Genomic DNA, 57,671 nt, shown 5'->3' with positions numbered 1-57,671 from the left:
TTTCTCAGGCAGCGTTCCTTTTCCGTACATACGCCTGAATCTTATCCAGCAGTTCTCCACAATCATCACTGTGGATGACAAGCTCGACATGGTCGGCTTTGCTGATTGCTATTACACCTAAAATGGATTTTGCATCTACTATATTTTTCCCGCTTTTAAGATCGACATCGTATTCACACTGATTCATAATATCCACAAACTCAGTAATATCTTCTGGCTGGCGAAAACAAATCTGAACTTTCTGCATGTCCTGTTTTCCTCCTTTACTTTGTGTATATGGTTATTTTATCCATAATACTGGGATTTATTCCCTAAAAGCAAGGACTTTATTTGTAAATTACTATGTCGCTATTTGCAGAATTATGTCGAATCATGCTGTAATAGCATAAAAAGGACCCGTTCACGTCTTTTCTTCCGTAACGGGCCCCTTGTCTTTGACTTAAATTTTCTTAACCTTTACTTCGCTGTCTCGGTGCTGCTGTCGCTCTGTTCCACCTGAACACAGTTGTCTGCCAGATATTTTCCAACCTTCTGCTGGCGGATTGCATTTTTCACAGTGTCTTCTCCGACCTGTTCTTTAAAATCCTCTACACTTTCATACTGTCCGTTTTCCGCATATTCGGCAATCTGTTCCTCATATTCCTTGTCAGACGGCTCCAGGTTCTTCTTCTCGGCAATCAATTCACAGGCCAGTTTTCTCTTTAATGCTGTCTCCGCAGCTTCTTTTGCCTGCTTGTCAAAATCTTCCTCGGTCATCTGCATGGCCTGCTCAACGAAGTCTTTAAATTCCATGCCATAGGCTGCTGCCATGTTCGTATAATATTCTTTGATGGAATTGATCTGCTCATCGAGGGCCCCGTCCGGGTATTTCTTCACTTCTACCTGGTCCGCAATCGCTTCCAGTGCATTGTTCTGCAGGGTGTTCTCCATGCTCTCTTTGTTATTATCTTCCAGCTGTTTTCTGATCTCTTTTTTATATTCTTCTACAGTCTTGGATGTTTCACTGTTTTTCTTTACCCAGTCATCTGTCAGTTCCGGAACGATTCCGTTTAAGGTAACCTTAAATACAGCTACTTTGTCAGCCATATCTGCATTCTGGTAATCTGCCGGGAACTTTACAGTGATATCAAACTCATCCCCTGATTTGTGTCCGACGATTTGTTCTTCAAATCCTTTATAGTCTCCATTCGCGCCGATAAAGCTGCCAGATCCGAGTTCGAGTACTGATCCCTTATCACTGCCGCCTTCAAACTCTGTTCCATCCACGCTTCCGACATAATCAATATTGACCCTGTCCCCGTTCTCAGCCGCCCTGTCCGTGATTCCGCCGTCTGCTGCGGATGTTCCCAGATTCGTCTGGATCACGCTTTCAACATTCTCATCCGTCACCTCGGCAGTCTCTACTTTCGCAACCTCAAGACCGTCATACTGCTTCACCGTTATATATTCATTTGAGAGCTGCTTGCTGCATCCTGCGAGAGACGCTGCCATCAGAACGCTCAATGTCAGTGCCAAAATTCTTTTCTTCATTCTTTCACCTCATGTTATCTTCACTTTATTCATGCAGTTTCCATTTCTGCATACTTTACCGTTGTACCATAAATACTAAACTCGTGAAATACCTCGTTAAGTATTTAGGTATATGTCTTACTAAGCGTGTAAGAACCACGCTAAGTGCGAGCATTATATCACATTTTACTCCTTATGGAAAGGGATTTCATAGACTTTTCACGTTTGGCCAAAATAAACGTCCAAAATAAACCATTTCTACAGTAGAGGAGACAGCAGTCTTGAGAACTGTTCCTTCACCCGGATGACAAGTCCTCTCTGGTCATATACCTTGCGTGTAACATGGGTACATTTTGTCATATCATTTTCAAAAGCCCTCTCAAGGCGCTGCACGGTTCTTTCGCTGTAAACCACCGCGTTCACTTCGAAATTCAGTCCAAAGCTGCGGATATCCATGTTTGCGGTTCCCACACATGCCACCATTCCGTCTACACTCAATGTCTTCGCATGTAAAAAACCGTTATTGTATACATAACACTTCGCCCCAGCCGCTACCATATCGCCGAGATAGGAATATGTTGCCCAGTAAACGAATGGATGGTCCGGCTTGCAGGGAACCATGATCCTCACGTCGATTCCTGAACGGCTTGCAATCTTCAGCGCATCCAGTATTGAATCATCCGGAATCAGGTACGGGGTCTGCAGATATACATGGTCCTTTGCACTATGAATCAGGCGAAGGTAATTATCGTGTATCGTCTTCGTCTGCGAGTCAGGGCCGCTTGAAATGATCTGGACCGGGTCATGCCCGTTTCTCACATAGTCGGGAATCTCAAACAAATGGTCCTGCACAAACAGGTTCTCTTTTGCCGCATAATTCCAGTCCAGAACAAAACGCACGGCCAGAGATGTAACCGCCGCCCCCTCTATGCACAGGTGTGTGTCTCTCCAGTAACCAAACTTTTTATCCAGCCCCAGATATTCCCTTCCCACATTAAAGCCGCCCACAAAACCAACACGTCCGTCAATGACAACGATTTTCCTGTGGTTGCGGTAATTTACACGAAGCTGCAGCTGCCCTAAAAGCGCAGGAAAGAACTCCGCAACCTGTACACCGCCTTTTTCAAGGCGTTCCCAGTCTTTATTATGCATGGTGCGGCATCCCATACTGTCGAACAGGACCCTGACCTCAACCCCCTCTTTTGCTTTCTGGATCAGCACAGGTTCAATTTCCCTCCACAGCTCGTCGTTGCGGATAATGTAATACTGCATATGGATGTAGCGTTTTGCCTGCTTCATCTCGTCAATCAGCGCACGGAACTTTTCTTTGCCATCCGTATAGATGCGCACATCATTGTTATCCGTTAAAACGGCTTCTCCCGCCTCCAGATTATAAAGGATCAGATCCTTAAATCTCGCCATCTCCGGATTCGCCAGCCTCAGCTTTTTCCGGTATATCGTCTCCTCCTGCCGCCTGACGGCATATTTTAACTCCCCTTCTATCTCCTTTGCCTTAAACATCCTGCTCTTGTGAAAATCCTGACCAATCACCAGATAGAGGAAGAATCCGAGAATCGGGATAAAGTAGAGCAGAAGGAGCCAGGTCCACACGGTCTGTGGATTCCGGCGCTGAAAGAAAATAATGATCAGAGAAAGAAAAATATTGATAATGAATAGATTGTCCATGACGAAATGATAAGATGTAACCAATCCATTCCATAATGTTTCTGCCATAAAATTAAAACTCCTTCTTTATCTGTATGTAACTTATATGATTATACTATTTTCTCAGGCGAAAAGTAACCCCAAATTATCAGCTTAAGGATGAAACTTGATTATATCTCCCAAAAAGGGTATCATATTATAAATTTGGAGTACAAAAATTACAGGAGGCAGTCATTTATGCAGCAGTGTTTAGAAACCGAGATCAAGAGAAGAGAAGCCGCTCTGGCAGAATATAATAGAACGGCAAATATCATCGGCATTTTCAAGGTAATCTGGATCGTGATGTGCGGCATCACGGTTTATCAGGTATGGACAAATCATTTCCCCCTTAAACTGCTTCTTTTGTTATGTGCTGAAATCATAGTTTTTATTTTATCCCACCTGTATCATATCAGGGAACTTGAGCGTGCCGGGCATGAAGCCGGGCTTATACGCATTGCGAAAAAGAATATCAGCCGGATTACGGGCGGCTGGTGTTCCTTCGAGGATACAGGCAAAGAATTTATCGATTATAACCATGACTATTCATCCGATCTGGACATTGTCGGAAGGAATTCTCTTTTCCAATACCTGAATAGTACGAACACTTATTATGGGAGGCAGCGGCTCGCCAGTGACCTGCTCTCCCCCGGATTTTCAAACGAGGAAATCCGGGAACGGCAGGAGGCTGTTTCGGAGCTTGGCAGCGACTATGCATGGACCAGCCAGATCGAATACCTGTCTTCTAAAATCGGCATCGATGCATCCTTTCCGGAACTCATTTCCGAACTACAGGGCCAGAAACATTTTATAGAAGGCATGCCCGTAAAATGGCTGGCCTCTTTGTCACGCATACTGACCATTACAGCCGTTCTCCTCTCCCTGCTGACCAGAGACACTCTTATTTCGGCTGCCGCAGGTGTAATGATGATCTTTCAGCTGCTTATATGGTCTGTTGGTTTCTCGAAAATCAACCGGTATCTCGGAATTATGCTGAAGCTTCCATATAAGATTGCACGTTATGATGATATGATTCAGGAGATTGCCGGATACAATTTTCATTCCGAAAAACTTAAACAGATTCAGGCCGTTGTGTCCTCCGCGCAGGAGGCGATCCACAGTCTCTCCAGAATATCCGGCAATATCAGCCAGTGTCAGAACGGGATCGTCAGGACCATACTGAATATTCTTTTCCTATGGGATTATAAAAATGCTTTTGACCTTGACCGCTGGAAACAGGAACACGGTGCTTCCACCGAATCATGGTTTGCCGCGTTAGGGGAACTGGAAAGTCTGATCAGCTTTTCCAATCTGCCGCGCTGCTTAAGTACTTCCTGTATCCCCGTAATATCTGCACATCCAAATATCCTCGAAGCCCGCGGCATGGGGCACCCGCTGCTCAATAATACGCAGAGGGTGTGCAATGACCTGAACCTCGATAACCACATCTTCATTATCTCCGGTTCCAACATGTCCGGGAAAACTACTTTCATGAGGACAGCAGGCATTAACATGATTTTGGCAAATGCGGGAAGCTGCGTGTGTGCACAGCAGATGACCTTTACCCCCATGAACGTCATCACCTCCATGCGTATTGCCGATGAACTGACGGAAGGAATCTCTACTTTTTATGCAGAACTAAAACGCATTAAGAAGATTATCGATGCGGCAAAGGCGGGCACATGCCAGTTATTCCTGATCGACGAGATTTTCCGGGGGACGAATTCCGCAGACAGGCTCAAGGGCGCCGAGGAAGTCATCAAGACGCTCTGTGCACTTGGAATCTCAGGCATGATTACCACACATGATCTGGAGGTCTGCAAACTCTCGGCATCCTTCCGGCGTATCGTGAATTACAGTTTTAACGAACATTATACTGACGGGGAAATCTGCTTTGATTATAAAATCAAAAACGGAGTTTCTAAAACTACCAATGCGGAATATCTGTTAAAGAAAGTAGGGATTCTGTGAGCCCGAAAGATATCAAACTGCTTGCACTTCCCTACAAACAATGGTACAATATTATTTGCATAATTGCGGAAAAAGAGTATTTTTAGGAGGGTTCGTCGTGAGTTTAGGATTAAAGATAATGCTCGTTGTACTGGTTGTTCTGATCATTGCATTAGTCGTACTATATTTCTTCGGCAAAAGAGCAGAGAAAAAACAGGCAGCACAGAAAGAACAGATGGAAGCAGCCGCACAGAATGTCAACATGCTCATCATTGATAAAGGTAAGATGAAGCTGAAAGAAGCCGGATTCCCAAGTGTAGTGGTCGAGAGTACCCCGAAGTATTTAAGACGTACCAAGGTGCCGGTCGTAAAAGCAAAAGTCGGTCCAAAGATCATGACCCTGATGTGTGATGCTGAGGTATTCCCATTGATCCCGGTAAAGAAGGAAGTAAAAGCAACAGTCAGCGGAATCTACATAACTGCTGTCAGAGGACTCCGTGGTCCGCTTGAAGCTCCGCCGAAAAAGAAGGGATTCTTTGCACGATTCAAAAAAGACAAATAATAAGACAAAACAGGAAAACAATAGCCGCAGTAATCTGACAAAAGTCAGAAGCTGCGGCTGTTTTTATTCAATGGACCTCAAAGGGGTCAGACCCCTTTGAATATATCTCCATTTTTATACTGCAGTCTGCCAGTGGTTCATGATTGATATCCAGCTCATAGTCAACACTGACACCAATGTTATCGTCTGTGACATTGACTTCCATATTCCTGGTATTCACTCCCACAAGCATCTGCCCGTAAGGGGTTTGATAGTAAGTGAGATTCTTCTTGTTTCTCTCGAATATCATATGGGCATTGGATATACCAGTTTTCATGATCTCAACACTGTCAGTCCCACTTATCTTTATTTTGTTTTTGATTGTACCAGGCATACCCTCCATCACTTCTTCGTAGATGACGTAGTGCTTGCCGTTTCTTAAATAGTAGCTGGCAGGGGTTACGACTTCTATCGGTTCGTTTTCCGCATCTGTCATCCCTGAAATAACATCCATGTGCATCCCTGATATGCTGACCAATACATCCTTTGTCATATGCTTCACCTAATATCCTGATCTGTTCATGAGTACAAATAGATCATCAATATTCCTCTATGTTCACTACATTTGTTTCTGATATATCAAACGGCATCACCGTGTTTGCAAAATTGCGGAACTTTTCCGCCGTATCGCTTACATAAAACTCGTACCGGCTGTACGGTTCCTTTGTGCCGTCGTTTACCATGTCCCGCTCTTCCAGAAGCTTCTTTAAATCCATCGCAGTTTCATAGGCAGGATTCACAATCTGGATCTTATCCCCCATATAGGCGCGGATCTTGGAGCGCAGAAGCGGGTAATGTGTACATCCTAAGATCATCGCATCGATATCTGTATTCTTCATGGATTCCAGATAGTGTTCAATGATTTCCTGCGTTACATGGTGCTCCTTGAACCCCTCTTCCACCAGAGGCACGAATAAGGGGCACGCTTTTTCTATTACGGTAACGTCAGGGTTCATCCCGTGGATGATCTTTGTATACATTCCGCTCTGGACCGTGGCGTCTGTGCCGACGACCCCTACCTTCTGGTTGTGGGTTGCCTCGACTGCCGCACGTGCTCCCGGAATGACAACGCCCATAATCGGCACGTCGAATTCGTCCCGGACGGCCTCCAGCGCAAGCGCACTGGCGGTATTACAGGCGATAACGATGGCTTTCACCTGCTTTTTCTTCAGAAAACGGATGATCTGTTCTGAGAAACGGATGATCGTCTTCTGGGACTTACTGCCGTATGGAACGCGGGCAGTATCCCCGAAATACACGATATTCTCATTGGGCAGCTGCCTCGTCATCTCACGTACTACTGTAAGCCCGCCGACGCCTGAATCGAATACACCGATGGGCGCCGTCTTTTTACATTCCATACTCAATGCGCTCGTCTCCTAGATTGCTAATATTTTTGCGATATCATACTGATGTGCAGGAATCTGTTTCTTCATGGACAGAGCTTCCTCCATATCATAATCTACAAACTTACCGTTCTTGTATCCTACAACACGGTTTGTCTTTCCTGCACAGAGAAGCTCTACTGCCATTGCCCCCATTGTGGATGCATATACTCTGTCCTTGCAGGTCGGGCTTCCTCCGCGCTGCATGTGTCCCAGAATCGTTGCCCTTGTCTCAATTCCTGTTGCTTCCTCGATTCTCTTTGCCATGTTGATAGAGTCGCCGACACCCTCGGCATTGATGATGATATAGTTCTTCTTGCCGCGCTTCTTGTTCGCCATGATATCAGCAATCAGGGCATCCTCATCATAATCCTTTTCTTCCGGCATCAGGATTCTTTCCGCACCGTTTGCAATACCGCACCACAGTGCCAGATAACCTGCGTCACGTCCCATAACCTCGATGATACTGCATCTTTCATGAGATGTAGACGTATCACGTACTTTATCAATCGCTTCCATTGCAGTATTCACAGCCGTGTCAAACCCGATTGTATAGTCTGTACAGGCAATATCCAGATCAATCGTTCCCGGAAGGCCGATTGTATTGACTCCCAGATGTGACAGCTTCTGGGCACCGGCGAAAGAACCGTCTCCACCGATTACGACAAGTCCGTCGATTCCATATTTCTTACAGATAGCAGCGGCTTTCTGCTGTCCCTCTTCTGTACGCATTGCCTGGCAGCGTGCTGTCTGAAGGATGGTACCTCCGCGCTGAATTGTATCAGATACATCACGGGCGGATAAATCTATAATTTCCTCTTTCAGAAGACCATGATATCCTCTTCTGATTCCACGAACCTTCAATCCCTTGGAAAGAGCCGTTCTCGTAACGGCACGGATAGCCGCATTCATTCCAGGGGCATCTCCACCACTGGTCAGAACTCCGATTGTGCGAATCTGATCTTCAATCTCGTCCAGGATAAGTTCCTTTTTTGCTTTTGTTTCTGCCATGTTCATATCCACCTTTCTTAAAAAATACCTACCTAATCATAAAGTTCACACTCAAGCACTCTGCTTTTGTCTGTCGTGGATCGATGTGCAATACAACTGCACATTACAGTTTGCTTAAATTTTAACACTTCGGGTATTATTCTAACCTATTTATATATGGTTTTCAATAGGTTTTTCTACCACTTTTACCCGCTTTTCACCGTAATGGTTCATTAATCTGCCTAATATCTGCGAATTGATACTGATATTCCGGTTCCTCGGAAGCCGTTTTACTGCCCGCTCTTCCTGACAGTACACTACCACCTCATCGTCGCCTTCAGAGTCAGCCAGATATCCATACATGATCTGCTCACCCTCCTGAAATTGCGCCTTATTCGGAAATTGTATCCAGAGTTCCCTCTTTGTCTGCTCAAACGGGATAATCTTCTCACAGATCAGCTTACTTGGTTTTTCATCCTCTTCGGAAACTCTTCCCTTCACAAATACCTTATTATCTACCTCCAGCAGAACACGGTTTTTCTCGAAATCTCTCGGAAATACTACAACTTCCACGGTACCGAGCAGGTCCTCGACCGTCAGGAAGGCCATCATCTGGTTCGTCCTCGTATGCTTCACCGTCTTATCCGTAATCATACCGCCGATGATCTCCCGCGCCCCGTCATGAACCTTCGTCTTTCCGGTCTCCTCATCGGGCTGGAAATCCGCCGTCGTCGCAGAGATAGACTTCCTCCACTTCTCCTCGTACTCTTCCAGCGGGTGTCCGCTGATATAGATTCCGAGTACTTCCTTCTCAAAGGCCAGGAGGTTTTCCTTAGAATACTCTCCCACATCTGGAAGCTTGATTTCAAACTCACTCTTCTGCTCGTCATCTACCAGGTCGAAAAGTGTCATCTGCCCTGTCATAGCATATTTCTTTTCCTGGTTGACATGGTCCACAATCTGAATATAAATACTCATAAACTGTTTTCTTGTGCCGCCCAGACTGTCCAGCGCCCCAGATTTAGTAAAGTTCTCAATAATACGCTTGTTCAGGACTTCTTTTACAGAAAGCCTGCTGATAAAATCTTCCAGATTCTTAAACGCTCCGAACTCATCCCTGTCTGCGACAATCGCTTCTATGACCGGCTTCCCGACACCCTTAATGGCTGCAAGGCCATAACGGATATTACCCTCGTCCACTGAAAAATTCGCCACACCACGGTTAATATCCGGCGGCAGGATCTTAATGTCCATCTGGCGGCAGGCATAGATATATTCTGCCACTTTCGGAGGGTTTTCAATCACGGATGTCATAAGTGCGGCCATAAATTCAACCGGATAGTAATATTTCAAAAACGCAGTCTGGTAGGCAACTACCGCATATGCCGCCGCATGGGACTTGTTAAATGCATACTTTGCAAAATCGATCATTTCATCGTAGATTTTGTTCGCCGTTTTTTCGTCAATGCCGTTCGCGATACAGCCCGGAACACCATTTTCAGGATCTCCGTGCACAAATATCTGCCGCTCCTTCTGCATGACATCGCCCTTTTTCTTGGACATGGCACGTCGCAGCAGGTCACTCCGTCCCAGCGTATATCCCGCCAGATCACGCACGATCTGCATAACCTGTTCCTGATACACGATACAGCCGTAGGTTGGTGCCAGAATCGGCTCCAGCTGCGGGCAGTCATACGTGATTGAACCTGCGTCATTCTTCCCGCGGATATACTGCGGGATGAAATCCATCGGCCCCGGACGGTACAGTGAGATACCGGCTATGATATCCTCAAGGCTGTGGGGCTTCAGTTCCTTCATGAAGCTCTTCATCCCGGCACTTTCTATCTGGAAAATTCCTTCTGTCTTCCCCGTCCCGATGTAATCCAGCACATCCTTATCGTTATAATCAATCTTATCCATATCCAGATCCGGGCATTTGTCCTTCGCCATCAGTACGGCATTCTGGATTACCGTCAGCGTACGCAGCCCAAGGAAGTCCATCTTCAATAGTCCCAGTTCTTCCAGGGTCGTCATCGTAAACTGTGTCGTAATGGAACCGTCCTGTGCCCGGGACAGCGGCACATATTCATCGACCGATTTCTGGCTGATCACGACTCCGGCCGCGTGCATGGAGCTGTGCCTGGGCAGTCCCTCCAGACGTCTGGACATATCGATCAGGTACTTCACCTGTTCATCCGTCTCATAAGTCTTACGCAGCTCCGGGTTCATTTTCAGTGCTTTATCAATCGTGATGTTCAGTTCTGTCGGGATCATTTTCGCAATTGTGTCTACAAACGCATACGGCAGGTCCATGACACGCCCTACATCCCGGATGACGCCCCGGGCAGCCAGCGTACCGAATGTAACAATCTGTACCACCCGGTCCTTACCGTATTTGCGTACCACATAGTCTATGACTTCCTGTCGTCTTTCATAACAGAAATCCACGTCAATATCGGGCATGGATACACGTTCCGGGTTCAGGAATCGCTCAAACAGCAGCTGGTAGCGGATCGGGTCGATGTTCGTGATTTCCAGACAGTAGGAAACAATACTTCCGGCGGCTGACCCACGCCCCGGTCCTACCGCAATCCCATTGTCCTTCGCATACTTAATGAAATCCCATACGATCAGGAAATAATCCACATATCCCATGTTCTTTATGACGTTAAGCTCGTATTTCAGGCGTTCTTTCAGTTCATCCGACGGATTACCATAATGCTTGTCCAGACCTTCAAAACAGAGCTTGTTCAGGTATTCCCATGATGTCAGGCCGTCCGGCACATCATACTTCGGCAGCTTTGTCACGCCGAACTCAATATCCACCTCGCAGCGGTCCGCGATACGCTGCGTATTATCCAGCGCCTGAAGCGCATATGGGAACAAACGTGCCATCTCCTCAGGGGACTTCACATAGTACTGCCCGCCCTCGTAGCGCATCCGGTTCTCATCTTCCAGTTTTTTCCCAGTCTGGATGCAGAGCAGGATGTCGTGTGGTTTCTCATCCTCCGCATAGGTATAATGCACGTCATTCGTCGCCACCAGGTCGATGTCCAGCTCCTGGGACATCTTGAGAAGCTGCTGGTTGACCAGAGCCTGGTCCGGGATTCCGTGGTCCTGAAGCTCCAGAAAATAATTTCCTTTTCCGAAGATCTCCTGATACTCCAGCGCGGAATTCTTCGCCTCTTCATAAAGTCCCTTCGTGAGATACCTCTGCACCTCTCCTGCAAGGCAGGCACTCAAAGCAATGATCCCCTCACTGTACTCCTTAAGAAGCGCCTTGTCGACACGTGGTTTGTAATAGTACCCCTCCACAAAACCTTTTGAAACAATCTTCATCAGGTTGGCATACCCTGTATTATTCTCCGCGAGCAGGACCAGATGGTAGTAGCGGTCCTCGCCCCCGGTAATCTCCCTGTCAAACCGGGAGTTCGGCGCAACGTACACCTCACAGCCGAGTATTGGCTTGATCCCCTGGCTCTTTGCTTCACGGTAAAAATCAATTACACCGTACATAACACCGTGGTCGGTGATCGCGGCGCTGTTCATCCCCAGTTCTTTTACTCTCGCCACATATTCTTTTATCTTGTTTGAACCATCCAGAAGGCTATATTCTGTATGGACATGTAAATGCGCAAATTCCATTGTTCACCTCTGCTGCCGCCGTCTGCCGCGGCGGGAGTCTTACCGTGCACGCCCGAAAGGTGTGAACAGTAACTATCTATAATGATAAAAAGGGCGGTCCCCTCAGAGACTGCCCTTATATGCTTCTTTTACCTATGTGCAACCTGATCTTATTGTCCGCCGTTGATCATGAAACCAATCAGTTTGTCTGTATCTTCTTTTTCATATGCGATGATCTCCAGCTCCGGGATCTCGCCGTTAGAGAAGATGTTTGCCATAGAAACATACTGAGAAAGCTTTGACTTCAGGTTCAGTCTGTCTCCTTCACCTGTCACTAATTCTACTCTTCCTTTACAAGCGTCAACTACCTTGAAAAATGCCTCTATGTCTGTAATATTCTGTACTTTCATTTTACTCAGTCTCCTTTCAATCTACTACGTCTTACTCCCCTATTATATCTTATTTCAAGGGGATTGCAAGAATTTTTAACGAATTCGGATGGTTTTTTCCAGAATTTCAATCTTGCCGGCTTTCAGCAGACGCCCTACCGCACGCTTGAATGCAGCCTTGCTCATGCCAAATTCTTCTTTGATCCGCTCCGGGTCCGCTTTGTCTGTAAACGGAAGTTCTCCGTCGTAGCTTTTCATCACGTTCATGATATACTGTGCGTCCTTGTCCATCTGCTCCGGGATCTTGCCGCGGATACTTAAGTCCAGCTTTCCGTCTTCCTTCACCGCACTCACGCGCGCCTCAACCACGCTTCCCACCTTCAGGCTGCCATACACTTCCTTCTTTGGGATCAGCGCAGAGTACTGGCTGTCAACTGCTACGAATACGCCGAATTCATCGCTGGTATCGTAAATAATCCCACTTACTTTGTCATCCTTTTTATAAGGGGAATCTGTTGAAAGCATGTGATATACTTTCATCGTCGCGCAAAGGCGGCTGCTCTTGTCAATATAAAGAGAAACAAGGCACTTGTCCCCTTTCTGCACTTTCGCGGTCTGTTCCTTGAACGGCAGGAACAGATCCTTCTCCAGCCCCCAGTCAAGAAACGCCCCCAGTTTTCCTACATCCACAACATCCAGAACCGCCAGCTGTCCGAGCATAATCTTCGGCTCATGTGTTGTCGCAATCATCCTGTCGTCTGAATCCCTGTATAAAAAGACCTCTATCGGGTCACCTGCCTCAATGTCTTCCGGCACCTGTTTTTTCGGGAGCAGGACACGCTCTTCGTCACTCCCCAGATATACTCCGAAATCTACTTTTTTTACAACAGTTAATATCTGCTTTTCACCTAACTTCATTCATAAATCTCCTTTTTGTTACCGCTTAGTCCGATACTCTGTAAGTATAACGTGAATCCGGGGAATTAGCAATTATTTTCCACGGATTTATTGACTATTCCGGTCCTGAATATATAATGAAGTTATATCTGTTGCAATTTTTAAGCATTTTATTCGAAAGGTGGTATTCTTTATGAAAAAAAACATCGAAGTTCCCACAACCAGATACCACAGACTCCTGACTATTCTGTCCCGGATTATACTGATCGGAACGTTTGTATATCTCATCATCAGATGGGGGCAGTTCCCGGACCGGATACCGGCACACTTCAACGGTGCCGGCGAAATCGACCGCTGGGGCGGCAAATATGAACTTCTATTCTGCCCTGTCGCGTCTGTCTTACTGTATCTTTTTATCGGTGCTTTAGAACAGCATCCCGAAGTATGGAATACCGGGGTGACGATCACATCCGAAAACAAGTACCGGATTTACGCCCTCCTGAAAAATATGATTGTCACATTAAGATTCGTTATAGTGCTTACTTTTTCATTCATTACGATAAACAGTTCCTTCGCCAGGCCGCTGCCCGTCTGGTTTACAGCCGTATCACTGCTTATGGTGTTTGGTCCGATGGCGTATTTTATGATCCAGATTATCCGCAGAAGGTAGCCCCTATTTTTCTTTTACCTGAAATCTGCAGTAGATTCTGCTGCCTGCAAAAACTGCAGTCGCACTGAGAATAAGGTAAAATAAAGGTGCGGACTGCCATACGCCGTAATATTTTCCGAATGCGGATATCATCATGTCCCCGAATGCATCCGGCAGTCTCATCATGTTTACGGGAACATATGCCCATATCTGGGCTAATATTTTATGCTGTGCAGGTATATTGAAGAATGACGTAAATATCAGTATCCCCACCATGACCGCCATCGGCACCGTGTTGTTCCTGCATTTCTCAGCAAGAAACATAACAAAGGCACTCTGCAGAACCGCCGCCGCAATCCATAATCCAAGCAGGACCAGCAGCATTTCCCCCATGTTTAAATCCCATGAAAGGAAGGGGTAAAACACCTGTACCTGTGTACGGATTCCTTCTGTCCCATAACACGCCGCTGCCGGTATTAGTATACAGAGAAACAAGGCTATTGTTGTTATGACTGAAAATGAAATCCCAGTAAATATCTTCGCCCCGAACAATACATTTTTCCCGTATTTTGTACACAGTGAAATCTGTGCCGTTTTCCTGTTGTGTTCTTCCGAAAAAATCAACGGTATACATATGGCAATGAACAGTGTCTGCATGATAGCGATGATATCCGCGAGATTGATGATATTCTTATAGCCCGCCGCATAATGATAGGTGAAAGGCGTTTTAAGTTTCTCATTTTTCTTCCTCAGCTCTTTGATTTCCCCCTCGGATAAATGTCCGGCCTCCCAGCGGTTCTCAAGTACCTGGTCTCTGATCCCGTAAATATCCTCTTTGAAATCAAAAATTCTGTCTTCCTGATAATTTATGGCTCCATTCGACCCGATTGATATGGCGAAAACCCTCATATCGTCCGGGACGTCACGGTCTGCTGACTGGTCCCTGCTGTCCAGTTCCTTCATCATGCTGCCGTCAATCATTTTCCCGTTAAAATCTTTCGCCGTGTTGCGGTCATTTTCCTGTATCTCAGCGTATGTGTATGTTGTTCCTCCGCTGGATACTGACATACTGAAGAAAGGGTATAATACAGCGTACACGGCACCTGCACACAGGATCGCCAGTGTAATCCAGACCATCTTTTTCTTCAGCAGTTTCTTATATTCATATCCTGTCAGTCCCCAAAAATGCCTCATCTCCATCCTCCTCAAATTGTTCCAGATAAAAGTCTTCCAGTTTCTCCCCGATGGCGTCCTCTGTTCCGTTAAAGATTAACCGTCCTTCTTTCATGATCAGTATCCTGTCGGCGATTTCTTCCACGTCTGATACAATATGGGTCGAAAGCAGGACGATGTTTTCTTTTCCCAGATCCGCAATCAGATTGCGGAAACGTACCCGTTCCTTCGGGTCAAGGCCGGCGGTCGGCTCGTCTAAAACGAGCAGCTTCGGACGGTTCAGCAGTGCCTGGGCGATGCCGAGGCGCTGTTTCATGCCGCCGGAATATGTCTTGATTTTTTTCTTCCCCATTCCTTCCAGCCCCGTCAGCACCAGAACTTCTCTGCACCTGTTCCGGGCTGACGGCCTGTTCAGCCCTTTTAAAAGGGACATATACATGAGGAAATCCAGTCCGGTAAAGTCGGGATAGTACCCGAAATCCTGCGGCAGATATCCCAGGGCCGACCTGTATTCCTCGCAGGATACGGGCATCCCCTGAAAGGATACCATCCCGTCTGTCGGTTTTAACACCCCGCATATCATACGCATCAGCGTCGTTTTTCCCGCCCCGTTTGCCCCCAGCAGGCCATATACGCCTGCCGACAGGGTCATGGACACCCGGTCCACGGCGATTTTATTTGAATATTGCTTTGTAAGCCTGTCGATTACTAATTCCATACATACTCCTCCGATTGTCTCATGAATTTGATGCATTCTCTTCCTGTCAGCAGCACTGCTGCCAGAAACAGAACCAGCATACCTGCCGTGCCCAGGTAATCATAAAGCACAAACCGTTCCATGACCCCGTTTATGACATTTGCCCCGCTGACAATGGCCGAGACTCCGAGACAGACATAAATACTTTCTTTTCCATGTATTTTCCTGACAATCCATAAATTTAAAAATGCGGTTACCAGATAAGGGAACATGATCGTGATCCCGTTCAAAATGATTCCTGTCCGGTTACCAGCCTCCACTGCCAGTATGCACGCCAGCAGCACAATAAGGTTGCTGATCCCCATAATAAAGATCTTTGCAGTAACTACTGTTTTCAGGCAGTATCTTGCCGAAAGTTCCAGTTCGTCCATGCCGTACTGCATGGAACGGCCGCTTTCGGATACTGCCGCAAGTGCCAGAAACGGTACAAATGATGCCGCAGCCCAGACGGCTTTCCCATCTGCATACCGGACACTTAAAAGGGTCAGTGCGAACACAGATGCCCCAAGCAGCCAGTTCCAGATACTGATGTAGGGAACCTGATATCCCAGAAATCCAAGAAACGAAATTCCTGACATTTCCGGGCTTCTCTGTGCCTTCTGCTCCAATTCCTGAAGGAAAGCATCCTTTCCCACAGGGTCCGGAGTCTGATATATTTGTTTCAGTTCTTCCCTGAATCTCCTGTCCATAATGATTCCTCCTTTCACAGCCGTTTAATAAAACTCTCCCATAATTGATTTTAATTTTTTCAGACAATTCTGCGTTTTCCTGCGCACGGAAAAACGGGAAATATTCAGAATCTTGCTGATATCATTCACAGAAACTTCATTTACATAACGCAGGAAAATGAGCTCCTGTTCCTCCTGCTCCAGTTTCTCAAGCGCACGCTGCAGGTCAATCCTAACCTCCGTGTTTTGACTCCCGCAGTCATATAATGCCGCATCTTCTGTAAGCTCTGCCATTTTTCTCAAACGGCAGTAGTCGATGCACTTATTCCTTGCAATCGTATAAAGAAACGGCAGGCGCCTGCCTGTTTCCTTATAATTGCAGTCCTCCAGAAAGCGAAGAAACGTTTCCTGCGTTATGTCTTCTGCAGTCTGACGATGCCGAAGCTTCATATAACAATACCGGTAAACCTTGTCGTAATCCTCCTCCAGACCTGTATACACGCGGGAAATCCTCCTTTCTGCTAATTGTAGGAATTGTGCGGGAGTTGCGTGGGGGTCAGACCCTTTTGCAAAGGGGTCTGACCCCTACGGCAATTCCCAAACTATTCATACAATACGATTAACGTTTCACAACCGGCAAATGTGCGGGTTAATAAGCTAAAAAGCAGCAAAACCTTTCCGGGTTTTTTATCCCCTTCAGGTTATGCTGCTGGTTTTTTTCTCACTATTTGAATTCTATCACTGCATAGAGCTTTCCGTCTGCGTCACAAAGTTCCACGACTGTCCGGTCCGCTTCATATGCCGTTTTCGGGTAAATGACATCTCCAAGGACGGCTGACTTCTTATACTCAACACGGAGCTGGTGCAGTTTCATATCCTCCGGCAGTATCTCCAGCGCCATCTGGACGTACTGGCAGTTATTCACGTGTTCGTTTGTATCAATATGATATTTGCGGACTGGAAATGAGGGCAGGCTTTCGCTTGTCTCCGGCAGTTTAATCTTCCGTCCTTCATATTCCATATCAAGCGGCGGCTCCATTCCGTAAGGCACGATATCCTCTTCCCCCGGTTTTGCCGGACGTCCCTTCTCAGTATCCATAAACACCCAGACAGAGTTGGCATAGGCGATTCTGTTTCCGGCTTCATCCTTCATGATGAAATTACGGTCACCATACAGGCCTTTGAATCCGGTAGCAAATGTCCCTACCGTGATCTGTTCCCCCATCTTCGGGAAACGCTCTACGATCACCTGCCAATAGGAAAGAATCCATGCCTTTTTCCTCTCCTTCAATACTCCAAGCCCCAGACCAATGTCCTCTGACTGGAAGGTACTGCAGTCCTGAAAATAATTGATGAGTCCGGGAAGGGTCAGTGTCCCGCGGTGGTCTATTTCACTGTATCTTACTCTGCTGTCAAATGAATACATATCTTTCTCCTTCTTTCCTGTTCATCAGTCTTCGTTTTTCCCAGACACAAAAGTGTGCTCCATTGTAATTACGCAACGATACCGGTAGTCCGTCTCCCTAAGCCTTGCAGCAAGTTTTTCATGGAGTTCTCTTTTCTGGCTGTCGCTGTAGGTAATCGGAACAACCATGTCAAAGATCAGATTGATCTGCTCCTGCCCTTCAACCAGCCTGAAATCATGGATGGTGCAGTTCGCGTCCAGTCCGTTCAGCGCTCCCTCCACCTGCCTGCGGATTTTCAGTACCTCTTCGTCCTGCGTCTCAATCGGGTCCATATGTACAACGAGGAATATCCCCAGCTGGTCGATTGCATCTCTTTCTATCCGGTCTATGATCTCATGTGATATCTCGATATTCACATTATTCGGAACTTCCGCATGGATGGACGCCATGCTCCGGTTAGGTCCATAATTATGTACGATCAGGTCGTGCGTACCTTCAATCCCTTCATACTTTTCAACAAACCTCTTAATTTTTGTATAAAGGTCCGGGTCTACCGCCTCACCGATTAAAGGCTCCAGTGTATCCTTCGCGATACCGACGCCTGCCCACATCACGACAAGGGCGACTCCGACTCCGACAAATCCATCGATGTTGATTCCTGTCAGCGCAAAAAATACGACAGAAACAATTGTTGCCCCTGTTGTGATAACATCTCCCATAGAATCAGTAAAGACAGCCATCATCACTTTGGAATCTATTTTCTGCCCCAATTTCCTGTTGAAAACGCCCAGCCACAGTTTCACACCGATCGAAAGCAGCAGGATAATTACAGATACGAGTTGGAAATTCAGCATCTCCGGCGTCCGTATTTTTGACAATGAATCTTTTAAAAAGGTAAAACCAACTTCCAGCACAAGAAATGCCACTACAAGTGCTGCTATGTACTCCACCCTGCCATGCCCGAACGGGTGGTCCTCATCAGCCGGTTTTCCGGCCATTTTCACACCAATAAAACTGATTACCGAGGAGCCCGCGTCCGACAGGTTGTTGAATGCATCCGCCGTGACGGCAACACTGTGCAGGGCAAGCCCGATGACAAATTTAACTACAAATAAAAAAACATTACAAAAGATGCCCACGATACTGGATAATACACCATAAGCTGTACGCACGGACACCTTTTCCACATTCTCATAATCTTTTACAAAACGTTTTACTAAAAACTCAGTCATTTTCCCCTCCGTATGGTTACCGGAGTCCTATTTTAAGCTCTCCAGAAAATACCATTTTATCTTAAAGTCCGATTGTGCCGTCACCTGCGAATACTCATCCTCTGTCAGCACATTCTTCAGTTCTTCTTTTCCTTCATCCGGTACGACCGCATTTGCCGCATCTAAAAAACAAAGGTTCGGATACAGGACACACCACCAGTTATGCCCTTTGGCAGCGCCGATTTCTATTCGCAGAGCCTCATAATTACCTGCCGGAAAAGTCACGTCCCCATATGTCTTATCTGGGAAATAGCAGGTCGTCACCGCCGCACTTACCGTGTAGTCCTTCCCTTCATTTTCAATTGTCAGAGCCGCAATGTGCTCCAGATCATCCGTATGCCTGCGCATCCATTCCTTCGTTTCATCCACATCAAGGCCTTCGGGCACCGCATCCTTCAAATACGCAAGCACCTGTTCCTTGACCTCCATCTTAAGCGCCTGATCCTCATCACTGTCGCTGTTCGCCAGAATGTGGAACCGCAGCACCTCCGAGGCAAGATGCTCCTGCGTCTCCGCCCGGGCCGTCAGCTGCATGCGCCATGTAATAAATCCCATAATCAATGTTGCCACTATAACCGCAAGGATTAAAATAATCCTGTTTGCGCGTCTGTCTATATAATAAGTTCTGTCCATATGTAACTCCCTCCGTCTAATTGATATCTGATTGATATAGGAAGTATTAACAGAACTCATACAATTATACATTGATATAAACATATTTTAGCGGAGAATTTCAAAGGGGTCTGACCCCTTTGCGCTCCGTTTTCAGAATATTCTCATTTTTTATTCGTTTTTGTTCCTCAGGATGTCGATTACTGCCTCTACCTGGTTCTCGATGTGCTGGCTTGTGATGTCGGCTGCGCGGTCACTGTCCCCCTGTTCGATTGCACATATCATGTCCTGATGTTCTGCCAGAAGCTTTGAGTGGCATTCTTTTTGTTTCAGATATTCGACGCGGTAGCGGTACATCTGCTCACGCAGGTTATTCAGCAGCTGGATTAGTCTCTCATTGTCCGTTGCGAGATATATGATGTCATGAAATGCCACATCGGCCTCGGCAATCCGCGTAATGTCCTCACTGTCCAATACTCCTTCGAAATCTTTGGCCGCCTGCTTCAGGTTCTCGATTCCTTCTTTATCAATCCGGTCACAGGCGAGGCGGATCGCCAGTTCTTCCAACGCCCCCCTGACCTCCAGAACATCTCTTAAGTTCTTTTCCGTAATCTCCGCGACTTCGGCCCCTTTCCTCGGGATCATCAGGACGAGGCCTTCCAGCTCCAGCTTGCGGATTGCCTCACGGATTGGTGTCCGGCTCACCCCCAGCTTGTTGGCAAGCTGAATCTCCATCAGACGTTCTCCGGGCTTAAGTTCTCCCCGCAGGATAGCCTGTCTCAGCGTATTGAAAACAACATCCCGAAGCGGGAGGTATTCATTGATATTTACTTCGAATTTAGGCTCCATATTCGTTCCTCCTTGCACCATGTATGTTCGTCACATACACCTGCTTTGCCAGTGCTTTTTCTCTAATCTTATCCTGTGCTTTCCTTGCCTGCGCCTTGTTCTCAAACAACCCGAAAACGGTCGGTCCGCTCCCGCTCATCATCGCATTCAGGGCACCCTGTGCCTTCATTTCGTTCTTGATCTCTTCGATGACCGGGTACATGGGGATCGTCACATCCTCCAGAACATTCCCCATCGCTGCCGCCACTTCATGCAGGCTGCCCTTCTCCAGACCGGAAATCAGGGCATCGATGTCCGGATGCTCCACAATCTCTTTTGAATCCAGCGCTTCATAGACCACTTTTGTAGAAACACTGATTGCGGGCTTCGCAACAAGAACGGTGCATTTCGGCATCGCAGGCAGAACGGTTAGTTCCTCCCCGATTCCTTCCGCCAGTACGGTCCCGCGCATGATGCAGTACGGTACATCCGCCCCCAGCTTCACGCCTCTCTCCATCAGTTCCTTCTGGGACAGGCCAAGCCCGAACATCTTATTCATCCCGAACAGTACCGCTGCCGCATTGGAGCTTCCCCCGGCCATACCGGCTGCCACCGGGATATGCTTATCCAGAGTAATGACAACACCTTCGTTTATCTGGAATTCCTCAATCAACATTTTAGCTGCCTTGTATGCAATATTATTCTCATCCGTAGGAAGAAAATACAGGTTCGTACTCACTTCAACACCCGGGTTCTTCGTCCGCTCAATTTTCACATCATCATACAGGTAAATGGACTGCATCACCATACGCACATCATGGTAACCATTCTCCCTTCTCCCGAGAACATCCAGTCCCAGATTGATCTTCGCAAGTGCCTTTAATTCTATCCTCTTCCGGGTTCCTCTAAGCGCCTGCCCATCAGAAGGCTGTGCGGGCTGTACCGCACGGTCAGGTATCCGTTTCATCCTTCGTCCTCCTTTGTATCTTGTATACATTATACCTACAGTATACTCATATTTTCCCCAAAAATCAATTATTTATCTGCTTAGTTTACAGCCTGTTAGTTAATTTTTTTCGTTCATTCATCACGATTCCTTCATATGTTGCGGATATTGAGGGATGAAGTTTCAAATTTTGCAGTTGAATAAAGAGCTAGACGGGGATATGAAAGACCATTCAGTTATTAAGAAATTCTTAATAACAGCCGCAGAATTGATTGTGGAACGTGCAGATGCTGAAAAAGCACATATGGGGCTGACTACATGGGAAGCCGCTCCAGAAGGAAAAATTGTAAAAGCAGATGTCACTATTGCAAAAAATTATTTAAATGATAAAGAAATATCCTATATGGAAAGAATCGTGTCCTTATACCTCGATTATGTGGAGCTTCAGGCAGAACGTCAGATTCCCATGAGTATGGAGGATTGGGCCAAAAGGTTGGATGGATTTTTGGAATTCAACGGTAATGAGATACTGACAGATGCTGGCAAGATAAGTGCAGAGCAGGCAAAACTCCACGCAGAAACCGAATTTGAAAGGTATCGCATTGTACAGGACAGAATGTTTATGTCTGATTATGATAAGTTTTTGCTAGTGTTCCATCCAGTGAGTAATTATACTTTTGCTATGCATGATTCGTGCCAGTGCTAGGCAAAATTCCGACGGCGATGGGGTGCCATCGTCTAGGAATTTTAACGACGCAATGGCACGGAGCAGGCACAGCAGAAGTATAATTACTTGCCGGATGTAACACTAGAGTCAAATTGTAAATGAAACATAGCGGGAGAGGGCGTTCCCCCCTCCCGGCATCCCCCGTCACAGCGGCTCAATTTTCCGGAAAGATTTCCCTGATTTTTTCTTCTATTATATCAGCCATCTGCCTGTGCCCCTTTTCCGTATAATGAATACCGTCTGTGTCGTTGATCTCGATCCGCCCATCCGGATTCAGGTAATGTATCTCGTACTTTCCCGCAATTTCTTCATAGTAGTGGGCCAGCATCCTGCTTTTCTCCTCCGCACCAGCCAGCATTTGGTCCAGATCCGGATTGTTTACACTGTGGATGGGGACAGGGGTGACAAGCAGAATCTCCGGTGCCTTTAAATCGATTCCTGCGTCAGATTTTATGATGGTCCGTATCAGATTTTCCATAGACACCGATACATCAAATGCCGATACCGAAAAACGTATCTTTAAATCATTCGTTCCCAGCATGACAATGACAAGGTCCAGCGGTTTGTGGCTGTCCAGACAGGGAAGCAGGTATTTCTTCCCGTTTTTATATTCTTCTACCGGGTCATCCCACACAGTCGTCCTGCCGCCCAAGCCTTCTTCTATGACGTAATAATCTTCGCCTAATTTCTTTTGCAGGACTCCTGTCCATCTTACGTCTCTTGGATATCGCGTCAGTAAATCTGATTTCAGTCCATATGTATTGGAATCTCCGAAACATAATATTGTTCTCATGCTACTCCTCTTTCTTTTACATATTCTAAAAATAAACCCTCGGCCAGCTTCCTTAATCGGCTTTCAGCTTTTTCACTTTTTCACGATTGGAAAATGCATCAAAGGCAACCGCAAGGATTAGTACCAGCCCCTTCACAACCTGCTGGTAGTACTCACCGATATTCATAATCGTCAGTCCCGTGCCAAGTACTCCGATGATTAAGGCTCCTAAGAATGCACCTGATATCTTCCCTTTTCCGCCGTTTACGCTGACACCGCCGATTACAACAGCTGTCACGACCTCTATCTCCATGCCTGTACCAGAAGCCGGGGCGCCGGAGCTGATCCTCGCCATCAGGATGGTACCTGCGATTCCTGCAAGAAAACCGCTGATCGAATAGAGGGAAACGGTAATCTTATCGACAGATACACCCGCCAGCCGCGCGGCCTCTATATTTCCCCCTATCGCGTAAATATACCGTCCAAAATAGGAGCGGTTCAGGATAAAGCCTGCGAAGAGTACGATGACCAGCATAATGATGACCGGAACCGGGATTCCGCCCACGTAGCCCTGCCCCAGTGTTACGACAGATTCCGGTATTTTATAAATAGGAAGTCCGCTCGAAATGATATAAGCAAGCCCCCTCGCAACTGTCATCATACCGAGTGTAATGACGATTGCCGATACTTTCAGCCGCACGATCAGAAAACCCGTGACGGTCCCGAAAACCGCTCCGGCCAGAAGTGTAACAAGGATCGCCAGCACAGGGGCAATCCTTACTTCCACCAGAAGTTTTGCACAAATTACGCCCGTCAGCCCAAGAAGGGACCCTACCGTAAGGTCCATTCCGCCGGAAATAATTACAAAAGTCATCCCTACGGATAAAATACTGAGCACCGCGACCTGCCTGAGTATATTGAAAATGTTTTTCGCCGCTAAAAATGAATCTGTCATGATTGAGAAAAATGCAATCAGCACGACCAAAATAATCACTGTGCTGAACTGCTTTAATATATTTTTGTTCTTCATCTGATATCCTCCCGCATTATTTTCCTGAAGCCAGATCCAGAATTTTAGCCTGGGTCGCCTCTTCTTTTGAAAGTTCTCCCGTCACTTCGCCCTCATGCATAACCATGATCCGGTCTGACATGCCTAGCAGCTCCGGCATTTCCGATGAAATCATAATAATTGCCATCCCCTCCCGTGCAAGCTCGTTCATCAGGACATAGATTTCCTGTTTTGCTCCCACATCGATTCCCCTTGTCGGCTCATCGAAGATGATAATATCAGATTTTCCTGCCAGCGATTTTGCAAGCACGACCTTCTGCTGGTTCCCGCCTGACAGATTCTTTGTCAGCTGTTCCATAGAAGGAGTCTTGATTCTCAGACGCTCGATAAACTGGTTCGATAAGTCTTTATCCTTCTTTCGATTGACAATAGATCCTTTCGAGATACCCTTGATCGAAATAAAAGAGATATTTTCACGGATCGACATCTCCAGAAGTGCACCATGCTTCTTCCTGTCCTCCGGAATCAGGGCAATCCCCTCCTTAATACCGTCCTTCGGGCTCGAGATATCCGCCCTCTTTCCATCAATCCAGATCTCACCCTGCGCTATAGGGTCTGCCCCGAAAACTGCCCTTGCCGTTTCCGTCCTTCCTGCCCCCACAAGCCCGGCCAGTCCGAGGATCTCCCCCTTCCTGACATAAAAAGAGATATCCTTAAGCAGCGCATGTGTATACAGATGCTTCACCTCTAACGCGACCTCCCCGATCTCCCTGTCAGCTTTCGGGAATTGTTCCTCCAGAGTCCTGCCTACCATCATATTGATCAGTTCCGGGCGGTTCGTCTCCTTTGTAAGCTTTGTACCGATATACTGGCCATCCCTCATAATCGTGATCCGGTCTGAAATGCGGAAGATTTCCTCCATCCTGTGGGAAATATAGATGACTGACACGCCTTTTTCCTTCAATTTATTCACAATGCCAAACATGGCCTCGATTTCTCTCGTCGTAAGCGGGGCAGAAGGTTCGTCCATAATCAGAACCTTCACATCCCCCGTAATCGTCTTTGCGATTTCTACCAGCTGCTGGTAGGCGACTGTCAGGCTTTTTACAGGGGCGGTTACATCAATCTCAATTCCAAACTCCTTCATGATCTCTTCCGCTTTCTGGTTCATAAGCCTCCTGTCTATAGTGAGTCCCTTCTTCAATTTCTGTCCCAGAAATATATTTTCCGCGATCGAAAGTTCGGGAACCAGGTTAAATTCCTGATAAATCACCCCGATTCCCAGCTTTTGTGATAGTGCCGGTGTCATATTCCCATATTCCGTTCCTTCAAAATATATACTGCCGGCATTCGGCCTGACGGCACCGGATATCGTCTTGATCAGGGTTGACTTCCCGGCACCATTCTCGCCCATCAATGCATGGACTTCTCCGGGATAAAACTGGATACTGATATGGTCCAGCGCTTTTACGCCGGGATATTCCTTCGTAATGTTTTTAAGTTCCAGTACTGCCTGCATACCTTTCCTCCTCTAAAAAATGGTGCAAAAAGGGCATCGCCTTTTCACTGAGGCAATAATCTCCAGAAAAAACGATGCCGTTTTTGATTTCAAACAGAATATAATATCCCGTTTCACAATTTTATTTTACATAATCTTTGATATTGTCCGGTGTCACTGCAACCAGTTCCTGATTAAAGTCCTTCTCGACATCCTCACCTTTGATCACCTTCACACAGGTCTCCACAAGCTGTTTCCCTGTAGCTGTCGGATTCTGGTCGACGGTAAACTGGTAGATTGTCCCCTCAGAAATCTTGTTCAAAGCTTCTTCTGTCGCATCAACACCTGCGATAATGTATTTCTTCGGATCGGTCATGCCGTTTGCCTTAAATGCCTCATATGCCCCGAGAGCCGCGCCATCGCTGACTCCGCACACAATCCTTAAGTCCGGGTTCGCCTGCAGGAAGTTCTCCGTGGCAGTCATGCCTTCCGCCTGATCCGCTGCTGTCGCGTCAGCAACAAATTCTACATTCGGTGCGTTCTCGGCTACACCTTCCATGATTCCGACCTTCCTCTGGATTACGGATTCCAAAAGGTCATAATTCAAGGTCGCCGCTTCAATCTTCTCATCTGTCCCCCAGTTATCAGCAATCCACTTGCCGACAGCAAGTCCCTGTGTGTATCCTAACTGATACTCATCAGCCCCGATATAAGCATCATAACCGTCTACCTTGGAAGTATGGCAGACAACCGCGATTCCGGCTTCTTTTGCCTCTTTAATAACCGGCGCTACTGCTTCCGTATCAACCGCCGTCACAATAATGCCGTCAACACCTGCCGAGATAAAGTTCTCCAGCGCCGCTACCTGCGTCTCGGAAGAGTTGTCCGCATCATTGACGATCAGCTCCCCGCCAGTCTCATCCACTGCTGCCTGTGCAGAATCCACCATATCGATGAAAAACTGTCCAGACATCGTAAGAACGGAAATCCCGAGCTTGTACCCGTCATCCTTTGCATTGTCCTCCTTGCCCGAATCAGAAGCAGGACTGTCCTCCCCGCCTTTGCTGCTGCATCCAGCCGCCAGACTTACTGCCATGACGGTACATAAAATCACACTTAATATTCTTTTCTTCATTGTATTTCCTCCCTGTTCGCTTGGCTTTATATTCACCTTTTCCAGAAGGTATGCCGGCCAGGCCTCAGGAAAAGGGAAATATCAATTCGTCGTTTCTCTCACAATGAGTTCTCCATCAAATACAATATGGTCCTCCGTCTCTCTGCCCTCAATTTTGGCAATCACAATCTCAGCAGCCTTCTGGCCCATCCTTCGGATAGGCTGGCTGATCGTCGTCAGCGGAGGTTCAATCATCTCGCTTAAAGAAATATTATCAAACCCAATGATATTCATATCCTCGGGGATTCTGACCCCCTTCTTCTGAAGGTGCTGCACACATCCAATTGCAAGTGTATCAATCGCAGCCAGTATGGCATCCGGCCTTTCTTCGAGCCCTATAAAATACTCGGCGGCCTCATGCCCTAATTTGATATAGTCAGGCTCCTTCTTCTGGGTAATCCGGTAAACAAACTCCTCGCGGTACGGCAGCCCGCAGTCCTTCAGCCCTTGGAGATAGCCTTCGTACCGTTCCTCAATCACACTGATATCGCTGGTATTTCTGATATATCCGATCTTGTGCCTGCCATGCTCGTACAGATAATGGACCGCCCTGCGGTTCCCCTTAAATCCATCTGTATAAACATAAGCTACATCATCACTCTCTGAAAAAATCTTATTCGTAAACACAACCGGGAGCTGCCTCGATAATTCTTTTAAGTAATTCAGCATGGCTTCACTGTTAGAATATGTATTATAAATAATCCCGTCTACTTTCCTCTTCAGCAGTTCCTTTGTATATTCAATCTCCGCGTTGGCATGGCGCTCCGTATTACAGACGAGTACCATATAACCATATTCCAGGGCAACATCCTCCACCCCGCGGAACATCTCACTGTAAAATATATTCGTATATTCGGGAACCATCATCGCGATTGTCTTCGTCCGCCCTGTACGGATTCCCTGTGCAAAATAACTGGGGGAATACTTCAGCTCCTTAATCGCTTTCTCCACAGCTATCCTTGTCTCTTCTTTTACCCCGTCTTCTCCATTCAACACTCTGGACACGGTTGACTTTGATACTCCTGCCGCTTTTGCGACATCAAATATTGTACTCATATGCGAACTTCCTTTCATGTGCTTTGTATTTCATTATACAAGAATGTCCGCTTCATTACCATAAAAGTTGTTAGGGAACGTTCCCGAAAAAGTGTAAAAAAATAAGTACTGGTGTTTTATTAATATAAAATATACTGACGTATATATGTTTATCGTTTAGGGAACGTTCCCATTCCCTAAATCAAATATACTATCTGTCCCCTGATTTGTCAACAGTTTTTGCTCATTTCGTAATCTTTCACAAACTTTTCGTTTTCTTTTTATACATATTACCCAAAAGAATCCGGTTGAAATGGCCGGTCCAGTCCATGTTCGAGCTGCCCGTTATCCCGCCAGAATTTCTTCCACATGATATGGCTTACCCCGATTTTATTCATTGCCTCTAACATCTTCACTTTCTGCGGCGTCAGCTCATAAATCCCCGCCAGCAGGGCCGCTGCTTCCCGGTCAAACTGTCCCTTTCCGGCGAAGCCTGCCCCCAGCGCATTCAGATGTTTGAACCGCTTTCTGTTCATAAATTCAGGAAGCATCGATGTCCCAGCCGCATCGCCATTGGTCACGGTGCCAAGGTTCTCATACCCTAAGCGTCCCGCAAACTGGTCTAAATAACGCACTAAAAATCTTGCCTGCGCCCCTTCTATAAAGCCTGCCTGCACGACAAACCCAATCTTCTGCCCTTCCCCGCACGGGCGCATCTGTTCGAACAGCTTCATCACAATCCCGGGCATTGCATGGACATACAGCGGCATAAAAATGAGTAACGTATCATACTGCCGGAGCATTTCCGCAAGGGTTTCCGGGTCTTCTTTTACTGCATATCTGACCGGATATTCCTCACCCGCACCAGATAAAAACTGCCGGATAAAGATTTCCGTATTTCCATTCTTTCCCCGAGGGGAGCCATTTATAATCAGAGTACTCATGCTGTTCTCTCTTTCTTCTCATTTTCAGAGTGAATCAATACTTTTGGAATGTGGAAATGATAAAAGACACGGCCCAGATATTCTTCATATAGTATCCGTGCCTCACGGCTGCTGAAATCTCCTTTGTAATAAACCTCAATCTCCGGATAATGATCATACCGCGTCACATGCATGGATTCCCCTGTCCTGTAAGTCGTATAGGGCAGAAAATGGGGGATCATCCTGTCAAATAGTGTTTTCAGCTTCCCGCTTACGAAATCACAGGATACGCCAATATAAAAGATGACCTTATCGGCCTGCATAAACGCCCTGTAAAAATCATCCAGGTCATGGGATGCACACCGCCCCGGGGTTCTCTGCCAGCAGCTCCAGCAGCCGGTGCAGTCCCGGACTTCCCTCGATGACAAATCCAGTATAAAGGTTCCTTTTTCCGCAGCCGGGGTATCTTCCCTCTCACTGACGATTACTGTCCTCATACGCTCTCCTCCTTTGAAATATAATCCGCCATTGCCATCACAAGTACATCCAGAGCCTCCTGTTTTCCCCGCTCGCTGAACATTTCATTAGAGGCAACGACACTTAAACAGTCCGTCAGCATTGCGACCGCTTCCATCTTGTCATTTCCCACTTTCAGCAGTTCGAGGCTCCTCTTAAAATAATCATCAGACTTCTTCGCCTCACGCTCCCTGTATTCGGCAGGCAGTTTTCTCAGAAGGATCTCCAGGTCGGCCGGGGATAAAAATAATATCAGGCTGTCCTGTGACAGCATCACTTCCCTGATCAGTGCTGCGCACCGTTCCCTGTCACGCAGATCCTGCTGCATAATCTCTTCCATGCGCGCAAATAATGCTTTCTCATTCTGCTTAAGCACTTCATAGATGCATACTTCTTTTGATGGATAATACATATAAAATGCTCCCTTGCTGATTCCTACGGCTTCTGTAATATCATCCACGGTTACCTTGCGTACTCCTTTTTTCCGGATAAGCCCGATCGTGGCATCATACATTGCATCCTTAACCAGACCGCGCTCTTCCTCTGAAACAATCTTGGGCATATTGGCTTCTCCTTTTTGTTGACTGTTTTTATTATTTTTAGTCATTATAGTCAGTTTAAACCATTATTGTCTCTTTGTCAAGAGGATACATCAAACAGGTTTGTCCGCCTGGCCCGCTTCTCGTGGTAAAAAAAGCAGACAGGGCTGCCCCAGAATAAAGTTTCCTTTACAGATATAAACCGCGGACGCATCATCCGCGGCATATCCTTCCGTTCCCTTTTTTCTAAGACAGCCCTGCCCGGCAGCCTTTTTTTACAAAATGCTCATATTCTCTTTGAAGATCAGCAGTTTATCCCCCGGCTTGATCGAATCGCCCTCCAGTTCGTTGACTTCCTTAATGCCCTCTATCGTTGTCATATAATTCTTTGCCAGATTCCACAGCTCATCTCCGTCTTTCACGACATATCCGACAATGCCCGGACGTTTCTCCATTTCTTCCATAGATACCGGGGTCAGCTCCACATCGGTAATTACCTGCATTGGAACCGGTTTTCGCATGAAGATATCGAATGCGAGGACTGCCTTGACTTCTACCGCTTCACTGCCGGCCAGATTCACAGAAAGCTGCTCTACATGGTAAGAAATATTGTAGCGCACGTCTTCCGTCATTCCCGGACACTCTAAAAGGTAGGAGAAAGGCACCATTCCCTGCCAGCCGCCGAACGGCATGGCATCATCCGCTCTCAGGTACAGGAAATTAAGATGCAGGATTCCCTCTATCTGAATACCGGCATCCGTCTGCTCCATATGCTCAATCTGGACACTGCCCTCACTGTGGCATATCTGCAGGACGTCATCCTTAAGTTCTGGAAGGGACAGTCTTTCGGATACCTTGCATTTCGAATAATTCTGGACTAGCAGCTCCTCATAAACCGCTTCCCTTGTCTCAAATCCACAATTCTGTTCAAGGGAGTATAAATCCTCCAGAAGTTCAACCTCTTCCTCCACATAAATATTCATTCTTAGATTCAGCGTCCCTTCGATACCCAGCAAACGCATTTCTCCGTCCTCATCCATACGGATATCCACGAGCGTGTCTTCCAGACTGCTGTGTACATAGTAATACATGCCCTCTTCCACACCGCCGCACTCAATCCGGCCCTCATAAGGAACGGTCTGCTCCAGCCAGTCTGTCTTCCCGTCCTCGGATAAATACATACAAAATACGAGCATTTCGCCTTTCAGCTGCATTTCATCCTGACCGAGCCGTATCTCCAGTTTTCTGCTGCTGACGTCGGTCAGCAATAGCTGCCCTATACTTTCTTTCGTGCCGGGAAGGGTGATTTCTTCCTTGATCCGGTAAGTATCTTTTTTGGTCGTGTGCAGCTCAAGAAGGTTTACACGTTTCATTTTCTTGTAAATGGGAACGGAACTGTCGATATCCACGGTCGTTTCCTCGTCCTCCAGCTTTTCCCTGCCGATTTCCATTTCTACCATCGCGCGGATGCTCAGCTTGCGGGAGTGCACGAGTGTGGAAGTAAATTCTACGCGGATATTCTGAATAAAATAGCTCTCCATCTCCCCGCCGTCAGTGTACACCATTTCTTCAAAAGGAATCTTCCCGTCCAGAACCGCCGGCTGTGGATCGCCTGTCGCTGTCACATAAAGAATCTGAAAATATAATTTTCCGGAGATGCGTATGTAATTCTCTACCAGCTTAATGTCCTCTATTTTTACCGTCCCGCTGCCCTGGATAATCTGCTGGACGTCTTCCTTTGCGTCAGGAACATTGTAATCCTCGTCCAGATAGAACTGGTCAAATGTCCGTTTCCCTTCCTGTGTGTAATGTACCTGTTTTTTAATCAATTCCATATGCGTCCTCCTCTAATCAAACACGACATTTTTGTCAATATATTCCAGTTTCACCACCACATAAGGGTATGTGACCACATCTTGTGTTTTCTCGCCCTTCTCAGGTCCCAGCAGATTCGTATGTATATAAACAGCATTTTCTGTTTCATAAAGCCCTGTCACTTCCACGCTGTACCCACTTTTCTTCTGCGGCCCGTACCCCTCCGCAATATACAGGTATCCCTGATCGGCATAGGTCAGCTTGAAAGGCATATCCCTGTTCTCCTGAATCGCCGCCTTTAACTCATCCGGCACCTTTTCCTTATCCATGACGGTAAAATCCAGATCCCGCAGTTTTTCCGTTTTCTGCGGACGCGAGATGCAGCCCGTCAGTGTCAGCGCTAACAAAAGAACCGACAGAAATAATATCCTGGAATACAGTTTCTTCATATCCATTCCCCGCGGTATATTCTCTCTATTATCTTATTATGCGGGGCAGATAAATATACCACCAAACATTACTATGCACAGTAACCGTCAAACTCCTTTGCCCTTTGACATAGAAACAGGTTAAGATAGCTGTAAAACAGAAAAAAATGCCGCAAATATCCTTCTCATTACTTGTTATTTGCTGTATGCTTTAGTATAATTGAAAAGCAAATATCTAAGGAGGGGGTTCCCTTCTGGTATATTTTATTTATTAAGAAAAGAGGATTTTCCTTATGTTCAGATTTATTTGTGTCGTAATTTTTCTGGTGACGTTTCTGATACTCTCGATCCCGGTTTTTCTGGTCGAATGGATCATCGGAAAGTTTAACCGCCAAAAAAGGGACTACAGCTCCCTGCGCATTGTGCAGTGGGCATTCAAAGTCATCCTGAAGTTTACAAGTGTTAAGACAACCGTGATCGGAGAAGAGCATGTACCGGACGAGCCGGTTCTTTTTATCGGGAACCACCGCAGCTTTTTCGATATCCTGCTTACATACTCCCGCTGCCGCCGGCTGACCGGCTATGTTGCAAAGAAGGAGATGGAGCACATCCCGCTGCTCTCCACGTGGATGCGTTATCTCTACTGCCTGTTCCTTGACAGAGAGAATCCAAAGGAAGGGCTCAAGACGATTTTACAGGCAATCGATTATGTCAAGAACGGAATCTCCATCTGTATTTTCCCGGAGGGGACCCGCAACAAAGGCGAGGAATTAAGTATGCTCCCGTTCAAAGACGGCGCATTTAAAATCGCTACCAAGACAAACTGTGCGATCATTCCTGTTTCTATGAATAACACATGTGCCATATTTGAAAAACAATTTCCAAGAATTAAAAAGGTGCATGTTGTCATTGAATACGGAGAACCAATTTATCCGAACAATCTGGATAAAGAAGACAAGAAGCATATCGGAAGTTATGTACAGAATATCATTCAGGAAACGATACGCAAGAATGCAGACCTTGTATAGTTTCGGAGCAGTATCTAAATGCATCTTTTAAAGTGATAAAACGTAAATATCCCCACCGGAATTCATGTTTCGCAGCATTGAATTTCCGGTGGGGATATGCTTTTTCTAATTTCCCCAGTTATCTGACTTTCCGGCAGGATCAGTTCGCAGCATGGTCACTGCGCTTCTTTTCCAGTATTCTTGCATTATCTTCCACTCTCTTCTTCCCTAATGGATATAAAAATTTTAAAACAACTGCCAGAAGAATGAAGCCCGCGGCAGGTACCAGACAGGTAATGTTATAAATCCCATTCACAACACTCTCCTCATAAGCGGAAGCCTGTGTATATCCTACAATTGCAAGCAGGCCGCCCGTCAGCCCGGAAGATGCCGCCTGCCCCAGCTTACGTGCAAAGGAATAGACTGCATAGATGGTTCCGTCTGAGCGCTCTCCCGTCCGCACCTCTGTATCATCAATGACATCGGTAATCATCGCCCAGCAGATCAGACTATAAACAGCAAGCCCACTATAAGCCAGTGCATACATCCCTACGAATACCCATGCATTGTGGGTGTGCAGGAAAAATGTAATTACGAGTGCACCTGCTCCAAATAAGGCACTCATGATTCCCAGTTCCTTTCTCCCGAACTTTTGGGACAGCTTTACGGTAAACGCTGCACAGACCAGTGTAACAGCCGTACTGACCAGCCCTGATGCAGACTGTGCCCTGATATTCCCAAAGTAGTTAGGGTAAATATAGGACGACATCGCACCCAGTGTCAGCTGGGCCAGCAAAAGACAGATGGAGGCCGCCACAATCCCTACTAAGGCTCTGTTTTTTACAAGGCTGCCAAGCAGTTCCCTCAAGTCAAATTTTTCTGTCTTCTGCGGCAGCTTAACCCGCTCGGTGGTCATATTGTAACAGAGGATATAGCAGATTACCGCACATATAGAGCAGGCCAGTGCTGCAATGCTCATTTTCGTTCCTGATAAAGCACTGTTTCCATTCGCATCGGTATAGTAAACGAACAGCGGCAGTGCAACGCCGATAACCGTATTAGCCAGTGTGGCACCGATGGTCCTCCAGTTAGACAATTGGGCCCTCTCAGCAGGCTCACTGGAAATAGCAGACGCCATAGAACCATATGGTATATTAATGCCCGTATAGCAGATACTTCCCCACAGCAGGTATGTAAAAAACATCCAGAATATCTTGAATCCCATGCTCATGTCCTGAAACCAGCTGGCATACATGAGGAGAGATGCGACTGCCACCGGACCGCACATCCTGCGGATCCAGGGCAGGAATTTCCCCTTTGCCCCCACCTTGCTTCGGTCTGTAATCTGTCCCATGATTACATCCGTAAAGGCATCCACGAAACGGGCCGCCATCATCATCAGTCCCACCAACCCCGCAGAAACGCCCATGACGTCTGTATAAAATTTCAGCAGGAACATAGAAGACAGTATAAATGTGAAATCATTTCCAAAATCTCCAAACATGTATCCCAGCTTATCAGCAAATCCAAATTTTTTTATCGAAGTATTGTTAGCTCCCATAAAATCTTCCTCCTCTTATCTTTCATGCGTTCCTTTTAATTGTAAGGCCGGGCACCTTTCCGCCCGGCCTTACGCATGTCCCTTAACATGCCTACAGTTCAAACCAGTTTCCATATCCCATCTCAGTCAGATGTTCTTTACTGATACGCAGGCTCTCAAAGGGATCTCTTCCATATGTATTATCCTGTTCGATCAGAAAATATTCACTTCCTCCCGCAAGACCGGCTTCCATACATTCCTTAATTGGCAGTGTTCCCTCTCCCACTTCGGCAAATTCCACCATATTTGCAAATGCCTGCATAAAGGATGCAGAATCAAACACACCTTCCGGCAGCTTCATCTGTCCAATGCGGTAATCCTTCAGGTGCAGGAGACGGATCCGTCCTGCATATTTTTTTATGTATTCCACAGGGTCCTCCCCGCCTCTCTTAATCCAGTGTATGTCCAGCTCAAACCCCATCTGTTTTGTGGTATCTTTGATAATGTCCAGCAGATACCGGCCGCCATATCTTATAAATTCCATATGATGGTTGTGGTAGTAGAGGTCAATGCCCCTCTCTCTTAGTTTAAGCGCCATTTCGTCCGCCCGTTTCACAAAATCCAGCGCCTCCTCCTCACTGCCCATGCAGCTTATCGGGAGCATGCCAATCCGGAGCATATCACAATTTAATATCTTGCAGTCCTCTACAATTTTTTCAAAATTCTCAGTCAGGTATTCTCCCGGCATCCCCGGGGTTATCGGTTCTAAAGCTGCTGTGCAGGCTGCTGCCTTAATTCCGAAATCATCACACGCCTTTTTCATTCCCGCTACATTCTCCGGCGTCATTGGAATCTGGCTGATTTCCACGCAGTGGAACCCCAGCTTTGCACATGCCTCTAAAGTACCATATGCGCCTAATTCATCTATTTTTTCTTTGATCGTGCTCATCTGAACACCAATTAATCCTTTTTTCATGATTTTACGTTCCTTTCTATCTCTACAAAGTAATAAACTGACCGGTTCTTCCAGACTTCTGTATGGCATCTATCAGCCTCATGCTCATTACCGCATCCGATACGTGAAGGTAGTTCTGGCTCTCCCTTTCAAGCGCATCGTAAAACAGTGTAATAAGCCTGCCGTGGCTGGCCCCATAATAAAACTTTGTCCCCGGAACCTTATTGTCCTCTGCCAATTCCACTTTGCCGCCGTCCGGCATCAGACGGTACAAAATATTATCCATGATTACAAATTCCGCCCTTTCAAGCTGCACCGCTATCTGAACGCTCTCGTTTTTATAATTCGCGTTGGTAGCTGTAAACAATCCGGAAGCGCCACTCTCATAAATAAGGCGTGCCGTAACCGTGTCCTCCACCTCGATCCCGTAATCCAGAAGCTGCCCTGAGGATGCCTTTACCCCTTTTACAGGGCCGCCCAGATAATAGAGTAAATCCAGCGTATGGATGGACTGGTTAATCATACATCCGCCCCCGGCGGTTTTCCATTTTCCCCGCCACGGTTTTTCCTCATAATATTCTCTGGTTCTGCACCATAAGACGCTTCCCCTTGTTCCTGTCACATTCCCATACTCCCGGCTGTCAATGATTTTCTTTAGCATTTCGACAGACTCATTAAAACGGTTCTGCAGGCAGATTCCTATGTGCATCTTTGGGTGTTCCTTCTCAAAAGCTGCAAACTCTGCAGCCTCCTTTGCATTTATAGCTGCAGGCTTTTCACAGAATACGTGGGCCCCCATGCCGATACATGCCCGGGATACGGGTACATGCAGATAATGCGGCAGGCAGATATGGACGGAATCCGGCTTCTCTTGTCTGAGCATTTCTTCATAATCTGTATAAAATGGGATTGACTCCGGTGCATAAGCTTTCCGTTCTGCATCAATGTCACAGACAGCTGCCAGCATAATATTCGGATTTTCCTGAATCGCCCGGATATGAATGCCAGATATATCCCCCAGACCGATTACGGCTGCTTTCTTCATTCTCCATCCTCCTTTCACTTCCCCTGACGTACAGGAAACAAGCCTTCTTCAGCAATCCGCTTATTAAGCTCTTCGAGATATAAGTCCTCATCTACAGGATTGTCCACTTCCTTTCCCAGCCACGAAGAAAGCAGAGTTGCATTCGCTAAGTTCACACCATGAATCCCCTCCGATCCCGGTGCCAGAAGAGGGGCCCCCGTCAGGATATGTAATGCGAAATCCTCCATAACCGTCATATGCTGTGCGCCCCAGCAGTCGGCGTTCTCAAAGGTTTCCACCGTGAACATTTCATTGGATTTCGCTGCATTCCCCTGTACAAGCTGCATCACGTCCAGCATACTCAGCGTGGCGTTCATCTCGGCTTCACTCTTTTTAAGGCGTATCACCGTGGCTGTCGCACTTCCCTCAACCACAATCTTCCCGCCGGACAAGTCAATCTCCAGACGGTCCGTACCAATCGGGTCATGGGTGCAGGTAATGAAGCTTCCCGTGGCCCCGTTCGGGTATTCGGTCACGATAGTCACATCATTCTCCACACCGATTTCTCTGTGACATCCATACAGGCACTTGGCGTATACCTTACTCGGCACGCCACAGATCCATTGCCATAAATCCAGCTGGTGGGGAGCCTGGTTCACAAGAACCCCTCCGCCTTCCCCGCCCCATGTGGCCCGCCAGTCACTCTGCCGGTAATAACTGTCCGGCCTCCACCATGAATTAATGATCCAGTTGGAACGGCGGATTTCACCCAGCTCTTTGGAATCCACTATTGCTTTTATTTTCTGGTATAATTGGTTCGTACGCTGGTTAAACATGATTCCAAACGCCACGTCAGGATGGGCTGCCGCACACTCATTCATCTCGCGGACTGCCTTTGCATAAACACCTGCCGGTTTTTCCACCAGTACATGGCAGCCGTGTTCTAAGCAGTAAATGGCAATTTCCGGATGCAGATAGTGGGGGACTGTAGTCACCACGGCGTCCACATCTCCTGAATTCACCATCTCCTTCCAGTCTTTATAGAAAGGAATTTCCGGATACTTCTCCCTGCAGATTGCTTCTTTCTCAGGATCAATATCACACAGGGCACCCAGAGTACAGTGAGGCGGGCACTCTGGCGCCGGGATTCCCTGAACTCCTCCCTTACCTGTTAAAAAACCAGCATAGGCCCCTCCCTGGGCACCAATACCAATGAGTCCAAAACGAATCTTTTTTTCCATAACTTCCTTCTCCTTTTCATTTTTTATAAACTGCACTTTTTGAATCTCGTTTCCCAGCCGGAAGATACATTTACATCCCCTCCAGAATTTTACATAAAGCATGGTACTGCATGGCATATCCTTCTGCTCCGTCCTTCGCCTTGTTCTCGCGGATAATACTCTTCGCATCCTCCCTTTCCAGAGATGACAGGGAATCAAACAGTACCAGATGGGGTTCCAGCGTTAAAAATCCCTCATACCCTTCTTCCCGGATGGCCCGTGTCAGAAGCTTTTGAATCTTTCCATCTCCCGTTCCACATACTACATTTTCCTTATTTCCAGATTGTGCATCTTTGATGTGGATATAAGAAATATAAGGTTTTAAAAGATTCCAGCATGCCTCGGTATCTTCTTTACACTGTACAAAATTAGCAAAGTCAAATGCACAGCGAAGGTGTGGGTCTCTAAATTCTTCCATTAGTAATCTGCACCGTTCTTTGGTATCACCGAAAATCCCTTTTTCATTCTCATGGAGGAGAACCAATCCATAATTTTGGGCGATTTCTAAAAACCGGGCCATTCTGGTAAAAACCGTCTCCCTATAGTCCTCTGGGTTCTTTCCATCTGGAATGTAAAAACTGAAGATCCGGATATATCTGCAGTTTAAAATCCCTGCAATCCTGCACAGGGTGTCCAGCTGCTTAAGCTGCTTTTGAAACCCCTCTTCATCTTCCACCCCTGTCTTGCCGATCGGGGACCCCAGTGAGGATACCTGAACTTTAAACCGTGCAAGTTCAGGCAGAAGCTGTTCTTTTACTTCCTCCTCCGTGTACGCTTCAATCCCCTTTCTATTTGCAGACCTGAGTGAAATGTAGTGCATCCCCAGTCCCGTTACGGTTTCCAGCTGGGTTGTAAAATCGGCACTGATTTCGTCTGCAAATCCGGAAATCATAAACTTCTCTTTCATTTCTTCCCTCCTTCAGATTTTATCGAGTAAACACACTCTAGCACGGATATTTAAAATCCAGCAGGACAAATATTGGTGATTCAGGTAATATGATTTGTTTTTATCTTATAAACAAAAAAATAGAACCCCTTTTCAATTAAGGGGTCCTGCATTCTTCGGATAACTCTTTACCTGCCGGACATATTCGGTGGGCGTCATCCCAATTATTTTTTTAAATAGTTTTCGAAAGTAGTTTGCATCATAGATGCCGCTTTCCGAAGCTACATCCTGAATCTGCATATTAGTGGAATTAAGAAGTTTTATGGCCTGCCTGATTCTCTGCTGGTTTACATAATCGGAGTAAGTCACGCTCATCTCTTTCTTAAATAAAGTTGATAAATAACTGGAATTCACAGAATACTCTTCCGCCATCCGTTTTAAAGACAAATCGTCTGTCAGATTTAAATTGATATGGTTCACTACTTTTTGAATCACCGGAGAACAGCCGCGCAGGGAGTAGTTGCGCACCAGCATACAATATTTTCGGAGTATTTCTTCAATAAAGCGGTCGTATTCCTGTCTCCTGCTGATTGTTTCAATCCGCTTAGACATCTCGACAGACAGGGCGTCTATATGAGCCGGATGGACACCTCCCGCCTCGGCCGCTTTCCGGCACACAGTATTGGCAATAACCAGCCTGTTTCTCAGATTGCGTACCGGGTCCTTGTACCTGTTGTCTACCTTGTATTTTCCCATCAGGTTAAAAGCTTTCACAGCCTCTTCGGTATTACCGGCGGATATCGCCTTCAGCATATCCGCCTCGACGGCATAGCGCTCCTCAATCATTCGAAAGGACAGTACATCTTTTGCTGTCTCAAACTGATATTCGCTTATGAGTCCCGTCAGGGTCACATATTCCTCCCGGATGCGCATTTTTTCCTGATACAGGACCCGCGTCATGGTTCTGCACATTTCTCTCCACTGGTCCATATTATTCAGAATCGGTACAGCGTTGTAGTATTCCTTCATTTCATTCACATAGCTTCTGGGGATCGCCTTTCTCTCCATCAGCTCATTCAGCTGTACCTGATCCAGATATCCGTCCCTGTAAGGCCCCAGAATCACAAAATCCCCATATGGCTCCTCCTTTGGTATCGGGACTACACTGTATTCCACATCAAAATAATCATTTACATAACAAATCGTTCCCTCTCTGCCAAAATCTCTGATTAACTGGATAAAATATTCCTTTTCCCCCGGCTGCAGCAGCGTCTGGCGGAGTCCCAGGTCGAAATCCGGTATGTCATCTGTCCCGGATTTTACCAATGTCAGATTAATATTGCTGCACCAAACAACGTGTTTCCACATTTCCATAAAATCAACCGTCATAGACTTCCTTCACTACTTTCTTTTTTCAACATTATATACTATATCCGTGCCCTTTTCTACACACAGACACTTTTAAAAAAGCTGTTCAATGTCAAAAAGTAGTGTACGAGGAAGAATCATCAACCCTTCTGTTTCTCTTTCTTCTCAACATAATCGAGTATCATGCGCACCGCACCTTCCACTCCGGTTTTTCCGACATTTACTACCATATCGTAATGTTTCGGGTCATCCCTTCTGGCACCTGTGAATTTCCGGTAATACTCATTACGCTGTTCATCCCTCTCTTTGAGTTCCTTCAGACTCTGACCCTCATAATACTCGGCGCCCTCCCGCTCACGGTACTCATCATCCGCATACAGGAAGAACGAATATGTATGAGGCTGCTTTGCCAGTACAAAGTTTGCACAGCGGCCGAGGAATACTCCCGGAGACTTACTTGCAAGTTCCAGAATCACTCTGCTCTGCTCCGTAAACATGCTCACATCTGTCATATCCTCCGCAACTCCCGCTGCCGGATATGTATATGGTGAGAAAGTAAGAGGTTCATTTTCATTGTATGAGTCCAGATATTTCTGCACATCTCCCATCTGTGCGTCTTCCAGCCCCAGCTTCTCTGCCAGCAGACAGATAATCTGCCTGTCATAAACCCTGCACTCAAGCTCTTTTGCAAGGCCTTCTGCGATCCTTCTTCCGCTTGCGCCATAGACACGTCCGATGGCAATATTGATTTTGTTTCCGTTTACTGACTGTGGGATATCCACTGTATCTCCGGATCCGGCTGCATCTTTGCCCTCTCTTGCAATCAGCTCACGCATCATGCGGTCATACTTTTTATCGAGTTTATAGCAAAGGGCAATCAAGAACATAATGATCCAGATTGCGATCGGTACATAAAGGTAAAATGTCCTGATCACGGAGATCGCCTCTGCCGTCTGCTCTGCCGCAGTGGCTTTCAGCCCGTCAAATGCCGCCATAGAAAGAACAGCACCCATGATTGCAGATGTGAAGCCTGAACCAGCTTTCTGTCCCATACTCATAGAAGAAAACATCAGCCCTTCGATCCGCAGCCCGGTTTTCCACTGTCCGTACTCGATCGCATCGCTAGGCAGTGAATACTGGACTCCATAGAACGGGGCGATTCCGATCCCCCTCATGATGCAGGTCGCAATACCAAGGGTCACACTTGTGCTGTTAAGGAGAAACAGCAGCTGCCCCGCAATCCCGAGCAGGCACCCTGCACAAATCAGGTTCCTTTTCCCGAATTTCGGCAGTAACTTCGGCAGCAATGCAATACCTATAATGGTTGCTATTTTTTCAGATGCAGACAGGGGCATAACTAAATCTACATTGCCTAAAATATACTGGCAGTAATAGGTCAGGTCCGTTCCGATAATAATCTGGTACACCGTATAAAACAGCATCAGTCCCAGTGCAATCAGGAAATAAGGATTTGTCACCGTCGCCTTTAAGGCAGTCCAGAACGGAATATTTTCTTTGCTTTTCTGTGCAGTCTGCACGCGTTCCGTGCAGGTTGCGTATGTATTCAGAAGTACAAACACGGAGATAACCGCATATACACTCGTCACGATGATCCACGCCGCCTGTTCGTTGTGTATCATCCCGGCTACTTTGTTAATCAGCGGCAGGGTAAATGCCGTGATGACCATGCTGGCCGTGATGGACAGAACCATACGGACATTGCAAATAACATCTCTTTCCCTGCGGTCACGGCTCATCAGGGAACCTAGCGCATGGAACGGCTGGCTGATCGCCGTATAGACGACCGTATTCATAATATTATAAGTGACGAAAGCGTATATGATTTCCCCTGTGGGCCCCAGCCCCGGCATCGTAAATAGTACTACGGCAGCCAGTGCATACGGGACGGCCAGACGCAGGATCCAGATTCTGGATTTTCCATATTTGGAATGCGTGCGGTCTATAATGGTTCTCATCAGTACGTCTGAAAATCCGTCAAATACACGGGATACAAGCATGATCATTCCGACTGATCCCGCTGAGATTCCCACAACGTTTGTATAGAAATAAATGAGAAGGGTGGTTGTCATTGTATACATCAGTGTCAGCGCCGGATCGCCGAAACAATACGCGAGCTTCTCCGATACCGGCACTTTTACAAATTCGTTCATGTCCTTCCCATGCTGCTTAAAATTCAATAATTCGGCTGGTGATTTCATAATACAGATTCCTCCCGGTTCTTATCTGCGTAAGAGCCTATCTCAAGAGTTCTTTCTCTATCCTCTCTCTTGCACGCGGTGCTTCTACATCCATGCGTTCCGGGTATCCGAATATGGATACACAGGATATTGCGTCTCCGCCAACCTTAAATGTCTTATTTGCAAAATCCATTTTACGCAAAGTTTCAAAAATTCCTTCAAAATCCACATCGCCCTCTCCCATCGGGTTATGCTGGTGGATGGAAACATCTTCTTTCCCCCTCTGGTTCAGCCACGGTGGATTCAGGATATACCGGCAGTCCTTCGTCTGGTTGAAGGTATCTGCGAAAAGTACATGACTCAGATCGTCTCCCGCATATTCCAGCATGGAACGGACGTCCCCTTTTCCCTGGTCATAGAAGAAACCGTGGGGTGCAGAGTACACATATTTCAGGTTATCAGAACGATAACTCTTCACAAGGTCGCAGGTTTCATTATTCAGCTCGCAAAAATCCCACGGATGTGACTGGATCTCTACACGTATTCCTTCCTTCTCAAAAAGCGGAAGTAGCTCATCCATCGAGCGGAACCACATGCCATTGCAGATCTCCTGCTGGTTCGGGTCGCCGGAAAGCTCCGTGTTGATTACCTGCACGCCCATATCCACTGCAATCTCCACCATACGTTTCCAGTTCGCCACCGCAATCCTGCGCTGCTCCTCCGTCGGCCCCGACCACCGGTATACCACAATGAAAGAGGAAATCTCCACGCCCGTTTCCCTCAGGGCCCTGCGGTACTCTGCCTCACACTCTCTGGAGAAAAGCGGGTGCTTGTAAAACGGATTGATCCTCGGATGCGGTGACTGTTCGATATATTTATATCCCCAGTCCGCAACCTGATGTACCATATCTCTGATCCCCATCTGTTTTGCGAGGACATCAACGTCAAATGCAATCTTCATAATCAGACTCTCCTTTCATTTTCTTACAAACCAGTTTTTTCTGCAATATATTTTCTCGCCTTTAGTGCATATTCGAATGGATTTGCTTTCGCCGGGTCCTGTTCTGCCTCTACAACCACCCAGCCTTGGTAATCCGCTTCCTCCAGAATACGGAAAATCGGTGCAAAATCCACATCCCCGTCTCCCGGTACGGTAAATGTCCCAGCACGCACGCCTTTTAAGAAACTCCATTTCCCGTCCCTCGACTGCTTTACAACTTCTTTTCTTAAGTCTTTCAGATGGACGTGGCGGACCCTGTCCACATATTTCTTCAAAATCTTTTCCGGGTCAATGCCGGCAAATGACAGGTGCCCGCTGTCAAACAGCAGGAAGACCAGTTCCGGGTTCACAGATTCCATAAAACGGTCAATCTCCTCTTCCGTCTGCACAACCGTACCCATGTGGTGGTGGAAAGTGAGCACCATGCCCTGGTCTTTCGCAATCCTGCCGAGCTTGTTCAGGCCTGTCACCAGCTTCTCCCACTCTTCGTCATTCATCACATACTTGCCTTCCTGAATGGGATGGTCCAGCATTCCCTGTATGCTGTAGCTCTGCTCGGAAACACCGATGCATTTCGCCCCCACCTGCGTTAGGAACTGGCACTGTTTGATAAAGGCAGCTTCTGTCTCCTCATACGGCCTGCTGATCAGAAACGAGGAAAACCATTGGTTGCAGATTGTCATGCCCCTCAGGTCAAGGGCTTTCTTCAATACTTTTGGATCAGCCGGATAATGACTGCCCACTTCTGAGCCCTTGAATCCGGCGAGGGCCATCTCGCTTATTGTCTGCTCAAATGTATTTTCCTTTCCCAGATCAGGCATGTCATCGTTCGTCCACCCGATCGGGGCAATTCCAAGAGATACTTTATTTTTATCAAGCATGATGATTCCTCCTAATGTCCTATCCGAAATATTTCTGCACGAATGCTTTTGTTACTTCTGCTGCCTTCTTCACATTTTCATCCAATGACATCTCATAATATTCCGGACGGAATTCTTCAATCGTGCATACACCGTCAAATCCGATTGATTTCAATGCAGCTGCAATCCCTGCATGGTCCACAACGCCTTCTCCCGGCCAGAGACGCTTGTCATCTCCACAGGAACCAAGCGGCAGGTCTTCACAGTCATTCAAGTGGTATGCAAAAATCTTCTTTCCGTCTGCATTCTGAAGGTCCTCGAGCTTTGAGCACATTTCGTGGAAGTGGAAAGTATCTACCGTAATACCTACATTGTCTCTGTCTACAGCCTTTACGACATCATAGGCTGTTCCGAACTGATTAATAGAGCAGTTTGGAGCACCACAGAATTCCAAGGAGATTTTGATGCCAGAGCCGACCTTGTCGGAAAGATAACGGAGTCTCTGTACAGCCTCTTCCCTGATCTCTGAAACACTCTTGTCTTTTACGTCAAACTGAGGTACGGTAATCAGCATTTTCATATCAATTGCATTGCAGACCTTAATAATGAAATCCGTTTCCTCATCGATCTCTTTTACACCCTCCTCATCTCTCTGGTTGAAGTAGATCAGGGTGTTGTAAGCCCACGGTTTCAGATGGTGGTTCTGAAACCAGTCAGCGAGTTCTTCCAGTGTGTGGTCCTTCAGGTAATCCTTGATGCAGTCAAAACGAATCTCTATGTAATCAAAACCATATTTTTCACATGCTTCCAAATCTGCCATTAAAGACTGTCCTTTACACTCCAGTGCTGTTGCTTCATTAAATCCTATTTTCATTTTCATATCCTCCTGTCAACGAGTTCTCTTCCCGAGACTACTATATTGATTTATTTTAATATCCTAATTATTTTAGCGTACACGTGCACGCGTTATTCAAAAAAATTATTTATAGAATTCTGGTTTTTCAACGGTTACAACTTTTTCAATCTCCCCGCTTTCCTGAGCCTTTACGAGTGCATCTGCCGTAACAGCCGCAAGGTAGCCGTCCCATGTACTTGGCCCTTCAATTACTCCTGCTGCCGCACAGTCAACCCAGTTCTGGATCTCTGCATCATATGCGTCTTTGAAGAGTACGAAGCAGTCTGTTGTGATTTCTGTAGAACACTGTGCATTCTTTCTGACAGAAGGAGCCATCGGTGTTCCCATCTTTAGTGCGCCGTCCTCGCAGACAACTTCACAGTTGATATCATACCCGAACTTACAGTTTACAAAACATTCCACATCAATGCAGATACCGCTCTTTGTACGCATAAGCATAATCTGTGGATCTTTCAGTTCGGAGTGTGAGTACTTCGTTACCTTTGGCATGATCACCTGAACGCTATCATAGTCGTCATCTACAAGCCAGTGGCAAAGGTCGATCTCATGGATCACGGTGTCGTGTACTGCCATTGGTGTGTTATAGTTTGTTCCAACCTCTGGATTCCTGTGTGTGCAGTGCATGATCAGCGGCTCACCATACTCTCCTGTCGCAATCGCGTCCTTGATCTGGTTGTACCCCTTGTGGTAACGGCGCATGAACCCGAGCTGGATCAGATGCTTTCCTGACTGTACCTCTGCATCCATAACCTTTCTGCAGTCATCTGCCGTTGTACACAGCGGCTTCTCGCAGAATACTCTTTTTCCGGCTTTAATCGCCTCCAGAAGGTCATCCACATGTGCAAATCCCGGCGATACAATTAATACTGCATCTACATCCGGATCGTGAATCAGCGCCTTCCCGTCTGTGTAAATCTTTGCCCCGCCTGCAATCCCGGCAGCTTTCTTTGCACCTTCCTCAAATACATCTGATACAGCAGTTACCTGTGCCCCCTGAATTCTCTCTGTGATTCTCTGGATATGATCTCTTCCCATTCCGCCGCATCCGATTACTCCTACATTTAACATTTTTGTTTCCACCTTTCATCTTGTTTGTTTTATGATGTGTTCTTGTTTTTGTTTCTGTGATTGTATAATATCATTGCGGGCACGTGTACGCAATAGTTTAATTGCACAAATTTTAATCTCCATTTTTATTCAACTTCACTATTTGACAATTAATAAACAAAAAAAATGTGCAAAATGACTTTTTCCACTGCTGAAAAAATGCTTTTTGCACATTTCTTTGTTAAATTTAACCAGATCCCCTCAGGGAGATTTATATATTATATTTTGTTTTTATCACAATCTCTGTATACTGGTATTCTTCCTCCGGGTCCTTTCCGTCAAACAGTTTGTCAAACAGCACCATGACCGGCCTGTAGCCCTGTGAATAAGCATCCTGTCCCAGAATAAACTGAATCGTCCCGTTCTTAAGTGACTCGATGTTGGAATCCGTGATGTCATTGGAAATCACTTTTACACTTCCTTTAAGTCCCTTCTCCCCAATCACCTGGCAGACGCCCTTCGCACCGGAGGCTGCCAGATAGATTCCGTTTAATTCTTTATGTTCTTTTAGAACTTCCTGTGTAATCTCTGCCGCCGCCCTGTCATTATCATAAGCATACCGGATTCCAAGCAGCTTAACATCCGGCCTGCACTGGTTCAGTTCATTGATAAACCCCTCCGCACGCTCCTTGTGGGACTGATTGGACGCATAGCCTGAAATCACCTGGACAACTGCATTATCCGGCAAAATTTCCGCCATAAGGCCGGCCGCCGTTCTTCCGCTCTGTCCCGCATTCTGCCCGATGAAACACATTCGCTTTGTTCCTGCTGCATCGGAGTTGAATGTAACAACAGAGATGCCCTCTTCTGTAAACTGGTCGATCGTATCGGCCAGCCTTTCTTCATCTGACGCGACGAGGCCGATCCCGTTGTAACCTGCCCCCTTCATCTTATGCATTGCCGCTATAACCTTGTCAGAATCAAGCTCTGATATCTTCCTGATAGTTACCGTGGCGCCGAGGCGCTCAACTTCCTGCTTCGCGTCCTTTGCCCCTTCCAGCACCCCCTGCATAAACGGGGTTTCCATAGACTGTATGATGATCCCGATCTTGATCGAGTGCTTTGCCATCGCCAGCGCTCTTCCCGCTCTGTTCGGCTGGTATCCCATCTCATCTGCAATTTTCCTGATCTTTGCAGCCACCTCCGGATTGATCCGCCCGCGCTCTTTCAAAGCACGGTCTACAGTCCCCCGGGACACACCCGCTTTATCGGCAATCTGCTGTAATGTTACCGCCATTGTACTCTTCTCCCACTTACTTTTCTTCCTACTGCCAATTCAGCACTTAGACATCCTTTTTTAGAATCTCATTATACAAAATTATGAATTGCACGAGTTTCTTCCCTATGATACTATATTTTTATATTGTTTTGTACTAATCATGAACATTGTTTGCTATTTTGTCAACATTTTTTTAAGTTTCTATTACAACGGTACTATTAAACATTTTTTCATTTTGACAAAAGGAATTTTTTTATGAAAAATCAGATGTTATTTGGTCATAAGATAGATCAATATTTTGACGATATGCTGGCAGACCTTGGCGCATTAGTTTCTATCCCTTCTGTATGTGATACCTCCTCCAGGCAAAAACCATTTGGCCAGCCATGCAGGGAGGCACTCGATTACATTCTGAATCTGGCCGGGAGGCTTGGGCTTACAACTGCAAATGTGAATTATTATGCAGGAGAGGCAAGCTATGGTACCGGAAATTCATACATAGATATTTTAACCCACGTCGATGTCGTTCCCGCGGGGGACGGATGGAATACAGACCCCTATGAAATGGTGAAAAAAGGAAACTTTTTGTATGGACGGGGTACGGCTGATGACAAGGGCGCCGCCATAGCTTCTCTCTATGCACTCAAGGCACTGAAGGACGCACACGTTGCAGGCAATTACTGCCTCCGCACGGTATTTGGCTGTGGTGAAGAGATTGGAAGCAACGATTTGGATGTGTATTACCGCAAACGTGGATATCCCGTAATGGGATTTACTCCGGACTGTTCCTATGGAATCTGCGGCAGCGAGAAAGGAATCCTGTGTGCAGACTTCTCTGTCCCACACAGCAGATGCAGCGTTGTCAAGTCTTTCCATGCAGGACTTGCTGTAAATGCAGTTCCGGATAAGGCACATGCAGAAATTTTTTGTTCTAATATACAGTATGACAAGTTAAAGGCCGCCATTCAGGGAAATTCCGGTTTTTCCATCCGAAAAGAGGGGGATCTCGCCTTCCTTAACGCTGTCGGGAAAGCCGCACACGGTGCAGAACCTGAACTGGGAGAAAATGCAGCATCGAAACTCATACATCTGTTATATGAGGTATTTACGCGGGATGAATTAGGACTGTTACTGACATTTGCCGCTGAAAAAATCGGGCTGGAATATGATGGTTCCTCACTGGGAATCCGAATGGCCGACAAGGAATCCGGCCCCCTGACTTTAAATGCCGGGATAGTTGCTGTGCAGGATGGCACGGAGCTTATATCAGCTGATATCCGCTATCCCGCCACTGCTTCAAAAGAAATGATTATAAATCAGCTTAGGCAAAATGCCGCTGCATATCAGGTAACCGTTACAGAAATAAAGCATATGGCACCGCTTCATATCCCCGTGGAATCCTTCATGATTTCGGCAATGTCTGACGCCTATAGGGCCGTTACCGGAGAAAACTGTAATATCTATTCCACTGGCGGCGGAACCTATGCAAGACATGCCCGCAATACCGTTACCGCATTCGGGCCTGTCTTTCCGGATGAGCCGCCCAGCAATGCACATGGTCCCAATGAACATATCGAACTGGGGCATTACTTAAAGCACTCAAGAATCTGTCTGGAGGCAATGTACCGCCTGTTCACTGCCCCCATTTCTGTTCAGTAATTATTTTCGCTCAGTGGCCATCATTGCCGCTGGCCGATGCGATGTGAAGACCGGCGTACCTTTTCGAAATACGCGAATAACCCCTCTGCTATGACCGGGTCGATGACAGGCAGCCCCGTTGTTTCTTCCAGTTCGCCGGCAATTCCGATCGTCCCGAGTCCCGTGCAGGCCAGTGCGATTACCTGCGCGCCCTGCTCTTTCAGCTCCATGCCTTTCTTTAGAGTACTGGCTCTTCCCTCCGGGGTCAGCAGATCCAAAGTACTATCTACCCCGTCCGGCTTCCCTAAGATCATTTTCCCATAAAGCAGACGCCTGTATGCGGCAGGGGCATAGTCCGTAATTCCCAGAACCCCGATTTTTTCTCCGTACTTAAGCGCCAGTGCGGCCGTTGTCTCTCCGCCGCCCGTTACCGGGATGCCCGGTATCTCTTTTCTGATTTCTTCTACACCGGGGTCATCCGCGCAGCTCACGATCAGCATATCTGCATCCTGAAATGTCTTTGCCGTCTCAACAATTTTAGGAATGGCTATCCGGCACAGTTCTTCGCTGTGTATTCCCTCATACTGATCAGGTATACATTTCGTCTCTACCTCGATTCCGGGAAATATTTCCATAATCGTTTTTCCGTGTGCAAGAAGCACTTCCTGATCTTCCGTTGTCAATACGCGGATTAATCCTACTTTAAATGTCTCCATATGTTCCCTTCCGGCCGTATTATGTTTCCGGCCCTGCTACTGTGCCCCCCTTCTGCCGTGCACAGTAACTCCTGCTTTTGCTACACCATGAACTTTCCGTCTTTTATAACGAGTATATCATCCAGATAGAGTGTCGGTTCCAAAATAATCCCATCCATATGGCACTCTGCCTTATTGGTCCCTCCAAATGACGTGTTTGTTCCAAATGCTATATGGACGGTCCCGTATACTTTTTCGTCTTCCAGAATAATGCCATTTAAGACAGCGGCTTCATTCGTTCCGATCCCCAGTTCGCAGAGTGTGGCGTTTTCTTCCGATTTCAGCAGTATGTCCAGATTCTCACTCTTTTTGCCTGTCACAGACCTTAACTTTCCCCCGGAAACCACTACCTCCAGCGGGGCATCCAGTTTTCCGATGCCGACCATAGAACCGTCTATGATCATTTCCCCATCCGAGCCGTCTTCCAGCGGGGCAATATACGCTTCTCCCGACGGAAGGTTGCCGCATTTTCCGGGACACTTGTAAACTCCGGGACTCGGCACCCCGTTCCGGCCTTTTAAGGAAAGATTCAACACCTTCCCTGCTTTTTCAATGCGTGCCGTCTCTGCTGTCGTCAGCATTGCAGTGATTCTGTCCGTGAGTTTTTCCACTTCATTATAATCGGCAGTCATCGCTCCCCGGCTGAACATTTCCTTCGTGATCCCCGGCATGGTTGCCACCCTTGCCCCGGCCGCAGCCGCCTGGATTCTTGCATTTGTATGGGTCAGCGACTTTGCTGAAGGCGCTATCACGATGTCGGCCCCCTTCATCGCCTCCGCAACGACCTTAGGAGGCTCTTCGCCATTCACGGTCCTCTCTTTCATAATCAGGATCATGCCTTCACATCCAAGATTCTTCGAGGCATCGTAAAATGCTTCGCCGATTTCCCTCCTGCTGTCGTCTGTTACAACAAGCACAGATTCCCCCTCTTTCGCATCCAGACACGATTTCAGGATGCCTTCTGCAATATTTACCAGTTCATTCATGTCTAACTCCTCTTTCATGTTATTTCACATCCGTCAGTTCAGATACAACTCTCGCAAGAAGCGTCCTCGGCAGGACAACCATTTTCCCTGTCTTCTCTGCGAACATATCCTTCATCTTTTGAGTATACCCAATACAATCCAAAACGATCAGATCGGCATCCATTTCTTTTGCCTCATCTGCTGCTTTCTCCAAAGTCTCCCAGTCTCCGTACGGGGAGGCGGCTATGGATTTTACCTGCTTGACATAATTTTTCCATTTATTCTCTGTCTGCTCCAGTTGAAGCGGGGACGGGGTCATACAGATGATATTGGATTTCTTGCTCATCAGCGGGACAAGCCGGTCCAGTATTTCGCACGGATAGATAAGCGGGATGTTCTTTGCCGATAGTGTCTCTGGAAAGCTGCCGGTGCAGAACACCATGATCAGCCGGCATCCGTCCTCCTCCATCCTGTCGATCGCTTCCTGAAGGCGCGGGAGAATATAGCGCTCGGCAAATGTCACGGAACTCCCGTCATTCAGCCTTGACACAAGCACATAGTCCCCTTCCCCGGGAGCAAACTTGGCAATCTGTTCCCTTGTCAGGCCATCCAGGCCGCCTGCCTGAACAAGTTCGATCCTGCCGCCAAATATATCCATAATATCTGCAGTCACATCCACCCGGGGTGACTGCCCGATTGTAATTGCACCTATCTTCATACCGAATCCCTCCTGCATTTTATCACTTTGGGTTCTTCATACTGAAACATTATTCTTTTCCAAGTGTCTGGAAATGTTTCATTGTTCCATAAAGTTTCTGCATTCTTTCAAATTCCTCTTCATCATAGAACCTGCACTGCCCCCTGCCAAATGCTTTTGCAACTTCCAGCATGAAGCGTGCCGCTTCCTCTATGTCTGACGCATGGCTTGCCCCGGTTGCACATCCCGGCACCATTGTTTCTGCCGTAATTGCAACACCGACTACAGGCGCATTGGTTGCCGTACATGGCTGGAGCACACTGTTTAAGTGGTGCAGGTCATTTCCATATGGAGTGATATCCTGAATTGCCAGTGGGAATACATATGGCAGTTTTCCTGTCGTTATCTGCATCAGGTCCAGCAGGTCATCGGATGTGCGCAGGATATATCCTTCTTTTACAGTAGGGGAAATCGCGAATCCCCTCGTATTGATAACGCGGTTTCCTTTGGTCGTATCCACGGAAAGGATTGCATCAAGGTCATCGGAAACTTCCTCTTTATTTACCTGGGACATCTCTACAGGAGAGCCCATGAACGGTACTGGATCATGCGGCGCCGTCGGTGCATGCGGGCAGATATGTGTAGAGATAAATACATCTCCTTCCAGTACATCCCCCTTGTTCTGCATATCCAGAAGCTTTGCCGCCAGCGCTACAGCTGCCAGTGCGCCGTCCCCGTCGGATACGAATCCGATCCTTTCCGGGCGTGCACCAATTCCGCCAAGCCTACCGAGAAGTCCGATCGTCGGAGCCGTCCCCCCCTTTGCCTTGCCATTGCTGCCGGGGATTCTCACCTTCAGCATGTCTGTAGTTCCTTTCGGTCCTTTTAGCTCGTAAACGGTAATGTCCGCATCCGGCTGGATAGCACGGAGATATTCCTCCACCTTTTTTCCCGTTACAAAGCTGCTGTCCAATACCTCATACGCATCGATAATCTGTTTCATTAACATTTCCTGTTCCTCCTTTTTCATCTCTTCTAAAATTTAGAATTCCGTTAAAACAAAAAGCCAATGCAGGCCACCGGAATGTGCGGTCGTTTCCCCACATCCGGTAATGCCCTGCATTGGCGCCTTAGGTTCAGTATATCATTTTAAATAGCGAAAGTCCTTATTCATGACTGACAAATCTCAGTGCTCTTTTTGTGCACGGTGCACAATCATATAAGTTGTCCTTCATCGCCAGAGCCCCACTCTGGAAATACTAGACGTTTTTCTTTAAAACAGTCATCGCCGTGTAATGAAGGATATTAAACTCCTCAGGTGCAATTTCCTTAAGCAGGGCCCTGTGCTCCGTTTCGAAGCTCTCAACCTCTTCTTCTGACAAAGAGGCCCCGATGCCACGGCACGCCTTCATCCGCCCGTTCCAGCTTTCCCTTGTGAAAGGCACCTGTATATCAAAAACCTTTTCACTTTCCATTGTAAAATATGTTCCGTACACATCTGGTATGGAAATCGGATGCCTCCGCTCTTTGCAGCCCGTCCAGGCGGGGTTGTATTTTAAAATCAGATCCTCACTTTTTCCGGCAATCATGTCCTCAAACGGGAGCCACGCCATGTACAGAACAATGAACCTTCCGCCGGGTTTCAGCATTCTCCAGATGAGAGGCGCAAGTTCTTCATGATTGAAATAGGTAAAACATTGACAGGCAGTGATCACATCAAACGTCCCGTCCGGAAAACCACATTTTTCGGCAGGCGTACAGTGAAAGTCTATATCCATGCCGCATTCTTTCGCAAGAGCGGCAGCCTGGCTGATCTGATTTTCCGAGATATCAATTCCTGTAAAATCGGCTCCATACCGATACATGTTGCGCGGAATCACACCTGTTCCCGTTCCGATATCCAATACCTTCTGGCCTTTCACACACAAGCCCAAGTCGACCAGATTCTGATAAAACTCCTGTGGATAGATGTCCCTGTATTTTGCATAATCAGATGACGTACGCCCCCAGTCGAAAGCCTTACCGTGATCTATATTTTCATTCTGAATCATATCTCGTATCTCCCTCCTTATTTGCCGCCTTTAGCGTGGTTTTATATCTCTTATTAAATATGATGCCTCATCATAATCCTCTTTCTTTACATAAATCGTGTACTCATACTCCAATTCCAGTTTCTCACCAAACGTCCCCGTATGAGCCCTTGAGCCTGCCGCCATCGGGGAGGGGCTTTTTCTGTTTATAGTCTTAATATCATAGTCAATCTTATTTTGCGACAAAATGTTTCGTATTTCCGACTGTTCCCCCATATTGTATGTACTTACCAATTCTTTGCGGTTAAATACTGTAATCATCCTCGTCCTCCTTTTCTTCCTGCGAACATGGGCATCTTGTTATTCACATTTTATCACTATGAACAGATAAAGTCACTTGCTTTATATAAATTGGGAGCGTAAACCACAACAGTAACCAAAGTATTTGCACTTTCACGATTTTTGTATTTGTGGTATACTATTTACACTTAGCGAGGTTTTATCGAGCTTAGTGAAAATGCATACCTGAACACTTGATGAGGTTCTTTCGAATCTAGTGTTCATGGTATACTGTTCCCGTGCATATACTGCACATTTCCCCTCCGGCATCCTGCAATACATGCCGTGCAGGTGGATGAATCTGCGGCGTTTGCTGCAGAATAAGGTAAAAAGGAGAATATTATGAGTACGCAGAATCTTACATTGCTGACAGACCTGTATGAGCTGACGATGATGCAGGGCTACTTTGAAACTCAGGAGAATGAAACGGTTGTATTCGATGTGTTTTTCCGCGAGAATCCGAATAAGAGCGGATACTCCATTATGGCAGGGGTAGAACAGGTAATCGACTACATCAAGAACCTCCATTTTTCATATGAAGACGTAGACTATTTGAGAGGCCTTGGCATTTTCAGTGAAGACTTCCTGCACTACTTAAGCGGCTTCCATTTCAGTGGAAGTATTTATGCAATTCCTGAGGGGACTGTGATTTTCCCGAAGGAACCGCTTGTGAAAGTGATTGCACCTATTATGGAAGCACAGCTTGTCGAAACTGCGATTTTAAATATCATTAACCACCAGAGCCTGATCGCAACCAAGACTTCCCGTGTTGTGTTTGCAGCACAGGGGGACGGCATCATGGAATTCGGGCTTCGGCGCGCTCAGGGACCGGACGCGGGACTTTACGGTGCGAGGGCTGCCATGATCGGCGGATGTGTCGGCACCTCCAACGTTCTGGCTGGGAAGCTTTTTGACGTTCCGGTTATGGGAACCCATGCGCACAGCTGGATCATGAGTTTTAAAGACGAATATACCGCATTTAAGGAATACGCAAAGTTATATCCTGATGCATGTACTCTTCTTGTGGACACTTACGACACACTGAAGTCCGGTGTGCCAAATGCGATCCGGGTTTTCCGGGAGATGAGGGAAGAAGGAATTATTTCCAAGCATTACGGTATCCGTCTGGACAGCGGGGACCTTGCCTATCTGTCCAAGCAGGCCCGCAGGATGCTGGATGAGGCCGGATTTACGGATGCAGTCATCGCAGCTTCAAACGATCTGGATGAAATGCTGATCCACGATCTGAAGATGCAGGGCGCAGCCATCACTTCCTGGGGCGTTGGCACGAACCTGATCACTTCGAAAGACTGCCCGTCTTTCGGCGGGGTGTACAAGCTGGCTGCCATCCAGAATGCAGAAGGTGAATTCATACCTAAGATCAAGATTTCTGAAAATACAGAAAAGATCACGAATCCGGGCAACAAGACAATCTACCGTGTATATGATAAAGAGACTGGCAAAATCCGCGCCGACTTAATCTGTTTCGCGGATGAGACATATGACACATCCAAAGAACTGCTGCTGTTCGATCCGAATGCAACCTGGAAGAAGACACGGCTTGCGGGCGGGACTTACACGATACGTGAGATATTAAAGCCAATATTTATACACGGAGAATGCATTTACACCTCCCCGTCTGTCATGGAAATTGCAGAGTACTGCAGACACGAAAAGGAAACATTGTGGGACGAGACAAAACGTCTCTTCTACCCGCACCGCGTATATGTTGATTTATCACAAAAACTGTATGACACAAAAGCAGCATTATTGGATGACCTGAGCCGGTAAACCGGCCCTGTGAATTTTGTGAATTTAACATACGATTAATAACATTAGAATATTCTGAAAATGGAGAGCAAAGGGGTCAGACCCCTATGAAAAAGGAGATTTATTTATGAAGATTATAGTTTTAGCCGGAGGACTCAGCACGGAACGTGATGTGTCTCTTTCTTCCAGCGCGGAGATTTGCAAGACGCTGCTGGCAAAGGGGCATGATGTTTTTCTGCTGGATGTGTTTCTTGGTTTCCCGTATGATATAGATAAACTGGAAGAGGTGTTTACGCTTCCGGGACACGGACTTGAGATTGCGAAAAATGTAGGTACTACGGAGCCGGATATTGAAGCTGTTAAGGCTTCGCGCCCGGACCAGTCGGACTGTTTCCTCGGGCCGAATGTGATCGAGCTCTGCCGTATGGCTGATATTACGTTTCTCGGGCTCCACGGAGGTGAAGGCGAGAACGGCAAGCTTCAGGCTACTTTTGACCTGCTTGGCATTAAGTATACGGGACCGGATTCTCTCGGCTGTGCCGTGGCTATGGATAAGGGCTTTACGAAGCAGGTGTTCCTGCAGGCAGGGATTGATACACCGGCAGGCGTCAGCCTTCATAAGAAAGTGAAGGAGAATTCACTCAAAGCGCTCGGACTTACCCTGCCGGTTGTTGTGAAGCCCTGTTCAGGGGGGTCCAGCATCGGCGTTTATATTGTGAATTCCGAAGAGGAATATAAGGATGCCCTGAAGAAGTCTTTTAAATATGAAGATGAAGTCGTGATCGAGGAGTATATCAAAGGGCGGGAGTTCGCCTGTGGGGTAATCGACGGCAAAGCGCTTCTGCCAATTGAGATTATCCCGAAGACCGGTTTCTTCGATTATGCAAATAAATACCAGGACGGTGCAACCAACGAGGTCTGCCCGGCCGACATCAGCAGCGACATCTCTGACCGGATGATGGAACTTACTGTAAAGGCTTACCATGCCTTGAAACTAAATGTCTACAGCAGGGCAGATTTCCTGCTTGATGATACAGGTAACCTCTACTGTCTGGAGATGAATACCCTTCCGGGAATGACAGCGGCAAGCCTCCTGCCGAAAGAAGCAAAAGCAATGGGGATTGAATATGGTGATCTGTGCGAACTGATCATCCAGAAGTCTTTGGAAGCAAGATACCAGAAATAGGAGTACGCTATGAAAAATATGACGTTAAAAGAAATCGCCGTTGCATGCGGCGGAATTTATTATGGGGATGAAGACTGCTATTATAAGGAAGTCAGCAGTGTCACCATCGACAGCCGTAAAATTGAAAAGGATTGTCTGTTTGTTGCCATCAGAGGCGCGCGCGTTGACGGTCATATGTTTATCCCCCAGTCCATCCGCGACGGCGCCCTGTGCGCCCTGTCTGAAAAACGGATCGAGGGTGCTTCCTACCCTTATATTATGGTAAATTCCTGTGTGCAGGCTTTAAAAGATATCGCAGAGCATTACCGCCGTTCTCTTCATGTCAAGGTCGTAGGAATATCCGGAAGTGTGGGAAAGACTAGCACAAAGGAAATGATTGCATCTGTTCTCGGCCAGAAATTTAAAGTCCTGAAAACAGAGGGCAACTTTAATAATGAAATCGGACTGCCGCTGACCGTATTCAAGATTCGCGAGGACCATGAGGTGGCTGTCTTAGAAATGGGAATCAGCGATTTCGGTGAAATGGAACGGCTCGCCAAGATTGCCCGTCCTGATATCTGTGTAATTACGAATATTGGATGCGCACACCTTGAACAATTGAAGTCCCGTGAAGGAATACTAAAGGCCAAGACTGAAATGTTCCTGTATATGAATCCAAACGGAAGTATTGTCTTAAACGGTGACGATGATATGCTTTCCACTGTAACTCCTGCCAACCGGATCGACCCGATCTTCTTTGGCCTGAACCCCGGATGCAGATACTATGCAGAAAACATTGAAAATCTCGGTTTAAAAGGAACCACAGCCTTGTTCTGCACTCCGGATTCCGAGTTTACCGCACATATTTCCATCCCCGGCTCACATATGGTATACAATGCACTCGCCGCGATTGCAGTCGGACGGGTTCTGGGAATGGATGATGCCGGAATTAAAAAAGGCATTGAGGCTTTAGTTCCTCTGGCCGGACGCAGCAACCTGATTGAAACCGGACACCTGACGATCATTGATGACTGCTACAATGCAAATCCAGCTTCTATGAAGGCTTCCCTTGATGTCCTTTCAAAGGCAGACGGACGGACTGTTGCTATACTTGGTGATATGTTCGAGCTGGGGCCGAAAGAATGTGAGATGCACAA

At 46.8% G+C, this 57,671-nt stretch carries 54 protein-coding genes and 1 pseudogene (1 of these 55 cut by a window edge); 9 read left to right on the top strand and 46 right to left on the bottom strand.

Features of this window, described 5'->3' with window-relative positions; all coding sequences use genetic code 11:
- Positions 1–4: 4 nt before the first annotated feature.
- The 3 genes from A8806_RS04645 to cls form a co-directional block, all read right to left on the bottom strand.
- Positions 5–247, bottom strand: a complete 243-nt coding sequence (locus tag A8806_RS04645; RefSeq protein WP_109730018.1) for an HPr family phosphocarrier protein — start codon at positions 245–247, stop codon at positions 5–7.
- Between the two features lie 209 nt (positions 248–456).
- Positions 457–1,530 (bottom strand): trigger factor, encoded by a 1,074-nt coding sequence (gene tig / locus A8806_RS04640; protein WP_109730017.1) that lies wholly within the window; start codon positions 1,528–1,530, stop codon positions 457–459.
- A gap of 237 nt (positions 1,531–1,767) precedes the next feature.
- Entirely contained in the window at positions 1,768–3,243 is a 1,476-nt protein-coding gene (gene cls / locus A8806_RS04635; protein ID WP_109730016.1) for a cardiolipin synthase, read from the bottom strand.
- A 168-nt stretch (positions 3,244–3,411) separates the two neighbouring features.
- Between cls and A8806_RS04630 the strand changes: the two genes are divergently transcribed.
- Together A8806_RS04630 and A8806_RS04625 are read left to right on the top strand one after the other, a co-directional pair.
- Positions 3,412–5,184 carry a MutS-related protein gene (locus A8806_RS04630; RefSeq protein ID WP_181368585.1) on the top strand — a complete coding sequence of 591 codons (1,773 nt, stop codon included), beginning with the start codon at positions 3,412–3,414 and terminating at the stop codon, positions 5,182–5,184.
- A gap of 118 nt (positions 5,185–5,302) precedes the next feature.
- Positions 5,303–5,725, top strand: coding sequence for a hypothetical protein (locus A8806_RS04625; RefSeq protein ID WP_416388169.1), 423 nt, complete (start codon positions 5,303–5,305; stop codon positions 5,723–5,725).
- A gap of 67 nt (positions 5,726–5,792) precedes the next feature.
- Here the strand turns inward: A8806_RS04625 and A8806_RS04620 are convergent, their stop codons facing one another.
- From A8806_RS04620 to A8806_RS04595, 6 genes are all read right to left on the bottom strand, one after another.
- Positions 5,793–6,257 (bottom strand): YwiB family protein, encoded by a 465-nt coding sequence (locus A8806_RS04620; RefSeq protein WP_109730013.1) that lies wholly within the window; start codon positions 6,255–6,257, stop codon positions 5,793–5,795.
- Between the two features lie 46 nt (positions 6,258–6,303).
- Positions 6,304–7,125: a glutamate racemase gene (gene murI / locus A8806_RS04615; protein WP_181368584.1), complete on the bottom strand. Its 822-nt coding sequence runs from the start codon at positions 7,123–7,125 to the stop codon at positions 6,304–6,306.
- A gap of 18 nt (positions 7,126–7,143) precedes the next feature.
- Complete coding sequence (gene pfkA, locus A8806_RS04610) at positions 7,144–8,160, bottom strand: 6-phosphofructokinase (RefSeq protein WP_109730011.1); 1,017 nt, start codon at positions 8,158–8,160, stop codon at positions 7,144–7,146.
- Between the two features lie 150 nt (positions 8,161–8,310).
- Positions 8,311–11,784, bottom strand: coding sequence for a DNA polymerase III subunit alpha (locus A8806_RS04605; RefSeq protein WP_109730010.1), 3,474 nt, complete (start codon positions 11,782–11,784; stop codon positions 8,311–8,313).
- Positions 11,785–11,933: 149 nt separating this feature from the next.
- The gene (locus tag A8806_RS04600) at positions 11,934–12,173 is read right to left on the bottom strand and encodes a polya polymerase (protein ID WP_109730009.1); all 240 of its coding nucleotides are present in this window, start codon (positions 12,171–12,173) and stop codon (positions 11,934–11,936) included.
- Positions 12,174–12,248: 75 nt separating this feature from the next.
- Positions 12,249–13,070 (bottom strand): CvfB family protein, encoded by an 822-nt coding sequence (locus A8806_RS04595; RefSeq protein ID WP_109730008.1) that lies wholly within the window; start codon positions 13,068–13,070, stop codon positions 12,249–12,251.
- Positions 13,071–13,242: 172 nt separating this feature from the next.
- Between A8806_RS04595 and A8806_RS04590 the strand changes: the two genes are divergently transcribed.
- The gene (locus A8806_RS04590; protein WP_109730007.1) at positions 13,243–13,719 is read left to right on the top strand and encodes a DUF1648 domain-containing protein; all 477 of its coding nucleotides are present in this window, start codon (positions 13,243–13,245) and stop codon (positions 13,717–13,719) included.
- 3 nt (positions 13,720–13,722) lie between these two features.
- On the opposite strand, the gene A8806_RS04585 is transcribed toward A8806_RS04590, so the two are convergent.
- The 9 genes from A8806_RS04585 to ispE form a co-directional block, all read right to left on the bottom strand.
- Positions 13,723–14,892, bottom strand: a complete 1,170-nt coding sequence (locus A8806_RS04585) for an ABC transporter permease subunit (RefSeq protein WP_181368583.1) — start codon at positions 14,890–14,892, stop codon at positions 13,723–13,725.
- On the bottom strand, positions 14,861–15,589 hold the full coding sequence (locus tag A8806_RS04580) for an ABC transporter ATP-binding protein (RefSeq protein WP_109730005.1): 729 nt from the start codon (positions 15,587–15,589) through the stop codon (positions 14,861–14,863). Before A8806_RS04580 ends, A8806_RS04585 begins: the two co-directional genes overlap by 32 nt.
- Positions 15,580–16,317, bottom strand: a complete 738-nt coding sequence (locus A8806_RS04575) for a hypothetical protein (RefSeq protein WP_109730004.1) — start codon at positions 16,315–16,317, stop codon at positions 15,580–15,582. The genes A8806_RS04580 and A8806_RS04575 overlap by 10 nt, the downstream gene beginning before the upstream one ends.
- 24 nt (positions 16,318–16,341) lie before the next feature.
- Positions 16,342–16,797 carry an RNA polymerase sigma factor gene (locus A8806_RS04570; protein WP_109730003.1) on the bottom strand — a complete coding sequence of 152 codons (456 nt, stop codon included), beginning with the start codon at positions 16,795–16,797 and terminating at the stop codon, positions 16,342–16,344.
- 223 nt (positions 16,798–17,020) lie between these two features.
- Positions 17,021–17,722: an acyl-[acyl-carrier-protein] thioesterase gene (locus A8806_RS04565; protein ID WP_109730002.1), complete on the bottom strand. Its 702-nt coding sequence runs from the start codon at positions 17,720–17,722 to the stop codon at positions 17,021–17,023.
- Between the two features lie 24 nt (positions 17,723–17,746).
- Positions 17,747–18,934, bottom strand: coding sequence for a cation diffusion facilitator family transporter (locus A8806_RS04560; protein WP_109730001.1), 1,188 nt, complete (start codon positions 18,932–18,934; stop codon positions 17,747–17,749).
- A 27-nt stretch (positions 18,935–18,961) separates the two neighbouring features.
- Positions 18,962–19,606 (bottom strand): stage II sporulation protein R, encoded by a 645-nt coding sequence (spoIIR, locus tag A8806_RS04555; protein WP_242995949.1) that lies wholly within the window; start codon positions 19,604–19,606, stop codon positions 18,962–18,964.
- Between the two features lie 150 nt (positions 19,607–19,756).
- On the bottom strand, positions 19,757–20,434 hold the full coding sequence (locus tag A8806_RS04550) for a GntR family transcriptional regulator (RefSeq protein WP_109730000.1): 678 nt from the start codon (positions 20,432–20,434) through the stop codon (positions 19,757–19,759).
- Positions 20,424–21,380 carry a 4-(cytidine 5'-diphospho)-2-C-methyl-D-erythritol kinase gene (ispE, locus tag A8806_RS04545; RefSeq protein ID WP_242995948.1) on the bottom strand — a complete coding sequence of 319 codons (957 nt, stop codon included), beginning with the start codon at positions 21,378–21,380 and terminating at the stop codon, positions 20,424–20,426. Before ispE ends, A8806_RS04550 begins: the two co-directional genes overlap by 11 nt.
- Before the next feature lie 235 nt (positions 21,381–21,615).
- Here ispE and rhuM point away from each other — a divergent pair.
- A pseudogene (gene rhuM / locus A8806_RS04540) lies at positions 21,616–22,065 on the top strand (RhuM family protein); the annotation flags it as partial.
- 175 nt (positions 22,066–22,240) lie between these two features.
- Here the strand turns inward: rhuM and A8806_RS04535 are convergent.
- The 10 genes from A8806_RS04535 to A8806_RS04490 all read right to left on the bottom strand — a co-directional run bounded on the left by A8806_RS04535 (position 22,241) and on the right by A8806_RS04490 (position 31,816).
- Complete coding sequence (locus A8806_RS04535; protein ID WP_109729998.1) at positions 22,241–22,879, bottom strand: SGNH/GDSL hydrolase family protein; 639 nt, start codon at positions 22,877–22,879, stop codon at positions 22,241–22,243.
- 52 nt (positions 22,880–22,931) lie between these two features.
- Positions 22,932–23,888 (bottom strand): ABC transporter permease, encoded by a 957-nt coding sequence (locus A8806_RS04530; protein ID WP_109729997.1) that lies wholly within the window; start codon positions 23,886–23,888, stop codon positions 22,932–22,934.
- A 16-nt stretch (positions 23,889–23,904) separates the two neighbouring features.
- Complete coding sequence (locus tag A8806_RS04525; protein WP_109729996.1) at positions 23,905–25,386, bottom strand: sugar ABC transporter ATP-binding protein; 1,482 nt, start codon at positions 25,384–25,386, stop codon at positions 23,905–23,907.
- A gap of 121 nt (positions 25,387–25,507) precedes the next feature.
- Positions 25,508–26,500, bottom strand: a complete 993-nt coding sequence (locus A8806_RS04520) for a sugar ABC transporter substrate-binding protein (protein WP_109729995.1) — start codon at positions 26,498–26,500, stop codon at positions 25,508–25,510.
- 81 nt (positions 26,501–26,581) lie between these two features.
- Positions 26,582–27,595, bottom strand: coding sequence for a LacI family DNA-binding transcriptional regulator (locus tag A8806_RS04515; RefSeq protein ID WP_181368582.1), 1,014 nt, complete (start codon positions 27,593–27,595; stop codon positions 26,582–26,584).
- Positions 27,596–27,864: 269 nt separating this feature from the next.
- Positions 27,865–28,518 (bottom strand): flavodoxin family protein, encoded by a 654-nt coding sequence (locus A8806_RS04510; RefSeq protein ID WP_109729993.1) that lies wholly within the window; start codon positions 28,516–28,518, stop codon positions 27,865–27,867.
- Positions 28,515–28,994 carry a flavodoxin family protein gene (locus tag A8806_RS04505; protein ID WP_109729992.1) on the bottom strand — a complete coding sequence of 160 codons (480 nt, stop codon included), beginning with the start codon at positions 28,992–28,994 and terminating at the stop codon, positions 28,515–28,517. Before A8806_RS04505 ends, A8806_RS04510 begins: the two co-directional genes overlap by 4 nt.
- Positions 28,991–29,575 (bottom strand): TetR/AcrR family transcriptional regulator, encoded by a 585-nt coding sequence (locus A8806_RS04500; RefSeq protein ID WP_181368581.1) that lies wholly within the window; start codon positions 29,573–29,575, stop codon positions 28,991–28,993. Before A8806_RS04500 ends, A8806_RS04505 begins: the two co-directional genes overlap by 4 nt.
- A 252-nt stretch (positions 29,576–29,827) precedes the next feature.
- A complete protein-coding gene (locus A8806_RS04495; RefSeq protein WP_109729990.1) occupies positions 29,828–31,387 on the bottom strand; it encodes a DUF3794 and LysM peptidoglycan-binding domain-containing protein in 1,560 nt (519 codons plus the stop codon).
- Positions 31,388–31,399: 12 nt separating this feature from the next.
- Positions 31,400–31,816 (bottom strand): protease complex subunit PrcB family protein, encoded by a 417-nt coding sequence (locus tag A8806_RS04490; protein WP_109729989.1) that lies wholly within the window; start codon positions 31,814–31,816, stop codon positions 31,400–31,402.
- A gap of 272 nt (positions 31,817–32,088) precedes the next feature.
- Between A8806_RS04490 and A8806_RS04485 the strand changes: the two genes are divergently transcribed.
- Positions 32,089–32,823 carry a lysophospholipid acyltransferase family protein gene (locus A8806_RS04485; RefSeq protein ID WP_109729988.1) on the top strand — a complete coding sequence of 245 codons (735 nt, stop codon included), beginning with the start codon at positions 32,089–32,091 and terminating at the stop codon, positions 32,821–32,823.
- Positions 32,824–32,962: 139 nt separating this feature from the next.
- On the opposite strand, the gene A8806_RS04480 is transcribed toward A8806_RS04485, so the two are convergent.
- From A8806_RS04480 to A8806_RS04425, 12 genes are all read right to left on the bottom strand, one after another.
- Entirely contained in the window at positions 32,963–34,363 is a 1,401-nt protein-coding gene (locus tag A8806_RS04480; protein ID WP_109729987.1) for an MFS transporter, read from the bottom strand.
- Positions 34,364–34,454: 91 nt separating this feature from the next.
- Entirely contained in the window at positions 34,455–35,318 is an 864-nt protein-coding gene (locus A8806_RS04475) for a sugar phosphate isomerase/epimerase family protein (protein WP_109729986.1), read from the bottom strand.
- Positions 35,319–35,340: 22 nt separating this feature from the next.
- Positions 35,341–36,342 carry a Gfo/Idh/MocA family protein gene (locus A8806_RS04470; RefSeq protein ID WP_109729985.1) on the bottom strand — a complete coding sequence of 334 codons (1,002 nt, stop codon included), beginning with the start codon at positions 36,340–36,342 and terminating at the stop codon, positions 35,341–35,343.
- A 14-nt stretch (positions 36,343–36,356) separates the two neighbouring features.
- Positions 36,357–37,562 carry a Gfo/Idh/MocA family protein gene (locus A8806_RS04465; protein WP_109730225.1) on the bottom strand — a complete coding sequence of 402 codons (1,206 nt, stop codon included), beginning with the start codon at positions 37,560–37,562 and terminating at the stop codon, positions 36,357–36,359.
- Positions 37,563–37,632: 70 nt separating this feature from the next.
- Positions 37,633–38,508, bottom strand: coding sequence for a sugar phosphate isomerase/epimerase family protein (locus A8806_RS04460; protein ID WP_109729984.1), 876 nt, complete (start codon positions 38,506–38,508; stop codon positions 37,633–37,635).
- Positions 38,509–38,640: 132 nt separating this feature from the next.
- Complete coding sequence (locus tag A8806_RS04455) at positions 38,641–39,876, bottom strand: helix-turn-helix domain-containing protein (RefSeq protein ID WP_109729983.1); 1,236 nt, start codon at positions 39,874–39,876, stop codon at positions 38,641–38,643.
- Between the two features lie 119 nt (positions 39,877–39,995).
- On the bottom strand, positions 39,996–42,074 hold the full coding sequence (locus A8806_RS04450) for a cytidylate kinase family protein (RefSeq protein WP_109729982.1): 2,079 nt from the start codon (positions 42,072–42,074) through the stop codon (positions 39,996–39,998).
- 37 nt (positions 42,075–42,111) lie between these two features.
- On the bottom strand, positions 42,112–43,014 hold the full coding sequence (locus tag A8806_RS04445; protein ID WP_109729981.1) for a sugar phosphate isomerase/epimerase family protein: 903 nt from the start codon (positions 43,012–43,014) through the stop codon (positions 42,112–42,114).
- A gap of 23 nt (positions 43,015–43,037) precedes the next feature.
- Entirely contained in the window at positions 43,038–43,934 is an 897-nt protein-coding gene (gene iolE, locus A8806_RS04440) for a myo-inosose-2 dehydratase (RefSeq protein ID WP_109729980.1), read from the bottom strand.
- A gap of 19 nt (positions 43,935–43,953) precedes the next feature.
- A complete protein-coding gene (locus A8806_RS04435) occupies positions 43,954–44,787 on the bottom strand; it encodes a sugar phosphate isomerase/epimerase family protein (protein ID WP_109729979.1) in 834 nt (277 codons plus the stop codon).
- Between the two features lie 105 nt (positions 44,788–44,892).
- Positions 44,893–45,897 (bottom strand): Gfo/Idh/MocA family protein, encoded by a 1,005-nt coding sequence (locus A8806_RS04430; RefSeq protein WP_109729978.1) that lies wholly within the window; start codon positions 45,895–45,897, stop codon positions 44,893–44,895.
- Between the two features lie 250 nt (positions 45,898–46,147).
- A complete protein-coding gene (locus tag A8806_RS04425) occupies positions 46,148–47,173 on the bottom strand; it encodes a LacI family DNA-binding transcriptional regulator (protein ID WP_109729977.1) in 1,026 nt (341 codons plus the stop codon).
- Between the two features lie 237 nt (positions 47,174–47,410).
- On the opposite strand from A8806_RS04425, the gene A8806_RS04420 reads away from it, so the two are divergent.
- Complete coding sequence (locus tag A8806_RS04420; RefSeq protein WP_109729976.1) at positions 47,411–48,814, top strand: Sapep family Mn(2+)-dependent dipeptidase; 1,404 nt, start codon at positions 47,411–47,413, stop codon at positions 48,812–48,814.
- Between the two features lie 20 nt (positions 48,815–48,834).
- Here A8806_RS04420 and A8806_RS04415 read toward each other — a convergent pair whose 3' ends face one another.
- The 6 genes from A8806_RS04415 to A8806_RS04390 all read right to left on the bottom strand — a co-directional run bounded on the left by A8806_RS04415 (position 48,835) and on the right by A8806_RS04390 (position 53,561).
- Entirely contained in the window at positions 48,835–49,509 is a 675-nt protein-coding gene (locus A8806_RS04415; protein WP_109729975.1) for an aspartate/glutamate racemase family protein, read from the bottom strand.
- Between the two features lie 80 nt (positions 49,510–49,589).
- Positions 49,590–50,534, bottom strand: a complete 945-nt coding sequence (locus A8806_RS04410) for an aminopeptidase (protein WP_109730224.1) — start codon at positions 50,532–50,534, stop codon at positions 49,590–49,592.
- A 19-nt stretch (positions 50,535–50,553) separates the two neighbouring features.
- Positions 50,554–51,231, bottom strand: a complete 678-nt coding sequence (locus A8806_RS04405; RefSeq protein WP_109729974.1) for an AroM family protein — start codon at positions 51,229–51,231, stop codon at positions 50,554–50,556.
- A 49-nt stretch (positions 51,232–51,280) separates the two neighbouring features.
- Positions 51,281–52,219 carry a DUF1177 domain-containing protein gene (locus tag A8806_RS04400; RefSeq protein ID WP_109729973.1) on the bottom strand — a complete coding sequence of 313 codons (939 nt, stop codon included), beginning with the start codon at positions 52,217–52,219 and terminating at the stop codon, positions 51,281–51,283.
- Between the two features lie 250 nt (positions 52,220–52,469).
- Positions 52,470–53,261, bottom strand: a complete 792-nt coding sequence (locus A8806_RS04395; protein WP_109729972.1) for a class I SAM-dependent methyltransferase — start codon at positions 53,259–53,261, stop codon at positions 52,470–52,472.
- A gap of 30 nt (positions 53,262–53,291) precedes the next feature.
- Positions 53,292–53,561, bottom strand: a complete 270-nt coding sequence (locus A8806_RS04390) for a hypothetical protein (RefSeq protein ID WP_109729971.1) — start codon at positions 53,559–53,561, stop codon at positions 53,292–53,294.
- 360 nt (positions 53,562–53,921) lie between these two features.
- Here A8806_RS04390 and A8806_RS04385 point away from each other — a divergent pair, with 360 nt between their 5' ends.
- The 3 genes from A8806_RS04385 to A8806_RS04375 all read left to right on the top strand — a co-directional run.
- On the top strand, positions 53,922–55,370 hold the full coding sequence (locus A8806_RS04385) for a nicotinate phosphoribosyltransferase (RefSeq protein ID WP_109729970.1): 1,449 nt from the start codon (positions 53,922–53,924) through the stop codon (positions 55,368–55,370).
- A 106-nt stretch (positions 55,371–55,476) separates the two neighbouring features.
- On the top strand, positions 55,477–56,535 hold the full coding sequence (locus A8806_RS04380; RefSeq protein WP_109729969.1) for a D-alanine--D-alanine ligase family protein: 1,059 nt from the start codon (positions 55,477–55,479) through the stop codon (positions 56,533–56,535).
- A 9-nt stretch (positions 56,536–56,544) separates the two neighbouring features.
- On the top strand, positions 56,545–57,671 hold the 5' portion of the coding sequence (locus A8806_RS04375) for a UDP-N-acetylmuramoyl-tripeptide--D-alanyl-D-alanine ligase (protein ID WP_109729968.1). The gene runs 244 nt beyond the window's last position; the window shows 1,127 of its 1,371 coding nt (coding positions 1–1,127); its start codon is at positions 56,545–56,547; its stop codon lies off the right edge, out of view.

This window comes from Faecalicatena orotica, assembly GCF_003149245.1.
Classification (GTDB): domain Bacteria; phylum Bacillota; class Clostridia; order Lachnospirales; family Lachnospiraceae; genus Faecalicatena_A; species Faecalicatena_A orotica.
Note: the sequence above shows the minus strand (reverse complement) of the source record. Positions and strands in the feature narration are given on the sequence as shown.

Excerpts from the sequence above, each read along its gene's own strand:
- A8806_RS04525 (WP_109729996.1), bottom strand. The coding sequence starts at position 25,386 with ATGCAGGCAGTACTGGAACTTAAAAACATTACGAAGGAATATCCCGGC.
- A8806_RS04560 (WP_109730001.1), bottom strand. The coding sequence starts at position 18,934 with ATGACTGAGTTTTTAGTAAAACGTTTTGTAAAAGATTATGAGAATGTG.
- A8806_RS04480 (WP_109729987.1), bottom strand. The coding sequence starts at position 34,363 with ATGGGAGCTAACAATACTTCGATAAAAAAATTTGGATTTGCTGATAAG.
- A8806_RS04535 (WP_109729998.1), bottom strand. The coding sequence starts at position 22,879 with ATGAGAACAATATTATGTTTCGGAGATTCCAATACATATGGACTGAAA.
- A8806_RS04495 (WP_109729990.1), bottom strand. The coding sequence starts at position 31,387 with ATGGAATTGATTAAAAAACAGGTACATTACACACAGGAAGGGAAACGG.
- A8806_RS04380 (WP_109729969.1), top strand. The coding sequence starts at position 55,477 with ATGAAGATTATAGTTTTAGCCGGAGGACTCAGCACGGAACGTGATGTG.
- A8806_RS04420 (WP_109729976.1), top strand. The coding sequence starts at position 47,411 with ATGAAAAATCAGATGTTATTTGGTCATAAGATAGATCAATATTTTGAC.
- A8806_RS04410 (WP_109730224.1), bottom strand. The coding sequence starts at position 50,534 with ATGAATGAACTGGTAAATATTGCAGAAGGCATCCTGAAATCGTGTCTG.
- A8806_RS04605 (WP_109730010.1), bottom strand. The coding sequence starts at position 11,784 with ATGGAATTTGCGCATTTACATGTCCATACAGAATATAGCCTTCTGGAT.
- spoIIR (WP_242995949.1), bottom strand. The coding sequence starts at position 19,606 with ATGGACAGAACTTATTATATAGACAGACGCGCAAACAGGATTATTTTA.
- A8806_RS04520 (WP_109729995.1), bottom strand. The coding sequence starts at position 26,500 with ATGAAGAAAAGAATATTAAGTGTGATTTTATGTACCGTCATGGCAGTA.
- A8806_RS04425 (WP_109729977.1), bottom strand. The coding sequence starts at position 47,173 with ATGGCGGTAACATTACAGCAGATTGCCGATAAAGCGGGTGTGTCCCGG.
- A8806_RS04515 (WP_181368582.1), bottom strand. The coding sequence starts at position 27,595 with ATGAGTACAATATTTGATGTCGCAAAAGCGGCAGGAGTATCAAAGTCA.
- A8806_RS04620 (WP_109730013.1), bottom strand. The coding sequence starts at position 6,257 with ATGACAAAGGATGTATTGGTCAGCATATCAGGGATGCACATGGATGTT.
- A8806_RS04575 (WP_109730004.1), bottom strand. The coding sequence starts at position 16,317 with ATGGACAGGAGATTCAGGGAAGAACTGAAACAAATATATCAGACTCCG.
- murI (WP_181368584.1), bottom strand. The coding sequence starts at position 7,125 with ATGGAATGTAAAAAGACGGCGCCCATCGGTGTATTCGATTCAGGCGTC.
- A8806_RS04580 (WP_109730005.1), bottom strand. The coding sequence starts at position 15,589 with ATGGAATTAGTAATCGACAGGCTTACAAAGCAATATTCAAATAAAATC.
- A8806_RS04590 (WP_109730007.1), top strand. The coding sequence starts at position 13,243 with ATGAAAAAAAACATCGAAGTTCCCACAACCAGATACCACAGACTCCTG.
- A8806_RS04430 (WP_109729978.1), bottom strand. The coding sequence starts at position 45,897 with ATGTTAAATGTAGGAGTAATCGGATGCGGCGGAATGGGAAGAGATCAT.
- A8806_RS04395 (WP_109729972.1), bottom strand. The coding sequence starts at position 53,261 with ATGATTCAGAATGAAAATATAGATCACGGTAAGGCTTTCGACTGGGGG.
- A8806_RS04400 (WP_109729973.1), bottom strand. The coding sequence starts at position 52,219 with ATGTTAATGAAACAGATTATCGATGCGTATGAGGTATTGGACAGCAGC.
- A8806_RS04435 (WP_109729979.1), bottom strand. The coding sequence starts at position 44,787 with ATGAAAATAGGATTTAATGAAGCAACAGCACTGGAGTGTAAAGGACAG.
- A8806_RS04390 (WP_109729971.1), bottom strand. The coding sequence starts at position 53,561 with ATGATTACAGTATTTAACCGCAAAGAATTGGTAAGTACATACAATATG.
- iolE (WP_109729980.1), bottom strand. The coding sequence starts at position 43,934 with ATGCTTGATAAAAATAAAGTATCTCTTGGAATTGCCCCGATCGGGTGG.
- A8806_RS04500 (WP_181368581.1), bottom strand. The coding sequence starts at position 29,575 with ATGCCCAAGATTGTTTCAGAGGAAGAGCGCGGTCTGGTTAAGGATGCA.
- A8806_RS04450 (WP_109729982.1), bottom strand. The coding sequence starts at position 42,074 with ATGAAATCACCAGCCGAATTATTGAATTTTAAGCAGCATGGGAAGGAC.
- A8806_RS04460 (WP_109729984.1), bottom strand. The coding sequence starts at position 38,508 with ATGAAAGAGAAGTTTATGATTTCCGGATTTGCAGACGAAATCAGTGCC.
- A8806_RS04465 (WP_109730225.1), bottom strand. The coding sequence starts at position 37,562 with ATGGAAAAAAAGATTCGTTTTGGACTCATTGGTATTGGTGCCCAGGGA.
- A8806_RS04625 (WP_416388169.1), top strand. The coding sequence starts at position 5,303 with ATGCTCGTTGTACTGGTTGTTCTGATCATTGCATTAGTCGTACTATAT.
- A8806_RS04455 (WP_109729983.1), bottom strand. The coding sequence starts at position 39,876 with ATGACGGTTGATTTTATGGAAATGTGGAAACACGTTGTTTGGTGCAGC.
- A8806_RS04505 (WP_109729992.1), bottom strand. The coding sequence starts at position 28,994 with ATGAGGACAGTAATCGTCAGTGAGAGGGAAGATACCCCGGCTGCGGAA.
- A8806_RS04470 (WP_109729985.1), bottom strand. The coding sequence starts at position 36,342 with ATGAAGAAAGCAGCCGTAATCGGTCTGGGGGATATATCTGGCATTCAT.
- A8806_RS04530 (WP_109729997.1), bottom strand. The coding sequence starts at position 23,888 with ATGAAGAACAAAAATATATTAAAGCAGTTCAGCACAGTGATTATTTTG.
- A8806_RS04550 (WP_109730000.1), bottom strand. The coding sequence starts at position 20,434 with ATGGAGCCTAAATTCGAAGTAAATATCAATGAATACCTCCCGCTTCGG.
- A8806_RS04645 (WP_109730018.1), bottom strand. The coding sequence starts at position 247 with ATGCAGAAAGTTCAGATTTGTTTTCGCCAGCCAGAAGATATTACTGAG.
- ispE (WP_242995948.1), bottom strand. The coding sequence starts at position 21,380 with ATGAAACGGATACCTGACCGTGCGGTACAGCCCGCACAGCCTTCTGAT.
- A8806_RS04600 (WP_109730009.1), bottom strand. The coding sequence starts at position 12,173 with ATGAAAGTACAGAATATTACAGACATAGAGGCATTTTTCAAGGTAGTT.
- tig (WP_109730017.1), bottom strand. The coding sequence starts at position 1,530 with ATGAAGAAAAGAATTTTGGCACTGACATTGAGCGTTCTGATGGCAGCG.
- A8806_RS04475 (WP_109729986.1), bottom strand. The coding sequence starts at position 35,318 with ATGAAAAAAGGATTAATTGGTGTTCAGATGAGCACGATCAAAGAAAAA.
- A8806_RS04490 (WP_109729989.1), bottom strand. The coding sequence starts at position 31,816 with ATGAAGAAACTGTATTCCAGGATATTATTTCTGTCGGTTCTTTTGTTA.
- A8806_RS04445 (WP_109729981.1), bottom strand. The coding sequence starts at position 43,014 with ATGAAGATTGCATTTGACGTTGATGTCCTCGCAAAACAGATGGGGATC.
- A8806_RS04415 (WP_109729975.1), bottom strand. The coding sequence starts at position 49,509 with ATGGAGACATTTAAAGTAGGATTAATCCGCGTATTGACAACGGAAGAT.
- A8806_RS04565 (WP_109730002.1), bottom strand. The coding sequence starts at position 17,722 with ATGTATTCATTTGACAGCAGAGTAAGATACAGTGAAATAGACCACCGC.
- A8806_RS04405 (WP_109729974.1), bottom strand. The coding sequence starts at position 51,231 with ATGAAGATAGGTGCAATTACAATCGGGCAGTCACCCCGGGTGGATGTG.
- A8806_RS04630 (WP_181368585.1), top strand. The coding sequence starts at position 3,412 with ATGCAGCAGTGTTTAGAAACCGAGATCAAGAGAAGAGAAGCCGCTCTG.
- A8806_RS04585 (WP_181368583.1), bottom strand. The coding sequence starts at position 14,892 with ATGAGGCATTTTTGGGGACTGACAGGATATGAATATAAGAAACTGCTG.
- A8806_RS04485 (WP_109729988.1), top strand. The coding sequence starts at position 32,089 with ATGTTCAGATTTATTTGTGTCGTAATTTTTCTGGTGACGTTTCTGATA.
- A8806_RS04510 (WP_109729993.1), bottom strand. The coding sequence starts at position 28,518 with ATGAGTACTCTGATTATAAATGGCTCCCCTCGGGGAAAGAATGGAAAT.
- A8806_RS04385 (WP_109729970.1), top strand. The coding sequence starts at position 53,922 with ATGAGTACGCAGAATCTTACATTGCTGACAGACCTGTATGAGCTGACG.
- pfkA (WP_109730011.1), bottom strand. The coding sequence starts at position 8,160 with ATGGCAGAAACAAAAGCAAAAAAGGAACTTATCCTGGACGAGATTGAA.
- cls (WP_109730016.1), bottom strand. The coding sequence starts at position 3,243 with ATGGCAGAAACATTATGGAATGGATTGGTTACATCTTATCATTTCGTC.
- A8806_RS04595 (WP_109730008.1), bottom strand. The coding sequence starts at position 13,070 with ATGAAGTTAGGTGAAAAGCAGATATTAACTGTTGTAAAAAAAGTAGAT.